The organism is Streptomyces litchfieldiae, from assembly GCF_031845365.1.
In the GTDB taxonomy this organism is placed as follows: Bacteria; Actinomycetota; Actinomycetes; order Streptomycetales; family Streptomycetaceae; genus Streptomyces; species Streptomyces litchfieldiae.
Genome location: NZ_JAVREL010000013.1, coordinates 1 through 55,808 on the forward strand (window position 1 = coordinate 1; position 55,808 = coordinate 55,808).

Annotated in this window: 55 protein-coding genes (1 of these 55 running past the window's edge); 39 read left to right on the forward strand and 16 right to left on the reverse strand. The window is 72.9% G+C overall.

Going from position 1 to position 55,808, the window contains the following annotated elements; all coding sequences use genetic code 11:
- Positions 1-47: 47 nt before the first annotated feature.
- Entirely contained in the window at positions 48-812 is a 765-nt protein-coding gene (locus tag RM590_RS21310; RefSeq protein ID WP_311706256.1) for an ROK family protein, read from the reverse strand.
- Positions 813-1,276: 464 nt separating this feature from the next.
- Between RM590_RS21310 and RM590_RS21315 the strand changes: the two genes are divergently transcribed.
- Positions 1,277-1,912, forward strand: coding sequence for a hypothetical protein (locus RM590_RS21315; RefSeq protein WP_311706257.1), 636 nt, complete (start codon positions 1,277-1,279; stop codon positions 1,910-1,912).
- A gap of 76 nt (positions 1,913-1,988) precedes the next feature.
- Here RM590_RS21315 and RM590_RS21320 read toward each other — a convergent pair whose 3' ends face one another.
- Positions 1,989-2,237 carry a hypothetical protein gene (locus RM590_RS21320; protein WP_394813926.1) on the reverse strand — a complete coding sequence of 83 codons (249 nt, stop codon included), beginning with the start codon at positions 2,235-2,237 and terminating at the stop codon, positions 1,989-1,991.
- Positions 2,238-2,377: 140 nt separating this feature from the next.
- On the opposite strand from RM590_RS21320, the gene RM590_RS21325 reads away from it, so the two are divergent.
- The 11 genes from RM590_RS21325 (at position 2,378) to RM590_RS21375 (ending at position 14,602) form a co-directional block, all read left to right on the forward strand.
- Entirely contained in the window at positions 2,378-3,418 is a 1,041-nt protein-coding gene (locus RM590_RS21325; RefSeq protein ID WP_311706258.1) for a LacI family DNA-binding transcriptional regulator, read from the forward strand.
- Entirely contained in the window at positions 3,415-4,374 is a 960-nt protein-coding gene (locus RM590_RS21330; protein ID WP_311706259.1) for a carbohydrate ABC transporter permease, read from the forward strand. The genes RM590_RS21325 and RM590_RS21330 overlap by 4 nt, the downstream gene beginning before the upstream one ends.
- Complete coding sequence (locus tag RM590_RS21335; protein ID WP_311706260.1) at positions 4,371-5,243, forward strand: carbohydrate ABC transporter permease; 873 nt, start codon at positions 4,371-4,373, stop codon at positions 5,241-5,243. Before RM590_RS21330 ends, RM590_RS21335 begins: the two co-directional genes overlap by 4 nt.
- Positions 5,243-6,559, forward strand: a complete 1,317-nt coding sequence (locus RM590_RS21340; RefSeq protein ID WP_311706261.1) for an ABC transporter substrate-binding protein — start codon at positions 5,243-5,245, stop codon at positions 6,557-6,559. Before RM590_RS21335 ends, RM590_RS21340 begins: the two co-directional genes overlap by 1 nt.
- Positions 6,560-6,673: 114 nt before the next feature.
- Positions 6,674-7,798, forward strand: coding sequence for an ADP-ribosylglycohydrolase family protein (locus tag RM590_RS21345; RefSeq protein WP_394813927.1), 1,125 nt, complete (start codon positions 6,674-6,676; stop codon positions 7,796-7,798).
- Entirely contained in the window at positions 7,795-9,000 is a 1,206-nt protein-coding gene (locus RM590_RS21350; RefSeq protein ID WP_311706262.1) for an ADP-ribosylglycohydrolase family protein, read from the forward strand. The genes RM590_RS21345 and RM590_RS21350 overlap by 4 nt, the downstream gene beginning before the upstream one ends.
- The gene (locus RM590_RS21355; protein WP_311706263.1) at positions 8,997-10,163 is read left to right on the forward strand and encodes an ADP-ribosylglycohydrolase family protein; all 1,167 of its coding nucleotides are present in this window, start codon (positions 8,997-8,999) and stop codon (positions 10,161-10,163) included. The genes RM590_RS21350 and RM590_RS21355 overlap by 4 nt, the downstream gene beginning before the upstream one ends.
- The gene (locus RM590_RS21360) at positions 10,160-11,551 is read left to right on the forward strand and encodes an ADP-ribosylglycohydrolase family protein (protein ID WP_311706264.1); all 1,392 of its coding nucleotides are present in this window, start codon (positions 10,160-10,162) and stop codon (positions 11,549-11,551) included. The genes RM590_RS21355 and RM590_RS21360 overlap by 4 nt, the downstream gene beginning before the upstream one ends.
- On the forward strand, positions 11,548-12,489 hold the full coding sequence (rbsK, locus tag RM590_RS21365; RefSeq protein ID WP_311706265.1) for a ribokinase: 942 nt from the start codon (positions 11,548-11,550) through the stop codon (positions 12,487-12,489). Before RM590_RS21360 ends, rbsK begins: the two co-directional genes overlap by 4 nt.
- Positions 12,486-13,679, forward strand: a complete 1,194-nt coding sequence (locus RM590_RS21370) for a CaiB/BaiF CoA transferase family protein (RefSeq protein ID WP_311706266.1) — start codon at positions 12,486-12,488, stop codon at positions 13,677-13,679. The genes rbsK and RM590_RS21370 overlap by 4 nt, the downstream gene beginning before the upstream one ends.
- 104 nt (positions 13,680-13,783) lie before the next feature.
- Positions 13,784-14,602, forward strand: a complete 819-nt coding sequence (locus RM590_RS21375; protein ID WP_311706267.1) for an HpcH/HpaI aldolase/citrate lyase family protein — start codon at positions 13,784-13,786, stop codon at positions 14,600-14,602.
- On the opposite strand, the gene RM590_RS21380 is transcribed toward RM590_RS21375, so the two are convergent.
- A complete protein-coding gene (locus RM590_RS21380; protein ID WP_311706452.1) occupies positions 14,589-15,164 on the reverse strand; it encodes a DM13 domain-containing protein in 576 nt (191 codons plus the stop codon). The two genes, RM590_RS21375 and RM590_RS21380, sit on opposite strands and share 14 nt — an antisense overlap.
- Before the next feature lie 211 nt (positions 15,165-15,375).
- Between RM590_RS21380 and RM590_RS21385 the strand changes: the two genes are divergently transcribed.
- Complete coding sequence (locus RM590_RS21385; RefSeq protein ID WP_311706268.1) at positions 15,376-17,052, forward strand: serine/threonine-protein kinase; 1,677 nt, start codon at positions 15,376-15,378, stop codon at positions 17,050-17,052.
- Positions 17,053-17,095: 43 nt separating this feature from the next.
- Here the strand turns inward: RM590_RS21385 and RM590_RS21390 are convergent, their stop codons facing one another.
- The gene (locus RM590_RS21390) at positions 17,096-18,139 is read right to left on the reverse strand and encodes an SGNH/GDSL hydrolase family protein (protein WP_311706269.1); all 1,044 of its coding nucleotides are present in this window, start codon (positions 18,137-18,139) and stop codon (positions 17,096-17,098) included.
- Between the two features lie 239 nt (positions 18,140-18,378).
- Between RM590_RS21390 and RM590_RS21395 the strand changes: the two genes are divergently transcribed.
- The 14 genes from RM590_RS21395 to RM590_RS21460 all read left to right on the forward strand — a co-directional run bounded on the left by RM590_RS21395 (position 18,379) and on the right by RM590_RS21460 (position 34,156).
- Positions 18,379-20,313 (forward strand): glycoside hydrolase family 127 protein, encoded by a 1,935-nt coding sequence (locus RM590_RS21395; protein ID WP_311706270.1) that lies wholly within the window; start codon positions 18,379-18,381, stop codon positions 20,311-20,313.
- 58 nt (positions 20,314-20,371) lie between these two features.
- Positions 20,372-22,096: an ABC transporter substrate-binding protein gene (locus tag RM590_RS21400; protein WP_311706271.1), complete on the forward strand. Its 1,725-nt coding sequence runs from the start codon at positions 20,372-20,374 to the stop codon at positions 22,094-22,096.
- Between the two features lies 1 nt (position 22,097).
- The gene (locus RM590_RS21405; RefSeq protein WP_311706272.1) at positions 22,098-23,081 is read left to right on the forward strand and encodes an ABC transporter permease; all 984 of its coding nucleotides are present in this window, start codon (positions 22,098-22,100) and stop codon (positions 23,079-23,081) included.
- The gene (locus tag RM590_RS21410; protein WP_311706273.1) at positions 23,081-24,076 is read left to right on the forward strand and encodes an ABC transporter permease; all 996 of its coding nucleotides are present in this window, start codon (positions 23,081-23,083) and stop codon (positions 24,074-24,076) included. The genes RM590_RS21405 and RM590_RS21410 overlap by 1 nt, the downstream gene beginning before the upstream one ends.
- Positions 24,073-24,963: an ABC transporter ATP-binding protein gene (locus tag RM590_RS21415; RefSeq protein ID WP_311706274.1), complete on the forward strand. Its 891-nt coding sequence runs from the start codon at positions 24,073-24,075 to the stop codon at positions 24,961-24,963. Before RM590_RS21410 ends, RM590_RS21415 begins: the two co-directional genes overlap by 4 nt.
- Positions 24,960-25,826 carry an ATP-binding cassette domain-containing protein gene (locus RM590_RS21420; RefSeq protein WP_311706275.1) on the forward strand — a complete coding sequence of 289 codons (867 nt, stop codon included), beginning with the start codon at positions 24,960-24,962 and terminating at the stop codon, positions 25,824-25,826. The genes RM590_RS21415 and RM590_RS21420 overlap by 4 nt, the downstream gene beginning before the upstream one ends.
- Positions 25,823-27,112 (forward strand): alpha/beta fold hydrolase, encoded by a 1,290-nt coding sequence (locus tag RM590_RS21425; RefSeq protein WP_311706276.1) that lies wholly within the window; start codon positions 25,823-25,825, stop codon positions 27,110-27,112. Before RM590_RS21420 ends, RM590_RS21425 begins: the two co-directional genes overlap by 4 nt.
- The gene (locus RM590_RS21430; RefSeq protein WP_311706277.1) at positions 27,109-28,542 is read left to right on the forward strand and encodes an aminopeptidase P family protein; all 1,434 of its coding nucleotides are present in this window, start codon (positions 27,109-27,111) and stop codon (positions 28,540-28,542) included. Before RM590_RS21425 ends, RM590_RS21430 begins: the two co-directional genes overlap by 4 nt.
- A 69-nt stretch (positions 28,543-28,611) precedes the next feature.
- Positions 28,612-29,523, forward strand: a complete 912-nt coding sequence (locus RM590_RS21435) for a dihydrodipicolinate synthase family protein (protein WP_311706278.1) — start codon at positions 28,612-28,614, stop codon at positions 29,521-29,523.
- Positions 29,520-30,521 carry a proline racemase family protein gene (locus RM590_RS21440; protein ID WP_311706279.1) on the forward strand — a complete coding sequence of 334 codons (1,002 nt, stop codon included), beginning with the start codon at positions 29,520-29,522 and terminating at the stop codon, positions 30,519-30,521. Before RM590_RS21435 ends, RM590_RS21440 begins: the two co-directional genes overlap by 4 nt.
- Before the next feature lie 53 nt (positions 30,522-30,574).
- Complete coding sequence (locus tag RM590_RS21445) at positions 30,575-31,294, forward strand: GntR family transcriptional regulator (RefSeq protein WP_311706280.1); 720 nt, start codon at positions 30,575-30,577, stop codon at positions 31,292-31,294.
- On the forward strand, positions 31,291-32,445 hold the full coding sequence (locus RM590_RS21450) for an NAD(P)/FAD-dependent oxidoreductase (protein WP_311706281.1): 1,155 nt from the start codon (positions 31,291-31,293) through the stop codon (positions 32,443-32,445). The genes RM590_RS21445 and RM590_RS21450 overlap by 4 nt, the downstream gene beginning before the upstream one ends.
- Positions 32,442-32,702 (forward strand): (2Fe-2S)-binding protein, encoded by a 261-nt coding sequence (locus RM590_RS21455; RefSeq protein ID WP_311706282.1) that lies wholly within the window; start codon positions 32,442-32,444, stop codon positions 32,700-32,702. The genes RM590_RS21450 and RM590_RS21455 overlap by 4 nt, the downstream gene beginning before the upstream one ends.
- A gap of 2 nt (positions 32,703-32,704) precedes the next feature.
- On the forward strand, positions 32,705-34,156 hold the full coding sequence (locus RM590_RS21460; RefSeq protein WP_311706283.1) for an FAD/NAD(P)-dependent oxidoreductase: 1,452 nt from the start codon (positions 32,705-32,707) through the stop codon (positions 34,154-34,156).
- A 13-nt stretch (positions 34,157-34,169) separates the two neighbouring features.
- On the opposite strand, the gene RM590_RS21465 is transcribed toward RM590_RS21460, so the two are convergent.
- The 4 genes from RM590_RS21465 to RM590_RS21480 all read right to left on the reverse strand — a co-directional run bounded on the left by RM590_RS21465 (position 34,170) and on the right by RM590_RS21480 (position 36,707).
- A complete protein-coding gene (locus tag RM590_RS21465) occupies positions 34,170-35,690 on the reverse strand; it encodes a serine/threonine-protein kinase (RefSeq protein WP_311706284.1) in 1,521 nt (506 codons plus the stop codon).
- 397 nt (positions 35,691-36,087) lie between these two features.
- The gene (locus RM590_RS21470; RefSeq protein ID WP_311706285.1) at positions 36,088-36,339 is read right to left on the reverse strand and encodes a hypothetical protein; all 252 of its coding nucleotides are present in this window, start codon (positions 36,337-36,339) and stop codon (positions 36,088-36,090) included.
- A 42-nt stretch (positions 36,340-36,381) separates the two neighbouring features.
- A complete protein-coding gene (locus RM590_RS21475) occupies positions 36,382-36,543 on the reverse strand; it encodes a hypothetical protein (RefSeq protein ID WP_311706286.1) in 162 nt (53 codons plus the stop codon).
- An 8-nt stretch (positions 36,544-36,551) separates the two neighbouring features.
- On the reverse strand, positions 36,552-36,707 hold the full coding sequence (locus tag RM590_RS21480; protein WP_311706287.1) for a hypothetical protein: 156 nt from the start codon (positions 36,705-36,707) through the stop codon (positions 36,552-36,554).
- Positions 36,708-36,945: 238 nt separating this feature from the next.
- Here RM590_RS21480 and RM590_RS21485 point away from each other — a divergent pair, with 238 nt between their 5' ends.
- From RM590_RS21485 to RM590_RS21495, 3 genes are all read left to right on the forward strand, one after another.
- Complete coding sequence (locus RM590_RS21485) at positions 36,946-37,833, forward strand: helix-turn-helix domain-containing protein (RefSeq protein ID WP_311706288.1); 888 nt, start codon at positions 36,946-36,948, stop codon at positions 37,831-37,833.
- Positions 37,830-38,018: a DUF397 domain-containing protein gene (locus RM590_RS21490; protein ID WP_311706289.1), complete on the forward strand. Its 189-nt coding sequence runs from the start codon at positions 37,830-37,832 to the stop codon at positions 38,016-38,018. Before RM590_RS21485 ends, RM590_RS21490 begins: the two co-directional genes overlap by 4 nt.
- Positions 38,019-38,257: 239 nt before the next feature.
- Entirely contained in the window at positions 38,258-38,449 is a 192-nt protein-coding gene (locus tag RM590_RS21495) for a hypothetical protein (RefSeq protein WP_311706290.1), read from the forward strand.
- Between the two features lie 300 nt (positions 38,450-38,749).
- Here RM590_RS21495 and RM590_RS21500 read toward each other — a convergent pair whose 3' ends face one another.
- The gene (locus tag RM590_RS21500) at positions 38,750-39,325 is read right to left on the reverse strand and encodes a dihydrofolate reductase family protein (protein ID WP_311706291.1); all 576 of its coding nucleotides are present in this window, start codon (positions 39,323-39,325) and stop codon (positions 38,750-38,752) included.
- Between the two features lie 175 nt (positions 39,326-39,500).
- Here RM590_RS21500 and RM590_RS21505 point away from each other — a divergent pair, with 175 nt between their 5' ends.
- Positions 39,501-40,505, forward strand: a complete 1,005-nt coding sequence (locus RM590_RS21505) for a hypothetical protein (protein WP_311706292.1) — start codon at positions 39,501-39,503, stop codon at positions 40,503-40,505.
- A gap of 87 nt (positions 40,506-40,592) precedes the next feature.
- On the opposite strand, the gene RM590_RS21510 is transcribed toward RM590_RS21505, so the two are convergent.
- The 3 genes from RM590_RS21510 to RM590_RS21520 form a co-directional block, all read right to left on the reverse strand.
- A complete protein-coding gene (locus RM590_RS21510; RefSeq protein WP_311706293.1) occupies positions 40,593-41,066 on the reverse strand; it encodes a VOC family protein in 474 nt (157 codons plus the stop codon).
- A gap of 138 nt (positions 41,067-41,204) precedes the next feature.
- Positions 41,205-41,867: a DUF4360 domain-containing protein gene (locus tag RM590_RS21515; protein WP_311706294.1), complete on the reverse strand. Its 663-nt coding sequence runs from the start codon at positions 41,865-41,867 to the stop codon at positions 41,205-41,207.
- Between the two features lie 166 nt (positions 41,868-42,033).
- Positions 42,034-42,681, reverse strand: a complete 648-nt coding sequence (locus tag RM590_RS21520) for a DUF4360 domain-containing protein (RefSeq protein WP_311706295.1) — start codon at positions 42,679-42,681, stop codon at positions 42,034-42,036.
- A 693-nt stretch (positions 42,682-43,374) separates the two neighbouring features.
- Between RM590_RS21520 and RM590_RS21525 the strand changes: the two genes are divergently transcribed.
- Positions 43,375-44,235, forward strand: coding sequence for an alpha/beta fold hydrolase (locus tag RM590_RS21525; protein WP_311706296.1), 861 nt, complete (start codon positions 43,375-43,377; stop codon positions 44,233-44,235).
- Between the two features lie 207 nt (positions 44,236-44,442).
- Here RM590_RS21525 and RM590_RS21530 read toward each other — a convergent pair whose 3' ends face one another.
- The gene (locus RM590_RS21530; protein ID WP_311706297.1) at positions 44,443-45,315 is read right to left on the reverse strand and encodes a helix-turn-helix transcriptional regulator; all 873 of its coding nucleotides are present in this window, start codon (positions 45,313-45,315) and stop codon (positions 44,443-44,445) included.
- Between the two features lie 139 nt (positions 45,316-45,454).
- Here RM590_RS21530 and RM590_RS21535 point away from each other — a divergent pair, with 139 nt between their 5' ends.
- Positions 45,455-46,234 (forward strand): NAD(P)H-dependent oxidoreductase, encoded by a 780-nt coding sequence (locus RM590_RS21535; protein WP_311706298.1) that lies wholly within the window; start codon positions 45,455-45,457, stop codon positions 46,232-46,234.
- A 210-nt stretch (positions 46,235-46,444) separates the two neighbouring features.
- Here RM590_RS21535 and RM590_RS21540 read toward each other — a convergent pair whose 3' ends face one another.
- Complete coding sequence (locus tag RM590_RS21540; protein WP_311706299.1) at positions 46,445-47,224, reverse strand: methyltransferase domain-containing protein; 780 nt, start codon at positions 47,222-47,224, stop codon at positions 46,445-46,447.
- Between the two features lie 28 nt (positions 47,225-47,252).
- Here RM590_RS21540 and RM590_RS21545 point away from each other — a divergent pair, with 28 nt between their 5' ends.
- The 5 genes from RM590_RS21545 (at position 47,253) to RM590_RS21565 (ending at position 50,470) form a co-directional block, all read left to right on the forward strand.
- Complete coding sequence (locus RM590_RS21545) at positions 47,253-47,594, forward strand: MerR family transcriptional regulator (RefSeq protein WP_311706300.1); 342 nt, start codon at positions 47,253-47,255, stop codon at positions 47,592-47,594.
- Between the two features lie 166 nt (positions 47,595-47,760).
- Complete coding sequence (locus tag RM590_RS21550) at positions 47,761-48,609, forward strand: class I SAM-dependent methyltransferase (protein WP_311706301.1); 849 nt, start codon at positions 47,761-47,763, stop codon at positions 48,607-48,609.
- Between the two features lie 4 nt (positions 48,610-48,613).
- Positions 48,614-49,165 (forward strand): SigE family RNA polymerase sigma factor, encoded by a 552-nt coding sequence (locus RM590_RS21555; RefSeq protein WP_311706302.1) that lies wholly within the window; start codon positions 48,614-48,616, stop codon positions 49,163-49,165.
- Positions 49,158-49,742, forward strand: coding sequence for a hypothetical protein (locus tag RM590_RS21560; RefSeq protein WP_311706303.1), 585 nt, complete (start codon positions 49,158-49,160; stop codon positions 49,740-49,742). The genes RM590_RS21555 and RM590_RS21560 overlap by 8 nt, the downstream gene beginning before the upstream one ends.
- 116 nt (positions 49,743-49,858) lie before the next feature.
- Positions 49,859-50,470: a hypothetical protein gene (locus RM590_RS21565; protein WP_311706304.1), complete on the forward strand. Its 612-nt coding sequence runs from the start codon at positions 49,859-49,861 to the stop codon at positions 50,468-50,470.
- Between the two features lie 82 nt (positions 50,471-50,552).
- On the opposite strand, the gene RM590_RS21570 is transcribed toward RM590_RS21565, so the two are convergent.
- Entirely contained in the window at positions 50,553-54,296 is a 3,744-nt protein-coding gene (locus RM590_RS21570) for a S8 family serine peptidase (RefSeq protein WP_311706305.1), read from the reverse strand.
- A gap of 153 nt (positions 54,297-54,449) precedes the next feature.
- Between RM590_RS21570 and RM590_RS21575 the strand changes: the two genes are divergently transcribed.
- Positions 54,450-55,448, forward strand: coding sequence for a helix-turn-helix domain-containing protein (locus tag RM590_RS21575; protein ID WP_311706306.1), 999 nt, complete (start codon positions 54,450-54,452; stop codon positions 55,446-55,448).
- 13 nt (positions 55,449-55,461) lie between these two features.
- On the opposite strand, the gene RM590_RS21580 is transcribed toward RM590_RS21575, so the two are convergent.
- A protein-coding gene (locus RM590_RS21580) for an RICIN domain-containing protein (protein WP_311706307.1) crosses the window boundary here: on the reverse strand, positions 55,462-55,808 show its final stretch. The gene runs 619 nt beyond the window's last position; only the last 347 of its 966 coding nucleotides appear in the window; its start codon lies beyond the right edge, outside the window; it ends in the stop codon at positions 55,462-55,464.

Consider the following 55,808-nt stretch of genomic DNA (forward strand, 5'->3'; position numbering starts at 1 on the left):
CCACCCCCCACACCCCCACACCCCGCAGCGACGCACACGACGCTGCGTCACTGCCCCGCAGTTGCCGCCAGCCGGTCGAACACGCCGACATAGGCGGCGGACTTCGCCGCGTCCGGCGCCGCCGAGCCCTCCACGGGGAAGACCCCCCGCAGCCGCCCGCGCAGCGCAGGAAGAAGCTCCGGATGGGAACGCCGCACCAGTCCCCCCGCGAGAACGACGACCGTCCCCGCCGGGACCCCGGCGCGCCTGATCCCGGTGGCGAGCAGCCCCACCACCCGCCGCTTGTCCCCCTCCCCCAGGAAACGCGGCAAATACTGCCCCCCGATCTGCGCATTCAGACACCCCGCGCCGCAGCCGTCGCAGACGGCGTCGCCGTAGCCGCGTTGATGGCTGAGGTCGACGGGCACGATCTCCCCGTCGCTGATCATCGCGCCGCCCAGGCCCGTGCCCAGCCCGGCGTAGAGCAGGCTGCTCGGCCGCCGTTCCCCCCGGAGCAGCCATTCGCCCAGCGCGGCGGCCTCGGCGTCGTTCATCGACACATCCGGAGGGCGCCGGTACCCCAGTTCCCGCCACGCGTCGACGTCATCCCACCCCACCTGAGTGGCGCCCCACACGCGCCCGTTGATCACCAGTCCGGGGGCGGTCAGGCCGAACAGCCCGGGGGCCGTCTCCGTGAGGGGGCCGTCGGTGAACGTCACCGACGCGTTTTCGCCGAGTAGCGCGCTCTGTACCGACGAGCCTCCGACCTCGACGACGTGGGCCGCGAGTCCCAATGCCATGGCGCGGGATGCCAGGTCCCGGGGAAGCGTCATGCCCACCATCCCTTCACGCGGTGTGTTCATCCGGTGGGCATGCTCGCATGGATGCCACGAAGTGACCGCACAAATACCGGCGTTGACTATTTCGGCGGCGGAGACGGCACGTTGGGCCGGGGACCGGTCCCGGAGTGAGGGGCCAATCATGGACAGGGCGTCCCATTCAATGGCACTCTTCGTGATCGACCCAGGGGGAGCCGACAGGGGCGCGCCGTGGGCGTCGTGGCGTCCCGGGCCCGGGGCCCGGGAACGCATCGGCGCAGGTGAGCGACGTACGGCGGGACTCTGCGCGGTCGCGAACGGGCGCCGGGCCCGACTCCGCGTCGGCGGACGTCAATTGGTGATTGCCCGTCGAACGTATCGGTCCGGCGGCAATTGCGATCGCTTGGTAACACTTTGCCTGAGGCGCCGATCGTCACGATAATCTGCCGATCCTAAGCACATCAGCACGAGGGGAATTCATGCGTAGGTCAATACGACTCGCCCTGCCCGTCATCGCCACGGCGACGGCCCTGGCGCTCACGGGCTGCAACAGCGACGACGAGGGCTCGCCCTTCGACGGCGGCAGCGGGGGTCAGGAGGAGACCACCGGGGGCGAGACCGGCGGTGAGACGGGAGGCGACACCGGAGGCGAGACCGAGGGCGCGGACACCGGCGGCGACACCGGAGGCGACACCGAACCCGACACCGGACCCGACGCCGGCGGTGACACGGGTGGCGCCACGGGCGGCGGCGGCGCGGCCCCGACGACCGAGGAGGTGGAGGGCGACTGGTACGTCGACACCACCTCGTCGACCTCCAACCTGGAGATCACCGCCGGCGAAGTCACCTTCTGGGAGGACTTCGAGCCCGAGGGCGACATCTGCTACGGGAGCATCACCGGCGGCATCCTGACGCTCGACAGCTGCGAGAATTACGGCATCAGCGAGTGGACCGCCATGGAGGCCACCGTGACCGTGGACGGCACCTCGATGGATGTCGTCTGGTCCGACGGCACCACGGAGACGTACCGCAACGCGGCGACCGGCGGCTTCAACGACACGGAGATGGCCGAGCTTGAGGCCATGATCGAGGCGTACAACAACTCGGTCTCCTGACGCCCTGACGCGCTGACGTCCGACGCCCCGCGGCCGCCCTCCCACCGGCCCCGGGGCGTCGTCGTGCCGCCCCTCGTCAGACCTCGATCTCCTCGCCCGGCCCGGGCAGCCGCAGCCGGTCGCCGAGGCCGGCCCGGGCGAAGGCGTCGACCAGCGTCTCGCGCCCCTGGCTGAAACGCGCCCACTGCTCGAAGTGCAGGGGCACCACCACTCGCGCGTCCAGGATCCGCGCCGCCTCGGCGGCCCCGGCGGCGGCTTCCGGTCCCCGGAGCCGCCGCCGGTTTTCGGCCACGCCCGGGCCGCCCCACGGCCCGTCAAAGTTCACCCGTTATCCACCCGATACGCGGATCCGCTGACCTTCCCCTTGACGGCGCGGGAAATATAGCCGCAACATCTGTAAACGATTCCAGTGGCTGGAAACGTTTACAGCAACCCGAACACTGGTGAGGATAAGGGGCAATTGGGATGCCGAACGGTGGACAACCGACCATCGTGTCGATCGCCGCCCGCGCGGGCGTCTCCATAGCCTCCGTCTCCCGGGTCCTCAACGGCCAGGGCGCGCGCCGCGACACCACCGAGCGCGTCCGGCGCGCCGCCGCCGAGCTCGGCTATGTGCCGAACGCGGTGGCCCGTTCCCTCAAGGGCGGCCGGACCCGGCAGTTGACCTTCGCGATGCCGGACATCGGCAACCCGGTGTACGTGGCGATGGTCCGCGCGATCCAGGCTGTCACCAAGGCCGCCGGCTACCGGCTGCTCCTGCACTCCACCGACGCGGTCGCCGAGGACGAGCTCGCGGTGCTGCGCAGCCTCGGGGACCGCACCAGCGACGGGCTGATCATCTGCCCCATCCGCATCACCGACGAGCACATCGAAACCCTGATCACCGCCGCCGGCCCGGTCGTGGTCATCGGCTCGCTGCCGCCCGGCGTGCCGGTGGACAGCGTCCGCGCCGACTCGGTCGCCGGCGCCGCCATCGCCGTCCGCCATCTGCACGCGACGGGCCGCCGCCGCATCGCGTTCATCAACGGCCCCTCCGACACGGTCCCCGGGCACAACCGGGACGAGGGCTACCGCACCGCGCTCGCCGAGTGCGGCCTCACCTACGACGAACGCCTCGTCGTGCACACCGACTTCGACATCGACTCCGGCGCCGCCGCGGCCCGGCGGCTGCTGACCGAGGCGCCGGACGCCGTCTTCTGCGCCAACGACCAGCTCGCGCTGGGCGCCGCCCACACCCTGCTCGCGCGCGGCCTGCGCATCCCCGAGGACGTCGCCGTCGCCGGCATGGACGACAGCGCCCTCGCCCAGGCCGGCTGGCCGCCGCTGACCAGCGTCGACCTCGGCTCCTCCGAACGCGGCCGGCGCGCCGCCGAGCTGCTGCTCGACCGGCTGGAGAACGCGGCCGAGCCCGGTTCCGCTCCCCGCACCACCACCGCCCCTCCCCGCCTCGTCGTGCGCGGCTCCACCGCGCCGGCGACCGACCCCCGAAGCGCGAGGTCCGCATGAGTCTCACCGCCCCCCGGGACAGAGCCGTCCCGGGCAGCCGCGGCACCGCCCCGCCCCGAACGCCCCAGCGCCGCAAACAGGCGCTGGGCCTGGACCGGGGGGCGTGGTTCCTGCTGCTTCCCGCGCTCATCCCCATCCTGGTGCTGAGCGTCGTCCCCCTGCTCTACGGCGCGTCCCTGGCCTTCACCGACTCCCAGGCCGGCCGCACCTCCCCCACCCAGTTCGTCGGCGTGCTCAACTTCACGGACCTGCGCCACGACTCGCTGTTCTGGGAGTCCTTCCGCATCGGCCTCGTCTGGGCCGTGTGCGTCACCGCGCTCCAGTTCGCGCTGTCGCTGGGGCTCGCGCTCCTGCTCAACCAGAACCTGCGCTTCCGCTGGCTGGCCCGGACCCTCGCGCTGGTCCCCTGGGCGATGCCCGAGGTCGTCGTGGGCGTCATGTGGCGTCTCGTCTACCACCAGGACGCCGGCATCCTCAACAAGACGCTGTCCCAGTTCCACCTGATCGACGAGAACGTCGACTGGCTGACCAGCCTGTCCCTCGCGCTGCCCGCGGTGATCGTCGTCGGCGTCTGGGCGGGCATGCCGCAGACGACCGTGGTCCTGCTGGCCGGCCTCCAGAACGTGCCGGTCGAGCTGCGCGAGGCCGCCCAGCTCGACGGCGCCGGGATCTGGCGCCGCTTCACCACCGTGACCTGGCCGGCGCTGCGCCCGGTGGTCCTGGCGATCACCGCGCTCAACTTCATCTGGAACTTCAATTCCTTCGGCCTGGTGTACGTCCTCACCGGCGGCGGCCCGGGCAACGAGACCCGGCTGCCGATGCTCTTCGCCTACGAGGAGGCGTTCAAGTACGGCCAGTTCGGCTACGCGGCGGCGATGGGCCTGGTGATGGTCGCCGTCATATCCGTGCTGCTCGCCGTGTTCCTGCGCAACCGACTGAAGGAGGACGACCAGTGAGCGCATCCCCGCCCGCGGTCCGGCCGGGCAGAAGGCGGGCACTGCGCGCCGCCGGCCGCACCGGCCAGTACGCCGCCCTCGTCTGCTACCTGGTCTTCCTGGCCTTCCCGCTGCTGTGGCTGGTGTCCACGTCGCTGAAGTCGCCGCAGGAGCTGGGCTCGATCGATCCGACGTGGATCCCGCGCGAGCCGTCCCTGCAGAACTACCGCGACGCGTTCGACGCCCAGCCGCTGCTGCGCTCCGCGTTCAACAGCCTGATAGTCGCCGGCAGCGCCTCGCTGATAGCCGTGTCCCTGGCCGTGCCCGCCGCGTATGTCATGGTGCGCCACCGGTCGCGGGTGAGCCGGGCCGGGAACGCCTGGATCCTGGTCAGCCAGATGTTCCCGCTGGTGCTGATCATCATCCCGCTGTTCCTGGTGCTGCGGAGCCTGCACCTGATCAACGCGCTGCCGGGCCTGATCCTCGTCTACGTCGTGTGGAACCTGCCCTTCTCGCTGTGGATGCTCCAGGGCTATGTCCGGGCGGTGCCGATCTCCCTGGAGGAGGCCGCCGCGGTGGACGGCGCGAGCCGTTTCCGCACGCTGACCGGCGTCGTCCTGCCGCTGCTGGCGCCCGGCCTGGTGGCGACGCTGATGTTCTCGTTCGTCACCGCCTGGAACGAGTTCTTCTTCGCCCTGGTCCTCCTCAAGTCCCCGGAGAGGCAGACGATGTCCGTGATCCTCACCCACTTCGTCGGAGCCGAGGGCGTCGCGGACCTCGGCCCGCTGGCCGCCGCGTCCTTCCTGGCCACCCTGCCCAGCCTGCTGTTCTTCGCCCTGCTCCAGCGCAAGCTGGTCGGCGGCATGCTCGCCGGGGCGGTGAAGGCGTGATGCGCGGAACGCACCGGGCGCCGGTGGCGCTCGCCGCCTCGCTGGTCCTGCTGGCCGGCACCGCCGCGTGCGGCGGCGACGGCGCGGACGACGGCACGGTCACCCTGGACTATCTGAGCCTGGCCTGGCAGGCGGAGTCGATCGACGCCAACAAGGCGCTGGTCGACCAGTGGAACGAGGAGCACCCGGATGTCCAGGTCCGCTATGTCCAGGGCACCTGGGACAACATCCACGACCAGCTCCTGACCTCGTTCATGGGCGGCGAGGCGCCGGACATCATCCACAACGACGCCTCCGACCTCACCGACTTCGCGAACGGCGGCTACCTCGCCGACCTCACCGGGCTGCTGCCCGACTCGCTGCTCGCCGACATCCCCGAGCAGTCCTGGGAGACCACGACGTACAACGGCGGGATCTACGGGGTGCCGTTCCTCCAGGAGCCCCGGGTCCTCATCGCCAACACCGAGCTGCTCCAGGAGTCCGGGGTGCGCGTCCCGACCCCCGAGGACCCGTGGACCTGGGCGGAGTTCGAGCGGGTCTGCGAGACGCTGACCCGGGACACCGACGGCGACGACGACACCGACACCTACGGCGTGGCCTGGTCCATGAAGGAGCCGGTCAGCCAGTCGGTGAACCTGTCGCTGTCCACCGGCGGCCAGATCTTCTACCGCGAGGACGGCGAGAACGTCATCCGGTACGACGAGGCGGACTCGGCGGTCGCCGAGCTGATCCACCGGCAGGTCAACGAGGACGGCACCGCGCCGCGCAGCAGCCTCGGCATGTCGGGGTCCGACACCCTGCCGGGCTTCTTCGCCGAGCGCTACGCGATGCTCCCGCTCAACTTCTCCTTCCGCCAGCAGGTGCAGCAGCAGGCGCCGGACGGCTTCGAGTGGAGCGTGCTGCCCATGCCGTCGGGCGGCGGCCCGGACGGGCTCGTCCAGGGCGTCGCGCCGCAGACGCTGTCGGTGGCCGAGGACAGCGACCATCAGCAGGCGGCGGCCGACTTCATCGCGTTCCTCACCCGGGCGGACCACGCGGTCGACCTGGCGCGCGGCGACTGGATGCTGCCCACCAGCGAGACGGCGCTGGCCGACCCGGCGCTCAACACGCCCGACCTCGGCTGGCTCACCGGCGTCGAACTGGCCGCCCGGCTGCGGCCCTCCCCGGTCCTCGGGGTCCGCGGCTACCCCGAATGGAAGGACAAGATCGCCGGACCGGCCTTCCAGGAGTACTACAACGGCGCCTATGACGTGGCCGAGCTGCGCGACAGGCTCACCGACGACGGCAACCGGATCCTGGACCGGTACCAACGCTGAGGAACCGGGACGAACCCCCCGCACCCGTTCGGCGGCCCGCTCCGCCGCGACGACCGATGACGACCGCGGGACCGACACCGCGGCACCACCGACAGAAATGAGCGCCTACACACCATGAGTGTCAGCCTCGACCCCGACGCGACACCCCAGTCCACCCCGCCCTGCGAGGCGGACGGCGCGCTCCGGCCGCGCCGCCTGAAGACGGTGCCGCGCCCGGGGCCGCCGGCCGCGATCGTGCCGCGTGACCGGGCCCGGGGCGCGATGCTGGGCCTGGCCGTCGGCGACGCGCTCGGCGCGCCGGCGGAGAACCTGAAGCCGTCGCAGATCCGGGAGCGATGGGGCCGCATCGAGGGCTTCGTGTCGGACGAGCCGGCCGGCACGGACGACACCGAGTACGCGATCTTCTCGGGGCTGCTGCTCGCGGAGCACGGCTCCGCGCTCACCGTCGGCGATGTGGAGTCGGCCTGGCACCAGTGGATCGCGGACCGGGACGAGGGCCCGTTCCGGGGCGCGGGGTTCAGCGAGCGCGGCACCCTGGAGAACCTGCGCCGGGGGCTGGCGGCGCCCATCTCGGCGCAGCACCGGCACGCGTGGAGCGACGGGCTCGCGATGCGGGCCGCGCCGTTCGGCGTGTACGCGGCGGGCCGGCCGGCCGAGGCGGCGCGGCTGGTGTCGATCGACGGGACCGTCTCGCACGACGGGGAGGGCATCTACGGCGGGCAGGCCGTGGCCGCCGGGGTGGCCGCCGCGATGGTGACGCACAACCCGGATGTGGTGGTGCAGGCCGCGCTGTCGGTGGTACCCGAGGACTCCTGGACGGCGCGTTCGCTGCACCGCGCGGTGTCAGCCGGCCGCCGCGCGCGGCGCGACCCGAACGCCACGCGGCTGTCCATGGAACGGACCGTGCGCTCCGCCACGGTCATCGGCGGCTATCCGTGGACGGACCTGGCGCCGGAGGCGGTGGGGCTGGCGTTCGGCGCGTTCGTCGCCGCCCGGGGCGACTTCGCCGAGGCGGTGCCGCTGGCCGTGAACATGGGCCGGGACGCGGACACCACCGCGGCCGTGGCCGGGGCGCTGGCCGGCGCGCTGCGCGGCGAGGGCGCGATCCCCGCCGAGTGGGCGAAGGCCATCGGCCCGGTGCGGGGAAGCTGCCTGCCGTCGATGGCCGGACGGCACATCCTGGAGGTCGCCGACCGGCTCACGCCGACACCCGACGATCACGAGGGAGCCGTCGCATGACGGTGCGGACATTCACCGAAACGGCCGCGCCAGCCGGGCCCGCCCCGGCCGTCGGGCCGCGCCGGGTCGAGGGCCTGCTGCTGGGCATCGCCGCGGGCGACGCGGCCGGCTGGCCGTCCGGGCGGCACCGGGCCGCGCGGATGCCGGACTGGACGCGGCGGCTGACCCGCGAACTGGACACGTTCGCCGAGCAGAACGCGACCACCACGCTGCCCGTGCCCATAGCGCTCAACCAGCCGCCGGAGCCGCTGCGGCTGGGCCCGTCCGACGACGCCGAGTGGGCCGCGTTCACCGCGCGGTCGGTGCTCTCCGCGACCGCCTCGGGCGACAGCGACCTGCCGGCCGGGCAGCGGGTGCGCTCCGCGCTCGCGCTCGCCTGGAACTCGCTGGCCGACGAGGTCGCCGCCGCGGCCGAGCGCGCCGACGAGATCGAGTCGGCCCAGATCCCGCTGCGGGCCCGCATCTCCGTGCGGGCCGGGCTGGGCAATCTCGCGGCCGGGCTGCGGCCCCCGGCCACCGGCCACGACAACCCGCACTACTTCGACGACGCGGCCTGTGTGCGGGCGGCGGTGCTGGCCGTCGTCCACCCGGGCGATCCGGCGGCGGCGGCCGACCTCGCCGAGTTCGACGCCCGGTACACCCAGGACGGCGACGGGGTGCACGGCGCGCGCGCCATGGCCGCGGCGATCGCCGTCGGGCTCGCCGGCGCGCCCGTCGACGCCTGTGTCGACGCCGCCCTGGACCAGCTCCCGGAGGGCACGGAGATCATGCGCAACGCGCTGCACGCCGTCGAGCTGGGCCGGGCGGCGGTGGCCGCCCGGCCGGGCCTGCCGGGGAACGCGTTCGCGCTGGTGCCCGTGCTGGAGCACGAGATCGTCGACCACGTCTACAGCTACGGCATCGCGGCGGCCGAGACCGTTCCCGTCGCGCTCGCCGTGGCCACCGCCGCCGCCGGGGCCGTCGCCGAGGCGGTGCCCACGGCGGCCTGTCTGTCCCGGGTCGCCGACTCCGCGCCGGCCCTGGCCGGCGCGCTGACCGGAGTGGTCGGCGGCGCCGACGCCCTGCCCGCCTCGTGGCGCGACGCCTGCCGGACGCTGGCGGGCTGCGCGCTGCCGCGGCTGGCCGGCACCGACCTCGTCGAACTGGCCGAGCAGCTCACCGCGACCCCCCTCACGGCTCCCTCGGAAGGACCTCTTGCATGAGCACGCCGACTTCGCTGCCCACCTCCCTGGAAGACCGCACTACCGGCGCCCTGGTCGGCGCGGCCGTCGGCGACGCCCTCGGCGGCCCGGTGGAGGGCTGGTCGCCGCAGGCGATCGCCGAGCGCCACGGCGGGCGCGTCCAGGGCATCGTCGAGCCGTTCCACGGCGACCAGTGGCGCACCGCCCGGCCCATCGCGCCGTATCACAAGGGTGACGGGCACGTCACCGACGACACCCTGATGACCCACGCCCTGATCCGGGTCTACCAGAAGGTGCGCGACCACCTCGACGCGTACGCCGTCGCCGACCACCTGGTGCCGGACCTGATCGGCACCCCGCGCTGGATCCCCGAACTGGGCGCCGAGGCCCTGCCGTTGCAGCGGATCTTCCTGGCGGAGAAGTGGATCGTGGCGCGCATCCACTACGGGCACGTGGACCCGCGCGAGGCGGGCGTGGGCAACATCGTCAACTGCGGCGCCGCGATGTACATGGCGCCGGTCGGCCTGGTCAACGCGGGCAATCCGGCCGGGGCCTACGCGGAGGCGCTGGACATCGCCGGTGCCCACCAGTCCAGTTACGGACGCGAGGCGGCCGGGGTGTTCGCCGCGGCGGTGGCCGCCGCCTGCAAGCCGGGCGCCACGCCCGCCTCGATCGTGGAGGACGCGCTGGCGCTGGCCAAGGACGGCACGCGCTCGGCGATCGACGCCGTCTGCGAAGTCGCCGCGCGCTACGACGACTTCGAGAACGCGCTGACCCCGCTGCGCGAGGCGGTGGCGCCGTTCGACACCGTGGGCCCCGAGTACCGGGCGCCGTCGCTGGGCGCCCGCCGCCCGTCCCGGCTGCACGCCATCGAGGAGCTGCCGATCGCGCTGGGCATGCTGCTGGTCGGGCGCGGCGACTTCCGCCACACGGTGCTGGGCGCGGTCAACTACGGCCGGGACTGCGACTCCATCGCGACGATGAGCGGCGCCCTGGTGGGCGCGCTGCACGGCGAGGGCGCGGTGCCCAAGGAGTGGAGCACCGAGGTCGCCCGCGCCAGCCGGATGGATCTGCACGCCCCGGCGGCGGCGCTGGCGGCGGTCGCCCGCGAGGTGTTCGCGCTGGACCTCGAACGCCGCCGCGCGCACGAGGCGTTGTTCGGCGCCATCGCGGGGGTCTCATGACCGGCGCCGAGACTGTGGCACTACCGCTGCGGCTGACCTGGGTGCAGCCCGAGGACCTGGTCGGGCACGAGCTGCGCCAGGCGGCCGAGGACGGGCGGGACGCCACCGCGATCCGGGAGCGCTGGGTGGCGGCGGGCGGTCACCTCGCGCCGGAGCGGGCCGGCGCCTCGCCCGGCCCCGCCGACCCGGCGCTGCGCGCGCTGGCCGGCCGACTCCTGGACGAACTGGCCGCGCTGCCCTCGCCGTTGGCCGACCGCGAACCGACGGAGCTGGCCGCGATCCGGGCCGCCTGCCCCGACTGGCCGGCCGCCCGCCCCGCCGGCGCCGCGCCGGTGGCGCAGCTGCACGCCGGCTGGCTGGGCCGGGCCGCCGGCTGTGTGCTCGGCAAGCCGGTGGAGAAGGTCACGCTGGCGGGGATCCGCGCGCTGGCCCGTTCGGTGGGGAACTGGCCGCTGGACACCTGGTTCACCGAGGTGGGCCTGGACCCGGAGATCGCCGCCGCGCACCCGTGGAACCGCCGCTCCCGGCCCACCTCGCTCGCCGAGACCATCGACGGCGCGCCGGAGGACGACGACCTCAACTACCCGCTGCTCGGGCTGCTGCTCCTGGCCCGTCACGGGACCGGCTTCACCACCGCGGACGTCGCCGCGCTCTGGCTGGACGAGCTGCCCGCGGGCCGCACGTTCACCGCCGAACGCGTCGCCTACCGCAATCTGCTGGCCGGGATCGAGCCGCCGCTGACGGCCTCGTTCCGCAACCCGTTCCGGGAGTGGATCGGCGCCCAGATCCGCGCCGACGTCTTCGGCTGGACCCACCCCGGCGACCCGGCCACCGCCGCCGAACTCGCCCATCGCGACGCGGTGTTGAGCCACACGGCGAACGGTGTCCACGGCGCCATGTTCGCCGCCGCCGCGATCGCCGTGGCGGCCGGCGGCACGGGCGACGTGCACGCCTGCCTGCGCGCCGGGCTCGCCGTCGTCCCGCCCGGCTCCCGGCTGGCCGCCGCCGTCCGCTTCGGCATCGACGCGGCGAACGAGACGCCCGGCGGCCCGGCGGCCTTCGACGCCGTCGTGGACCGGCTGCACGCCCGCTACGGCGACCACCACTGGGTCCACGTCCTGCCGAACGCGGCGCTGCTGGCCGCCGCGCTGACGCACGCCGACGGCGACTTCACCGGCTCCATCTGCCGGGCGGTGTCCGGCGGCTGGGACACCGACTCCAACGGCGCGACGGCCGGTTCGCTGGCCGGGCTGCTGGCGGGCTCCCCCGAGGCGATCCCGTCCCGGTGGACCGCGCCCCTGAAGAACCGGCTCGCGACCTCGGTCGCCGGCTTCGACGGCATCGGCTTCGACGCACTCGCCACGCTCACCCGGGAGGCATCCGCATGACCAGCCGCACCACGGCCATCACGGTCCTCGGCTCCACCAACATGGATCTCGTCGCCTACGTCCGCACCGCCCCCTGCCGCGGCGAGACCGTCTTCGGCCACGCGTTCCGGACCGTGCCCGGCGGCAAGGGCACCAACCAGGCCGTCGCCGCCGCCCGCGCGGGCGGCCGGGTCGGCATGATCTGCGCGGTGGGCGAGGACGACTTCGGGCCCCGGCTGCGCGCCGCGCTCGCCGACGCCGGGGTCGCGGCGGACGGCGTGCGCACCGTTCCCGGGCCGAGCGGCATCGCGCACATCGTGGTGGACGACGACGGCGGGAACTCGATCGTCGTCGTCTCCGGCGCCAACGCCACCGTCACGGGGCTCGCGCCGGGCGACGAGGAGCGCGTGGCCGCCGCCGACGCGCTGCTGATGCAGCTCGAACTCCCCATGGAGGGCGTGCTCGCCGGCGCGCGCGCCGCCCGCGCGCACGGGGTGCGCACCATTCTGACGCCGGCGCCCGCGCAGCCGCTGCCGGACGAACTGCTCGATCTCACCGACCTGTTGGTGCCCAACGAGCACGAGGCCGCCGCCCTCACCGGCCACGCCGACCCGCGCGAGGCCGCCGCCGCGTTCCTGGAGCGAGTGCCGGAGGTCGTCATCACCCTGGGCGAGGCGGGCAGCCTGTACGCGGCGCGCGGCGTCGAGCCGGTGGCCGTTCCGGCGGTGCCGGCGCGGGCCGTTGACACCACCGCCGCAGGCGACACGTTCGTCGGCGCGCTGGCGGTGGCGTGCGGCGAGGGCCGCCCGATGCCCGAGGCGATGGCCTGGGCCGCCGCCGCCGCGGCACTCGCGGTGGGCCGCCCCGGCGCCTCCTCCTCCATGCCGGACCGCCCCGAGATCGACGCCCTGCACGCCTCGCACGCCACCCGTTCCCCGCACCTTCAGGAAGCACGTTGACCCAGCCCGGACCCCTCGACGGCCTGCGCGTGCTGGACCTGGCGACTCTCTTCGCCGGGCCGCTCGCGGCCACCATGCTCGGCGACTTCGGCGCCGAGGTGATCAAGGTCGAGCACCCGCGCAAGCCCGACCCGTCCCGGGGCCACGGCCCCAGCAAGGACGGCGTCGGGCTGTGGTGGAAGCTGCTCGGCCGCAACAAGCGGAACGTCACCCTCGACCTGTCCTCCCCCGGCGGCCGGGAGGTGCTGCTGCGGATGGCCGCCGAATCGGACGTCGTCATCGAGAACTTCCGGCCCGGCACGCTGGAGCGGTGGGGCCTGGGGCCGGACGAGCTGGCGGCGGCCAACCCCAAGCTGGTGCTGGCCCGCGTGACCGGCTTCGGCCAGCTCGGGCCGTACGCCCGGCGCCCCGGATTCGGCACGCTGGCCGAGGCGATGAGCGGCTTCGCGGCCATCACCGGGGAGCCGGACGGGCCGCCGACGCTGCCGCCGTTCGGCCTGGCCGACTCGATCGCGGCGCTGTCCACCGCCTACGCCGTGATGGCCGCGCTCGCCGGGCGGGAGCGCACCGGGCGCGGCCAGGTGGTGGACATGGCGATCATCGAGCCGATCCTCACCGTGCTGGGGCCGCAGCCCATCTGGTACGACCAGCTCGGCTATGTCCAGCCGCGCACCGGCAACCGCTCGTCCAACAACGCGCCGCGCAACACCTATCGCACGGCGGACGGCCGTTGGGTCGCCGTCTCCACCTCCGCGCAGTCCGTCGCGGAGCGCGTGATGCGGCTGGTCGGACACCCGGAGGTGATCGACGAGGAGTGGTTCGCCACCGGCTCCGGCCGGGCGGCGCACGCGGACGAGCTGGACGAGGCCGTCGGTTCGTGGATCGCGCGGCACGACCGGGACGAGGTGGTGGCCGCGTTCGAGAAGGCGGAGGCGGCGATCGCGCCGGTGTACGACGTCACCGACGTGCTGGCCGACGAGCAGTACCGGGCGCTCGGCTCGATCGCCGAGGTGCCGGACCCGGAGCTGGGCACGGTGCGCATGCAGAACGTCCTCTTCCGGCTGTCCGAGACACCCGGCGCCATCCGCTGGGCGGGCCGCCCGCACGGCGCGGACACCGACGCGGTGCTGGCCGAACTCGGCCTGACCGACGAGGAGATCGCGGACCTGCGCCGGGCGGGGGCGCTGTGAGCGACGGACACGCGGCCGCCCAGCCGCACGCAACCACGAGATCCGCACGGTCGCTGCGTGGCCGGAGAAGCGAGCAAAAGGACACTGCGACCGGCAGGCCGCCGTTGACCTGGCTGTATGTGCCCGGGGACCGGCCCGATGTGGTGGCCAAGGCGCTCGGCTCGGGCGCCGATGTGGTCCTGGTCGACCTGGAGGACGCGGTCGCGCCGGACCGCAAGCGGTACGCGCTGGACGCGACGGCCGAGTTGCTGACGCGGCGCCACCCGGTGCCGGTGCATGTGCGGATCAACGCGCTGGACGGCCCGCTCGCCGAGGGGGAGGTGCGGCGGCTGGCCCCGCTGCCGGGCCTGGGCGCGCTGCGCCTGCCGAAGGTCGGCGGCCCGGCGGACGTCACGCGCGTGGCGGGCTGGGCCGGGCCCGGCTCGCCGCCGCTGTACGCGCTGCTGGAGAGCGCGCCGGGGATCGAGCACGCCTACGCCATCGCCACCGCCCACCCGGCGGTGGCCGGACTCGCCCTCGGCGAGGCCGATCTGCGCGCCGACCTGGGCATCACCGAGGAGTCCGGCCTGGCCTGGCCGCGCGGCCGGGTCGTGGTGGCCGCACGGGCGGCGGGCCTGGCACCGCCGCCGCAGTCGGTGTACCCGGACGTGCGGGACACCGAGGGCCTGGCCCGCTCCTGCGCGGCCGGCCGGGCCCTTGGCTTCCTGGGCCGGGCGGCGATCCATCCGCGTCAACTGCCGGTGATCGAGGAGGCGTTCCTGCCGACCGAGACGGAAATCGCGGCGGCCGAGGAGGTCGTCGGGGCCGCCGTGTCCGACACCGGGGCACTCGCCCTGCCGGACGGCCGCTTCGTGGACGCGGCCGTGGTCGCGGGAGCGCGCCGCACCCTGGCCCTGGCCGCCCGCCGCGTCAGATCCGGGTGAGTTCCGCGGCGCCGAAGGAGACGCTGAAGCGGGCACACCAGATGCTCACGCTGGTGAAGTCGTCGAGGTCGGTGTCCGCGGGCAGCGGGTAGTTCTGGTCGCCCCGGTTGCCCTTGAGCGCGCCGGCGCTCAGATAGGTGCCGTCGTCAAAGACGTGCCAGCCGTCCCGGCCCTCGATCACCGGCGCGTCGGTGAGCCATACGTGCAGGTCCGGGCCGTTGCTGGTGTCGAGCTCCTCCAGCCGCAGCACCAGCGAGCCGTCCGCCAGCCGCAGCACGCGCGCGGTGCCGCTGGTGCCGTGTTCGTGGCTGATGAACTCGCCGCGGGCCACGGTGGTGGGCGTGGCCGCCGGGGACGGGGGCGCGGACGGCGACGCCGTCGTCCCATCGGTCCGTTCCGGCGCGGGACTTGTCGCCGCCACGGGCAGTTCCTCGTGAACCGTCTCGTCCACCCACAGCGTCCACGGCTCGAACCAGTACAGCCCGAACCCCGTCCCCGCCAGGACGATCAACGCCGCCGCCAGCACGACCGGTCGGCCCGCCACCCGCCGCGCACGGCCCACCTTTGTCATCCCGTCTCCTCCGATCCCCTCGGTTTCCGCCCCCATTCAAGAGCCCCCGGCCGACGGCTCGGCGCCGAGGGACCGGACGGTAAGGAATCGGTAATACTCCCGGCCGGGCGGTCAGCGGCGAATCACCGGTGCGCGGCCGTCTGTTGCCGAACTGAGTCAAATCCCCGCCGGGAACGTCACCGACCGTGGCTAGGTTGAGGCCGTGCTCACCCCTCTGACTGCTGAAGACCCCACCGCCGTTGCCGGATACCGGATCACCCACCGCCTCGGCGAGGGCGGTATGGGCAAGGTGTACCTGTCGCACACGCCCGGCGGCCGGCCCGTCGCCATCAAGGTGGTCCGCCCCGAGCTGGCCGCCGACCCCGATTTCCGGCGCCGGTTCCGGCAGGAGGTGCGGGCCGCGGAGCGCGTCCAGGGCCTGTACACCGCTCCGGTCATCGACAGCGACACCGAGGGCGAACGGCCCTGGCTCGCCACGGCGTATGTGGCCGGGCCCTCCCTGTACTCCGCGGTCCGGGACCACGGCCCGCTGCCGGTGCCCGCCGCGGCGCGGGCGCTGGCCGGTATCGCCGAGGCGCTGCAAATCATCCACGGGGCGGGCATCGTGCACCGCGACCTCAAGCCGTCCAACGTCCTGCTGGCCTCGGACGGCCCGCGGGTCATCGACTTCGGCATCGCGCGGGCCGCCGACGCCACCTCGCTGACGCGCAGCGGTGCCATCGTGGGCACCCCCGGATTCATGGCGCCGGAGCAGGCGATGAACCAGCCGAGCACGCCCGCCGTGGATCTCTTCGCCCTGGGCCAGATCGCGGTGTTCGCCACCACCGGCACCCCGGCGTTCGGCGAGGGCGCCTCGCACGGCGTGCTGTACCGGATCGTTCACGAGGAGCCGGACCTGTCCGGGGTCCCGGAGGCGCTGCGGGACCTGACCGCCCGTTGCCTGGCCAAGAACCCGGCCGGGCGCGCGTCCCTGGCCGAGGTGATCGAAACGTGCCAGCGGTTGGCGGCGGACTCTCCCCTGCCCTCGGGCGGTTGGCTGCCGCCCGCCGTCACCGCCGAGATCGACCACCACGCGGCCACGGTCACGAGCCTGGCGGTGCCGCCGCCCATGCCCACGCCGCCGCCCGGCCAGCCGGACGTGCCCACGCCGCCGCCCGGCCAGCCGCCGGCGTTCATACTCACGCCGACCGGCCCGCCCGCCGCGGTCACGCCGCCGCCGCGCCGGAGCGGGCGGACGGCGCTTCTGGCCGCCGTGGGCGTGTGCGTGGCGATCGCCGGCGTGGTCGTCGGCGCCATGCTCATGAACGGAGGCGGCGACGGAGACGGAGACAAGAACGCGGGCGGGGAGGTGTCGCAAGACCCCACCACCGAGGAACCGGCCACCGAGGCCCCCGCCACCCAGGACGACACCGCGCCGGACGGCACCGGGACACAGGAACCCACCACCGAACCGGAACCACCGGCCGACCCCGAAGCGGTGGTCACCGAGGGCCTGGACCTCCCCGCGGACCGCATCATCTGGTTCTACGACGATCCGCCGACGCCGAAGGAAACCGACCTGGGCGTCACCTACGAGGGCGACTTCGGCTTCAGCAGCGACTGGATCACCGACAATCCGCTGGCCACCGGCCAGGAGGGCAACACCATGGTCCTCCTGGAGGCCGGGGAAACCGGCTCGCTCGACACCTGCCGGTCGGTGACCCGTTACACCGACGCCATCCCCGCCGACAGCGCGCCCCCCGGGTCGCAGATCTGCGTGACCACCGCCACCGGCGACATCGCCCTGGTCACCGTCCAGGAGTACGCGCCGGAGGGTTCGCCCAGCCTGTACGTCACCATCGACCTCACCGTGTGGCCCGGCGCCGCGCAGCTCGGCTGAGCCGTCGCCGGGGGACCGCGGTCCTCCGGCAACCGCCGCCGGATCACAGCCGGGCGTCGATGATCGGTGCCAGCCGCGCCGTGATGGTGCGGTGGCCCTGGTCGTTGGGGTGGACGGCGTCCGTCAGGTCGCCGCTGCCCAGCCAGCCGGTGGTGTCGACGAACGAGACACGGGAGTCGCCCTCGCCGCTCACCGTCCGCACCGCCGCCTCGGTCTCCGGGACATAGCGGCCCCGGAACGTCTCCAGGGCGAAGATCCACGCGTTGGGGTACTCGGCCCGGACGGTGCGCAGCAAGTTGGTGTAGGACGCCTGGAACTGCGCCCCGCTCACGCCATGGCCCACGTCGTTCGTGCCGAGGTTGATCACCACGGCGTCGGCCTGGTAGCGGCCGAAGTCCCAGTCCGGAGTGGGTGCGTTGGGGTTGAGCTTGGTGAACTGCTGCTCCAGGCCCACGCAGTCGGCGGCGACCAGGCAGGCGCCGCCCTGGGCGATCGCCGTGTGGTCCGCGCCCAACTGCTCGCCGATCAGCCAGGGGTAGGCGGTCAGGTGGTTGCGTGAGGTGGTCGTGCCCACCGTGATGGAGTCCCCGACGAACTCGATCAGGTGCTCCCGCTCGGGGAGCCGGTAGGTGCCGGCCCCGGCGTCCAGGGTGAGGCCCTGGAACACCGCGTCGCCGCGATAGGAGCCGGCCACCACGCGGTAGGTGACGACCAGCGTGTGGTTGCCGGCCGACAGCCGCCGCGGGGTGAGGTTGACCTCGCCGCTGACGCCGGTGAACGCGACCATCGGGCCGCCGTCGATGCTGGCGAACAGGTCGATGGTGTTGCGCTGTCGCAGCTTGACCGTGGTCCCGGTGAAGCCGACCGAGAGGTAGGCGCCCGCCCAATAGGGCGTGTATGCCTGCGGGTTGCTGGTGTCCCAGCGGCCGGTGAACTGGATGTTGGGGTCGCCCGGTTCGCCGGCCAGGACGGCGGCGGACGTGGCGGGTGCGGCGGCGGCGCCCGGCGCGCCGCCCGCGAGCAGGACGGCGAGCACCGTGCCGAGGACGGCCAGCGCCCCGAGGACGCGTCGGAAGATGCGGGTCACGTACAGCCCCTTCGAGGAGGAGGCCCCCAGCACGCGATGCGCCTGCCAGGAAAGCAGGCCAGCATCGCGAATGGCCAGACTTTCGGCCGGTTTTCGACAGCTTTCGAAGCGCCGCGGCGGCGAACGGCGGGCGGCGCGGAGGTAACACGAACGTTACCGAAAGCACATGCGTTCGAGACTCTGTGACAGTGCAATGTCACCCGCCACATATCAGTGCGAGAGACGACTGGACCACGCGCATGACTTCTTCCCCTCGTGGAACCCGCCACTCCGGCGCGCCCGCCGCCCGTGTGGCCGGACGGCCCGGCCGCGTGCTCGGCACCCGCGAAGTCACGCTCACCGGCGGGCTCTTCGCGCGTTGGCAGGAGACAAACCGCACCGCGACGCTGCCGCACGCCGTCCGGGAGATCACCCGCGCCGGGAACCTGGACAACTTCCGGCGGATCGCCGACGAGGCGCCGGGCCCGTACCGGGGGCGGTACCCGTTCCTGGACACCGACGTCTACAAGACGCTGGAGGGGCTGGTGTACGAGCTGGCCCGGGGCGTACTGGACGCGGAGACCGAGGCGTTCTGGACGGAGAGCGTCGAGCTCGTCGAGCGGGCACAGGCGCCCGACGGCTACCTCGGCACCTACTTCCAGGGCCCGGACGCACCCAAGTCCCCCTGGGAGGACCTGGGCTGGGGCCATGAGCTGTACAACCTCGGCCATCTCGTCCAGGCCGCCGTCGCCGCCTCCCGCCAGTTGGGCGACGACCGGCTGCTGACCGTGGCGCGCCGGTTCGCCGACCTGGTGGTGGCCCGCTACGGTCCCGAGGGCGAACCGCTGTACTGCGGGCACCCCGAGATCGAGATGGCGCTGGTCGAGCTGTACCGCGAGACCGGGGAGGACGCCTATCTGCGGCAGGCCGGGCTCTTCGTGGACCGCCGCGGCTCCGGCCGGCTGACCCACACGATCTTCCCCGCCGCCTACTTCCAGGACGAGGTGCCGCTCCGCGACCTCGAGTCGGTCACCGGCCACGCGGTGCGCATGGTCTACCTCGCCGCCGGCGCCACCGACGTCTGCCTGCACACCGGCGACGCCGAACTCCTCGCGCACCTGGAGGAGTTGTGGGACGACATGGTCGCCACCAAGCTGTACCTCACCGGCGGCCTGGGCAGCCGCCACTCCGACGAGGCGATCGGCGACCGCTACGAACTCCCCGCCGAGCGCGCGTACGCGGAGACCTGCGCCGCGATCGGCACCATGCAGTGGGGCTGGCGGCTGTTCCTGGCGACCGGCCGCGCCGATGTGCTCGACGTCGTCGAGCGGGTGCTCTACAACGCCTACGCGGTGGGCACCTCGGCCGACGGGCGGGCGTTCTTCTACGACAACCCGTTGCAGCGCCGCCCCGACCACGACCAGCGCAGCGGCGCGGAGTCCGGCGGCGAGCTGCTGCGCCGCGCCTGGTTCGGCTGCCCCTGCTGCCCGCCCAACATCGTGCGCTGGAACGCCCAGTTGCAGGACCACCTCGCGACCGTCTCGGACGACGCGCTCACCCTCGCGCTGTACGCCGACGCGACGGTGCGCACCGGCCTGCTCGACGTCACCGTCACCACCGGCTACCCGTGGGACGGCACGGTCACCGTCGAGATCGACGCCGCGCCCGACCGGCCCGTCACGCTGTGCCTGCGCGTGCCGGGCTGGGCGGCCGGGGCGCGGGCGCTGGTCAACGGCGAGCCGGTGCCCGGCGCCGAACCGGGCTGGCTGCGGCTGACCCGGACCTGGGCGCCCGGCGACCGCGTGGTGCTCGAACTCCCCCTGCGGGTACGCGCGGTGCGCCCCCACCCCTACCTCGACGCGAACCGCGGCTCGCTCGCGCTACTGCGCGGCCCGCTCGTGTACTGCGTCGAACAGCAGGACGCCGGTGCGCCGGTCGACGATCTCGTGCTGACCCCGGCCGACGTGGCCGCGATCGGCGAGACGGCGGACGAGCACACCTGGGGACTGCCGGTCACCACGCTCGAAACCGAACTGACGGCCGTGCCCCCCGAGCACGGCGAGCTGTACCCCGCGGCCGTCCCCGACGCGGAAGGGGACGCGGCCCCCGCCCGTGTCCCCGTGCGCCTCGTTCCCTACTTCCTGTGGGGCAACAGGCGGGCCGGAGCCATGCGCGTGTGGCTGCGGCAGTCCTGACGGGTCACCCGTCCCATCCCGGGCTCGGCCCCGAGCCCGCGGACCCGAGAGGAGCCCAGTGAGAAGATTTGTCCTCGTCAAGGCGGCGGCGCTGGCCGCCACGGCAGCGCTCGCGCTCAGCGCGTGTTCCGGCGGCGGCACCGATGCGGACGGCGGAGGGCCGTCCGGCGGAGGGACGGACTACACCGACACCCCCGCCCGCGGCGGCACCGTCACCATGCTCCAGAACGCCGACTTCTCCTACCTGGACCCGGCCCGCGGGTTCGACGGCGGCGTCAACAACTTCTACCGGCTGGTCTACCGCACGCTGACCACCTCCGCCCCCGGCAACTCCGAGAACCCCTCCGGGGTCGTCCCTGACCTCGCCACCGACCTCGGCACACCCTCCGAGGACGGGCTGAGCTGGACGTTCACCCTCAAGGAAGGCATCAAGTTCGAGGACGGCTCGCCGATCACCTCGGCGGACGTCAAGTTCGGCGTGTCCCGCGCCTGGGACCCCGAGCTGGGCATCGGCTCGCCCTACGCCCGCCAGGTCATCGACGCCCCCGAGGGCTACGAGGGCCCCTACCGGTCCGGCCCGCTGGAGACGATCGAGACGCCCGACGAGCGGACCATCATCTTCCATCTCAAGGAGCCCTTCCCCGAGTTCAGCTCGGTCGTCGCCCAGAACAGCTTTGTGCCGTTCCCCGAAGGCACCGGCGCCGGCGACGAGTTCATCAACGACATCATCGCCTCGGGCCCCTACACGGTGGACTCCTACACCCCCGGCAGCTCCATCAAGCTGGTCCGCAACGAGGCGTGGGACCCCGAGACCGACGATGTGCGCGAGGCCTACCCGGACGCCTGGGAGTTCGTCATCGGCCTCGACCCGGCCACCATCGACGAGCGGCTGCTCGCCGGGCAGGGCGCGGACGTCAACGCGTTCGCCGGCAAGATCCAGCCCGCGACGCTGGCCCGCGTCCAGACCCCGCAGTTGCAGGAACGGCTCTTCGAGATGCCGGGCGTGTGCACGACCTACATGGGCCTGAACACCACCAAGGAACCCTTCGACGACGTCCGGGTCCGGCAGGCGATCAACCTCGCCGTGGACCGGGCGGCCGTGCAGACCGCCAGCGGCGGCACCCAGCTCGCGCAGGTCGCCACCACGATCCTGCCGCCGACCGTCAACGGGCACCGCGACTTCGACCTCTACCCGAGCGAGGGACACCGCGGTGACGTCGAGGCGGCCCAGGCGCTGCTGGACGAGGCCGGGCTGTCCGAGGGCTTCGACATGACGCTGGACATCCGGTCGCAGCCGGCCATGCAGGCGCAGGCGGAGGCCATCCAGCAGGCGCTGGGGAAGGTCAACATCAACGTCGAGCTGAACGTCATCGACACCTCCACCTACTACGAGACGATCGGCACCCCGGCGCTCCAGCACGACGCGGCGATCACCGGCTGGTGCCCCGACTGGGCGTCCTCGGCCAGCACGTTCCTGCCGCCGCTGTTCGACGGCCGGAACATCACCGACGTCGGCAACTCCAACCTCGCGCAGATCAACGACGAGGGCATCAACGCCCGGATCGACGAGATCCGCGCGATGACCGACCTGGAGGCGGCCAACGAGCAGTGGGGCCTGCTGGACGAGGAGATCATGGAGCTGGCGCCGATCGTGCCGCTCGTGGTCGAGTCGGGCATCGCCCTGCCCGGGGAGAACCTGACCGGGCTGTACGCCTCGCCGGGCGCCGCCACCGGCGGCATCGACCTGGTGCTCGTCGGGCTGCGGGATCCCGAGCGGGGCTGAGATGACAGCCATCCCCATTCAGCCCGCCACGGGCCCCACCAAGGGCCCCGCCGAGGGAGAGGAGGGCGCGCCGTCCACCGCGGGCGGCGCGCCCCCGCCGCCGCGCCCGCGCGCCTGGCGGGCGCTGGCCCGCGACAAGGGGGCGGTGCTCAGCGCGAGTTACATCCTGCTGATCGTGGCCATGGCCGTCTTCGCGCCGCTCATCGTGAAGGTGAGCGGGTGGGGGCCGTACGAGTTCGACCAGACGGCCGTGGACCCCAACCTGGCCGGCGTGCCGCTCGGCGACTGGGGCGGCGCGGGCGGCGAGCACTGGTTCGGCGTCGAGCCCGGCAGCGGGCGGGACATCTTCGCGCGCATCGTCTACGGCGCGCGGGTGTCGATGCTGATCGCGCTGTCCGCGACGGCGCTGACCACGTTCCTCGGCGTCCTGTTCGGGCTGCTGGCCGGGTATCTGGGCGGCACGGTGGACTGGGTGATCTCGCGCGTCATGGACTTCCTGATGGCGTTTCCCGCGCTGATCTTCATGATCGCGATCCTGTCGGCGCTGCCCGCGGGCAACCGTTCCACGCTGCTGGTGGTGGTCATCTCCGTCTTCGGCTGGCCCTATCTGGCGCGCATCGTGCGCGGGCAGACGATGTCGCTGGCGCGGCGGGAGTTCGTGGAGGCGGCGCGCGCCTCGGGCGCGAGCAGCGCGGCCATCGTGTTCCGCGAGATCCTGCCGAACCTGCGCTCGACGATCATCGTCATGACGACGCTGGCCGTGCCGGGCTACATCGGAACGGAGGCGGGCCTGTCGTTCCTGGGCGTCGGCGTGGTGCCGCCGACGCCGTCCTGGGGCCAGATGATCGCGTCCTCGGTGAGCTGGTACTCGGTGGTGCCGACGTACTTCGCGATCCCGGGCGCGTTCCTCTTCTTGCTGGTCCTGTCGTTCACCGTGCTCGGCGACCGTCTGCGCGCCGTCCTCGACCCGGAAGGGGTGCGGTGATGGCGCGCTTCCTCCTCACACGGCTGGCCGGCGTGGCGCTCATCCTGCTGCTGGTCTGCCTGTTCACGTTCGGCGTGTTCTTCGTGCTCTCCCCCGACCCGGCGGTGCAGATCTGCGGCAAGAACTGCTCCCCGGAGCTGATCGAGCGGATCCGCACCAACCTGGGGCTGGACGAGCCGCTGCTCACCCAGTTCACAAGCTTCCTCGGCGGGCTGTTCGCCGGCCGCACCTATGGCGTCGGCGAGGGCGCCACACACTGCGCCGCGCCCTGCCTGGGCTACTCGTTCCAGTCCAGCCAGCCGGTGTGGGACATGATCACCGACCGGCTGCCGGTCTCCGCGACGGTCGCCGTCGGCGCCGCCGTGCTGTGGCTGCTGGCCGGCGTCGCGGGCGGCCTGATCGGGGCGCTCAAGCAGAACACCTGGTGGGACCGGAGCGCGATGGTCGTGGCCCTGTCGGGCATCTCGATCCCCAACTACGTGTTCGCGCTGGTGCTTCAGTACGTGCTGGTGGTGGAGCTCGAATGGCTCCCCTTCCCGGCGGCGGTCGAGTTCGGCGAGGATCCGGCGCGCTGGTTCCAGAGCTATCTGATGCCGTGGATCGTGCTGGCGTTCGCCTACGCGTCGGTCTACGCGCGGCTGACCCGCGCCAACGTGATCGACACCCTCTCGGAGAACTACGTCCGCACCGCCCGCGCCAAGGGCCTGCCGCGCCACCTGGTGATCCGCCGGCACGCGCTGCGCCCGGCCCTCACCCCGATCGCCACCATCTTCGGGATGGACTTCGCCGGCCTGCTGGGCGGCGCGCTCATCACCGAAACCGTGTTCGGTCTCAATGGAGTCGGCAAGATGACCGCGGACTCGATCGCGAAGAACGACCAGCCCGTCATCATGGGCGTCACGCTGATGGCGGCGTTCTTCGTCGTCGTCGGGAACGTCGTGGTGGACCTCCTCTACACGGCCCTGGACCCGAGGGTGCGGGTGAGGACGTCATGAGCGCCGCCACCCCGCCCCTGCTCCAGGTCGAGGACCTGACCGTCACGTTCCCCACCCCGGCCGGTCCGGTGGACGTGGTGCGGGAGCTCAACTTCAGCCTGGAGCCGGGCGGTTCGCTCGGCATCGTCGGCGAGTCCGGCTCCGGCAAGTCCATGACCAGCCTCGCCATCATGGGGCTGCTGCCGCCCGCCGCCACCCGCGCCGGCCGGGTGCTGCTGGCCGGCCGCGACATCTCCGCGCTCACCGACCGCCAGTTGCGCCGGGTGCGCGGCGACCGGATCGCGATGGTGTTCCAGGACCCGCTGTCCTCCCTCAACCCGTACTACACGGTGGGCACCCAGATCACCGAGGCGTACCGGGCGCACCGGCAGAAGGCCACCCGCCGGGAGGCGCGCCGGGTGGCCATCGAGGCCATGGAACGGGTCCACATCACCGACGCGGCCCGCCGGGTGGACCACTATCCGCACCAGTTCTCCGGCGGCATGCGGCAGCGCGTGATGATCGCGATGGCGCTGTGCACCGAGCCGGACCTCCTCATCGCCGACGAGCCGACGACGGCGCTGGACGTCACCGTGCAGGCGCAGATCCTGAAGCTCCTCGCCGAGGTGCGGCGGGACACCGGCGCCGGGCTCATCCTCATCACGCACGACCTCGCCGTGGTGAGCGAGATCGCCGACGACGTGGTGGTGATGCGCGAGGGCCGGTGCGTCGAACACGCCCCGGCCGAGCGGCTGTTCTCCGATCCGCGGCACCCCTACACCCGGGCGCTGCTGGACGCGGTGCCCCGGCTGGACGACGAGGTCGGCGAGCTGCGGACGCCCCTGCTGGAAAGAGCGGCTGTCGACAAGACCGCCGTCGACAACACCGAGGGAGGTGACGGCCGATGACCCGGCCACCGGTACTGCTGGCCGCGCACGGCCTGGTGAAGGAGTTCGCCGTGCGCGGCCAGGGCGGGCCGTTCGGCCGCAAGCACCTGGTGCGCGCGGTGGACGGCGTCGACCTCGAACTGCGCGCCGGTGAAACCCTGGCGCTGGTCGGCGAGTCGGGCTCCGGCAAGTCGACCACCGCCCGGCTGGCGGCCCGGCTGCTCGATGTCACCGCCGGCACCGTGGAGTTCGAGGGCGAGGACGTGACCCGGCTGACCGGCCGGGACCTGCACCGCTTCCGCTCCCAGGTGCAGGTCGTCTTCCAGGACCCCTACTCCTCGCTCAACCCGCGGCACACCGTGGAACGCCTCGTCACCGCCCCGCTGACCTACCAGGGCCGCCACATCCCGGGCGGCGCACGGGCGTTCACCCGCACCCTGATGGAACGCGTCGGGCTCAACCCGGACCACAGCACGCGTTACCCTGCGCAGTTCTCCGGCGGGCAGGCGCAGCGCATCGGGATCGCCCGGGCGCTGGCCGTCGGCCCGAAGGTGGTGGTCTGCGACGAGGCCGTCTCCGCGCTGGACGTCTCCGTCCAGGCACAGGTGATCAATCTGCTGCGGCGGCTGCGGCGCGAGGAGGGCCTGAGCTACCTGTTCATCGCCCACGACCTGGCCGTGGTGCGGCAGATCGCCGACCGCGTCGCGGTGATGAACGACGGGCGCGTGGTGGAGACCGGCGAGCGCGACGAGCTGTTCGCCGCGCCCCGCCACCAGTACACCCGGACGCTGCTGGCCGCCGTTCCCCGCATCCGCCCCGAGTGGGAGGCGGCCCGCCGCGCCCGGGCCCGGGAACGCGCCGCCGCCGGGGAGGAGAAGCCATGACGGCCGACGGCTACGCGCTGGGCGGCATGTGGGTGCGCGAGCACCGCGTGCCCGTCCCGCTGGTGTGGGACGCCCCCGACGGGCGTGAACTGGAGGTGTTCGCCCGCGACTTCAGCGACCCGGAGCTGCGGGACGAGGACCTGCCGCTGCTGCTGTTCCTCCAGGGCGGCCCCGGCGGGCGCGGGCCGCGCCCGCTGGACCGGTCCGGCTGGCTCGCCGAGGCGCTGCGGCACTACCGCGTCGTCCTGCTGGACCAGCGCGGCACCGGTCGCTCCAGCCCGGTGGACGGCGCGGTGCTCGCCGGGCTGGGCGACGGCGCGCGCGGCGCCGAGTACCTCGGCCACTTCCGCGCCGACTCCATCGTGGCCGACGCGGAGCACCTGCGCCGCACCGTCTACGGCGGGCGCCGGTGGGCCACGCTGGGCCAGAGCTACGGCGGCTTCCTCACCCTGACCTACCTGTCGCGCGCGCCCGAGGCGCTGACCGCCTGCTATGTCACCGGCGGGCTGCCCGGGCTGCCGCCCGACGCGGCCGAGGTGTACCGCCGCACCTACCCCCGGGTGGCCGCCAAGAACGCGGAGTTCTACCGGCGTTACCCCCAGGACGCCGAACGCGCCGCCGCCGTCGCCGACGTGCTCGCCGACACCGATGTGCGGCTGCCGGACGGCGACCGGCTGACCGTGCACCGCTTCCAGTCCCTCGGCCTGGACCTGGGCATGAAGCCGGGCGCCGAACGCCTGCACTGGCTGCTGGAGGACGCGTTCGCCGCGCCCGGCCGGCTCTCGGACGGGTTCCTCCAGCAGGTCATGGCGCGCACCTCCGGCGCGGAGAGCCCGCTGTTCTGGACGATGCAGGAGTCCATCTACGGCGACGGCGGCAACGGCCCCACCGGCTGGGCCGCCCAGCGGGAACGCGCCCGGCACCCCCAGTTCGTGCCCGAGGCCCGGCCGTTGTTCTTCACCGGCGAGATGGCCTACCCCTGGATGGTGCGGGAGGTGCGGGCGCTGCGCCCGTTCCGCGCGGCCGTCGAGGCGCTGGCCGAACGCGAGGTGTGGAGCCCGCTGTACGACCTGGACCGGCTGGCCGCCAACGAGGTGCCGCTCGCCGCGGCCGTCTACTACGACGACATGTACGTCGACGCCCACCTCCAGCTCGCCACCGCCGGTCTCGTCGGCAACGCGCAGGTGTGGGTGACCAACGAGTTCGAGCACGACGGGCTCGGCAACGGCCGGGTGCTGTCCCGGCTGCTCGGGCTCGTCCGCGACCGGGGAGGAGAGAGGCGATGACCGATATCACGACCGCGCGCCCGCCGCACGCGGGCACCCGCCCGCCGCGGCTGGCCGAGGTCCCGGCGTTCACCGCGGGGATCGGCACCGGCTGGGGCCGACCCGAGGTCACCGTGCCGGTGGTGCCGGGCGCGGCACAGGCCGCGGCCGGCCACCGGGCGAGGCTGGCGGCCCGCACCGGCCCTGCGACCGTGGTCGCCGGGGCCGGGCGCGCGCCGGTGCGCAGCAACGACACCGCGTACGACTTCCGCGCCGACAGCGACTTCGTGTGGCTGACCGGCTGCGCCGTCGAGGACGCGGTCCTCGTGCTGCGCGCCAGCGCGGGTGGCGACCACGAGGCGACGCTGTTCGTCCCGCCGCCGGCCCGGCCCGGCGAGACCGGGTTCTTCGCGGACGCCGCGCACGGCGAGCTGTGGGTGGGCGCCTCGCCCGGGGTGGCCGAGTGGTCGGCGGCGCTGGGCATCGAGGTCCGGCCGCTGGCCGCCCTGGACGAGACGCTGGACGCGCTGCCCGGCGCCCGGGCCACGCCCGGCACCGACCCCGGCCTGGTCGGGCGCCACGGGCTGCACGCCGAACCGGAGTTGGCCGCCACGCTCTCGGATCTGCGGATGGTGAAGGACGACTGGGAGATCGGCCAGCTCCGGGAGGCGGTGGATCACACCGTGGCCGGCTTCGCCGCCGTCGTCGCCGAGATCCCGGCGGCCATCGCACACGGCGGCGAACGGTGGCTCCAGGGCACCTTCGACCGGCACGCGCGCACGGTCGGCAACGGGCCGGGGTATGCCACGATCGTCGGCTCCGGCCCGCACGCCCCCACGCTGCACTGGGTGCGGTGCGACGGCCCGGTGCTGCCCGACGCGCCGCTGCTGCTGGACATGGGGGTGGAGACACGGTCGCTGTACACCGCGGACGTCACCCGCACCGTGCCGCCCGGCGGGCGGTTCGACGACGCCCAGCGGCGCGTGCACGACCTGGTCGAAGCGGCGCACCGGGCCGGGATGGCGCAGGTCCGGCCCGGCCGCACCTACACGGACTTCCACTTCGCCGCGATGGAGGTGATCGCCCGCGGGCTGCACGACTGGGGCCTGCTGCCCGTGTCGGTGGACGAGGCCCTCTCCCCCGAGGGCCAGCAGCACCGGCGTTATCTGGTCTGCGGCATCGGCCACCACCTCGGGCTCGACGTGCACGACTGCGCGCGGTCGGACTACGAGACCTACCAGGGCGCCGCGCTGGAGCCCGGGATGGTCCTCACCGTCGAGCCCGGCCTGTACTTCCACGCCCACGACCACACCGTTCCGCCGGAGCTGCGCGGCATCGGCGTCCGGCTGGAGGACGACCTGCTCGTCACCGGCGACGGCGCCGAGGTCCTCTCCGGCGGCCTGCCCATCTCGGCCTCCGGGGTCGAGGACTGGGTGCGGCAGTTGATCTGACCCGCCCCTCGTCCGGGCACCCTCACCCGAGCCACTTGTCCCAAGTGCTCCCAACCCGACAGGAGATCCATGAGCACCACCGCCCCGCCGAAGGCGTGGCGCGGCGTCCACGTCGCCACCGCCCTGCCGTTCACCGGTGACCGGGAGGTCGACCACGACGCCTACGCCGACCACGTCCGCTTCCTCGCCGAGAACGGCTGTGACGGCGTCTGCCCCAACGGCTCACTGGGCGAGTACCAGACGCTGACCGACGCCGAGCGCGCCGCCGTCGTCAAGACCGCCGTGGCCGCCGCGCCGGAGGGGTTCGGCGTGATGCCGGGCGTCGCCGCGTACGGCGCGCTGGAGGCCGCCCGCTGGGCCGAGCAGGCGGCGCTGGCCGGGGCCACGTCGGTGCTGCTGCTGCCGCCCAACACCTACCGCGCCGACCCGGCCACCGTGGTCGAGCACTACCGCGAGGTCGTCAAGGTCGGCCTGCCGGTCGTCGCGTACAACAACCCGATCGACACCAAGGTGGACCTCACCCCCGAGCTGCTTGCCCGTCTGTTCGAAGAGGAACTGATCGTCGGCGTCAAGGAGTTCTCCGGGGACGTGCGGCGCGCCTACCAGATCCGGGAGCTGGCCCCCGGCCTGGACCTGCTCATCGGCGCGGACGACGTGCTGCTGGAGCTGGGCCTCGCGGGCGCGGTCGGCTGGATCGCCGGCTACCCCAACGCGCTGCCGGTGAGCACCGTCGAGCTGTACCGGCTGGCGACCTCCGGCGACCCGGCCGACATCGCCCGCGCGCTGCCGCTGTACCGGGACCTGCACCCGTTGCTGCGCTGGGACTCCAAGACCGAGTTCGTGCAGGCCATCAAGCTCTCGATGGACGTCGTCGGCCGCCGGGGCGGCGCCTGCCGCCCGCCGCGCGCCCCGCTGGCGCCCGAAGTCGCCGCGAGCATCGTGCGGGACACCGAGGCGCTGGTCGCGAAGGGGTACCGGTGAGGTCCACCCGTGTCCTGCATGCCGTCGACTCGCACACCGAGGGCATGCCGACGCGCGTCGTGACCGGTGGCGCCGGGGTCTTCCCCGGCGCCACCATGGCCGAGCGGCGCTCCTGGTTCCTGGAGCACGGCGACGACCTGCGCAAGCTGCTGATGTACGAGCCGCGCGGGCACGCCGCGATGAGCGGCGCGATCCTCCAGCCGCCGACCCGGCCTGACGCCGACATGGGCGTGCTGTTCATCGAGGTCAGCGGCGTGCTGCCGATGTGCGGGCACGGCACGATCGGGGTGGCCACCGTGCTGGTGGAGACCGGCATGGTCGAGGTGACCGAGCCGGTCACCACCGTGCGCCTGGACACCCCGGCGGGCCTCGTCGTCGCTCGGGTCGCCGTCGAGGACGGCGCGGCCCGCTCGGTGACGATCACCAACGTGCCGTCGTTCGCCGTGGGCCTGGACCGGGTCGTGGAGGTGCCGGGCCTCGGCCCGGTCCCGCACGACCTGGCGTTCGGCGGGAACTTCTACGCCGTCGTGCGGCTGGCCGACGTCGGCATCCCCTTCGAACGCGCCGCGGGCGGGCGGATGATCGAGGCGGGGCTGGCCATCATGGACGCCATCAACGCCGCCGACCGCCCCGTCCACCCCGAACGCCCGGACATCACCGGCTGCCACCACGTCTACTTCGAGGCGCCCGGCTCCACCGCCCGCCACTCGCGGCACGCCATGGCCATCTTCCCCGGCTGGTTCGACCGTTCGCCCTGCGGCACCGGCACCAGCGCGCGGATGGCCCAGCTCCACGCCCGGGGACAGCTTCCGCTGGACACCGACTTCGTCAACGAGTCGTTCATCGGTACCCGGTTCACGGGCCGGCTGATCGAGGAGACCACGGTGGCCGGCCGCCCGGCCGTGGTTCCCACGATCACCGGCCGGGCGTGGATCACGGCGACGGCGCAGTACCTGCTCGACCCGACCGATCCGTTCCCGGCGGGCTTCCTGCTGTAAGAACGCTGTAGCGGTACGGGGAGAGGGATCAACGGATGGCTTCGGAGGGGAACATGGAAACAGCGCCGATCGCGGGGCTGCAGCCTTTGACGAAACGCGAGCGGCTGCGCGAGATGGTGGCCGACGCGCTGCGCGCGGCCGTGATCTCCGGGGAGATGAAGCCCGGCGCGGTGTACTCCGCGCCCACGCTCGGCACGATGTTCGGCATCTCCGCCACGCCGGTGCGCGAGGCGATGCTCGACCTGGTGCGCGAGGGCATGGTGGAGGCGCTGCCGAACAAGGGCTACCGCGTGCGGGTGGTGCCCGACGAGGAGCTGGATGACGTCACCCATGTCCGGCTGCTGCTGGAGCCGCCGACCGTGCGGGACATCGTGCCGGCCGTGCCAGCCGGGGACTTCCCCCGGCTGCGCGAGCTGGCCGACGCCATCGTCGAGGCCGTGCGCGACGACGACCTCGTCGCCTACATCCACGCGGACCGGATCTTCCACCTGGAGCTGCTCGGCTATGCGGGGAACAAGCAACTGTCCGCCATAGTCTCCGAGTTGCGCTCCCGCACCCGGCTGCTGGGGCTGACCCCGCTGCTGGAATCCGGCCGGCTGGAGTCCTCCGCGCACGAGCACCACGAGCTGCTGGACCTCATCGAGGCCCGGGACGCGGCGGGCGCCGAGGCGCTGATGGTCCGTCACATCGGCCATGTGCGGGGCAAGTGGGCGCGCGGCACCGCCGACGACGCGCCGCCCGGCCCGGCGGCCGGGAAGGACGGCTCCCCATGACGGGCGACGTCACCTGCGAGGTGGCGGTCGTGGGCGCGGGCGCGGTGGGCGCCGCCACGGCGTACTTCGCCGCCCGGGCCGGCCTGCGCGTCGTGGTCCTGGACCGCGGCGCGCCCGGCGGCGGCACCTCCAGCGCGGGCGAGGGCAACGTGCTGGTCTCCGACAAGGACACCGGCCCCGAGCTGGACCTCGCCCGCTACTCCCAGCGCGTGTGGCGCGAGGACCTCGCCGAGCACGGCCACCACTGGGAGTTCGAGGCCAAGGGCGGCGTCGTGGTCGCCGCCTCCGGCCGTTCGCTGGCCGACCTGCGGGCACTGGCCGCGCGGCAACGGGCCGCCGGGGTCGCGGTGGAGGACGCCGGACCGGACGATCTGCCGGGCCTGGAACCGGAGTTGCGCCCGGGGCTGGCGGGCGGCGCCTACTACCCCGAGGACGCGCAGGTGCAGCCAGCCCTGCTGGTCGCCCATCTGCTGCGGCTGGCCCGCGCGCACGGCGCCCGCGTCCTGCCGCACGAGCCCGTCACGGCGGTGCGTGCGCCCGGCGGCCGGGTCACGGGCGTGCGCACCCCGCGCCGCCGCGTGCACGCCCCGGCCGTGGTCAACGCGGCCGGCACCTGGGCGGGTGAGGTCGCCGCGCTCGCCGGGGTCGAGGTGCCGGTGCTGCCCCGGCGCGGCTTCGTGCTGGTCACCGAGCCGCTGCCGCCGCTCATCCGGCACAAGGTGTACGCCGCCGAATACGTGGGCGACGTCGGCAGTTCGGACGCCGCGCTCCAGTCCTCGCCCGTCGTCGAGGGCACCCCGGCCGGGACCGTGCTCATCGGCTCCACCCGGGAACGCGTCGGGTTCGACCGGCGGCCCTCGCGCGCCGCGCTGGCCAGGCTGGCGCGCGGCGCGCTGGAGCTGTTCCCGGCGCTCGCCCAGGTCCGGGCGATCCGCGCCTACCACGGGTTCCGCCCCTACTGCCCGGACCATCTGCCGGTGCTGGGCCCGGACCCGCGGCTGCCCGGACTGTGGCACGCCGGCGGCCACGAGGGCGCCGGGATAGGGCTGTCGGCGGGCACCGGCCTGCTCCTCGCCCAGGCGCTGACCGGCGCCCCCACCGCGCTGGACCTGGCGCCGTTCGCGCCCGACCGAAAGGGGCTCGTCGCATGAGCGACACGGTGCGGATCTTCTTCGAGGACCGCGAACTCACCGCCCGCGCCGACCAGTCCGTGGGCGGCGCGCTCGTCGGCAACGGCATCACCGCCTGGCGCACCACGCGCGGCGAGGGCCGGCCGCGCGGGCTGTTCTGCGGCATCGGGATGTGCTTCGACTGCCTGATCACCGTGGACGGCCGGCCCGGGCAGCGCGCCTGTCTGGTCCCCGTCCGCGACGGCATGCGGCTGACCGCCAGCACCTGGGAGGACTGAAGATGAACGCCCCGCCCGAGCCCGGATACGACGTGGCCGTCGTGGGCGCCGGACCCGCCGGGCTGGCCGCCGCGGTGACGGCCGCCGCCCGGGGCCGCGCCGTGCTGCTGCTGGACGCGGCCGACCGGCCCGGCGGCCAGTTCTGGCGGCACCCCCCGACCCCGCCGGACGGAGGCGGCGAGGATGGCCACGGCCGGTCCGGCTGGGGCACGTTCACGGCGCTGCGGCGCGCGCTGCGCGACCACGCCGGGCGGGGCCGCCTCGCCTACCGCCCCGGGCAGCAGGTGTGGCTGGTGACCCGGGACGAGGACGGCTTCCTGATCGAGACGACGCCCACCCACGACGGCGTCGAGCCGCTGCCGGGCCCGGCCCGGGCCCGCCGCCTGGTGCTGGCTCCCGGCGGCGGTGACCGCCATCTCCCGGTCCCCGGCTGGACGTTGCCCGGGGTCATGGCGGCCGGCGGCGCGCAGGCGCTGCTCAAGGGCCAGCGCACGCTGGCCGGACGGCGGGCGGTGGTCGCCGGGACGGGGCCGTTCCTGCTGCCGGTCGCCGCCGGCCTGGCCGAGGCGGGCGCCGAGGTCGTCGGCGTCTGGGAGGCCGGCTCGCCGCTGGCCTGGACCCGCCATCTCCCGGCCGTGGCCCGCGTGCCGGCCAAGCTTGCCGAGGGCGCCGGATACGCCGCCGCGCTGGCCCGGCACCGCGTGCCCTACCGCACGCGCACCGTCGTCTCCGCCGTGCTGGGCGAGGACCGGGTGCGCGCGGTGCGGCGCACCTCGCTGGACGCCACGGGCACGCCCCGCCCGGGCGGCACGGAGGTGCCGGTCGATCTCGTGGCGCTGGGCTGGGGGTTCACGCCCTCGCTGGAGCTGCCCCTCCAACTCGGCGCCGCCACCCGGGTGGACGCCGACGGTTCGCTGGTGGCGGCCGTGGACGCCGACCAGCGCACCGATGTGCCCGGCCTGTACGCCGCGGGCGAGGCGACGGGCGTGGGCGGCGCGGCGCTCGGCGTCGCGGAGGGCACCCTCGCCGGGCTGGCCGCCGCGGGCGCCGCCACGGACACCGCCCCCGCGCGGCGGCTGCGCGCCACCATCCGCGCGCACCGGGCGTTCGCCCGCGCCATGCACCTGGCCCACCCCGTACCGGCGGGCTGGACGCGGTGGCTGACCGACGACACCGTCGTCTGCCGGTGCGAGGAGGTGAAGTGCGCCGCCGTGCGCGCCGCCCACGACGAGCTGGCCGCCGGGGACGCGCGGACGGTGAAGATGCTGACGCGCACCGGCATGGGCTGGTGCCAGGGCCGGATGTGCGGCTTCGCGACGGCCGCCCTCACCGCCGAACTCACCGGCCACCGCCCGGCGGAGGCCGAACTGCGCTCCACCGCGTCCCGCCCGCTGGCGGCGCCCGTTCCCCTGTGCGAGCTGGCCCGGGAGGCCCGGTTGTTCCCGTCCACCTGACCAGGCGGCGGGCCTACTCGGGGACCTTGGGAAAGACCGATCTGGCAAAGTCCGCAACAGTGACGCAGCTCAGTCCGCCGATGATGTTGGAAGGCTCGCTGGCGAAAACGGTCGCGTACCCGAACGACGTCCTCCAGGAAACCTCGCAGGCGGTATCGGAGTCGTTGGAGTAGGCCGTCGCGGAGGGGATTCCGGATAGATCCACCGGGTCCGGCTCGGGGTCGGAGATCGTTTCCATCGGGGACGGCGCGTAAGCGAGCGTATAGGAGCCACGGCTGTCGGCATCGCCGAAATCGGCTGTTCGCCACGTGCAGGTCGCCACGTTGTCCGAGCCGCTTTCGTACCCGCCCGGGGTGCCCGTGCTCACAAGTCGGTGATCGCCGATGATGGTGTTGTCGATCACGTCGCACGGGTTGGTGCTGGTGGTGCTCCGCGTGGCACCGGGGGTCTCTCCGGCGTTGTCGTCAGGGGGATCGGGAGAATTGAGCACGGACGCCGTGATCCACACGACGGCCGTGCTGATCGCCAGGCCGAGACCGAGAGCAGCGGTCACGACGTTTCGCCGCCGTCTCGACCCGGCCGGCCGGGAGACGTCGCCACCAGTGACGAGGCCGCCGCTGCTCGGCTCCCTTTCGGCCACGTTGTCGTCGGCCGCCCCGTTCCGCAACACCAGCGATGCCGCCCCGTGTTCGCTGATCATCGCGCTGACCCCGGCGGGCAGCCACTGCGGGTCCGCGGCGGATGTGGTCAGGTAACGAAGGGCATCGGCAACGAGTGGCCGCTGGGAGGGATTCCGGGCCAGACATGCCTTGATGAAGGGAGCGAGTTCGGAGGGAAGGTCCGTCAGGTCGGGCTCTTCGTGGATGATCCGGTAGAGGACGACCGCGGGGATGCCTTCTCCGTAGGGGCTGTGTGTGGTGGCGGCGTAGGTGAGGACGCAGGCGAGGGAGAAGATGTCGGACGCCGGGCCGGTGGGGTGACCGCGGGCCTGCTCGGGTGACATGTACCCGGGTGTGCCGAAGATCCCGGTGGAATGCTGGACGGCGTCCAGGGCACGGGCGATACCGAAGTCGATGACGCGCGGACCGTCGTGGGCCAGGATGACATTGCCGGGCTTGAGGTCACGGTGAACGACACCACTGGCGTGGATGGCGGCCAGCCCCTCGGCCAGCCCGGAGCCAAGAACACGGATGGCGTTGGGAGGCAGCGGCCCGTGAGCGGCGACGGCCTGCTGGAGCGAAGGCCCGGGAATGTAAGCGGTGACCAGCCAGGGCGGGTTCGCGTCAGGGTCGGCGTCAACGACCTGGGCCGTGTAAAAACCCCCGACCCCACGAGCGGCGGCCACCTCCAGAGCGAAACGACGACGGAACTCCACATCCCCGGCCAGCTCCTCCGCCACCACCTTCACCGCCACCAGCCGCCCACCCGGCGAACGGCCCAGATACACCCGCCCCATCCCACCCCGCCCCAGCCTCCCCACCAACCGGTACGGACCCACCTGACGCCAATCACCCAGCCCCGGCGACTCCGTCATCGTCGAATCCCCTCAGAACGACAGTCATGGCCACTCGGCCCGCCACGGGACACGGTCCGGGGAAGCTGACGGACGCACCGGCTGTCGCCAGTGAAGATCGCGCCATGTGGGTGGCCGATTCGGTATCTGCATGACGCCATCCGCCGCATGGCGGTTCCCGGCCGCTGTGATCGGCCCCTCAGTGACGGCTCGGCGGTGTGTCCCGGAGCCGAAGAACGTGCCGACGTTTGGTGAACGGTTGCCGGGCCGCCTGATCATCTCGGGAGTCCCGGGGGCCGGCAAGACCCCGCCCGCGACCATGTCGCGTTGCACTACACGCTCCTCGACAAGATCATGCGCGAGGAGCTGAGCGACCGGGGACGGTGGCTGGACACCACCGGCATGTCCCCCCGCGTGGTCAGCGCACCCGGCGACGCAGGCGTGGGTCGAAACGGCGGGTGACCCACAGGACGGTGTCGCGTCGCATGGTCAAGGTCTCGCCGCTCGCGAAGTGCAGGCGCTTCGCGCCGCGCGGGAGGGTGGTCATGTCGGCCACGGTCAGCGCCTGGCCGCCGATCACGACCTGATCGTCGCGTCGCACGGTGCTGGCGTCGACCTCCACGCCCACGACGGCATAGTGCTGGTGGCTGGGTATGAGGTGCGCGGTCAACAGAGCCTCCAGTGGCGGTGGTTGGTAGTGGCCCGGCGGGAGCTAGGAGGCGGCGTCCGCCAGCGGCTGGTCCGGCAGCGGCGCCGGGGGTGGGGTCTCACCGGGCAGGGTCGCGGACGCCGCGTAGATCAACGCGCCGCAGTCCTCGCAGTGCTTGCCGTCCTCACGGGCGATCAGGCGGCCGGTGTGGGGGCATCCGGACACGGGACCTCCTACGGGTTGGTCATCGCGAGAAGCAGCAGGCTCAGCAGGGCGACCAGGTTGATGGCAATGAACAGGAGACCGGCTCGGGCACCGAGCCAGCGCGCCGCCCGGCTCAGGGGCGGGACGGCGCGGCGGCGATGGCGCGAGCGGTGTCGAGGTTGCATCGGCCGAGTTCAATCATGCGACCGGTCCCGGACGACGCCGTCGAGGCGGCGTCGAGGCCCGGAGTCGGCAGCGTAATTCCGTTCGAGTTCGAGGCCGTTCCCAGGTCAGTGAGCGAAGGGTCGGCCTCTGCCGTGCACCTGCGTGTCAGATGTGATCTCATGACGGTCTCCCAACTCTCCAACGCTCCGTGTCGTGGTGACTACATAGCCAACACCTTTCCGGCATGACATGAGAACGTTGAACCCATTCTTCTCAACTCAATTGGCGGGTGAGATGCCGAAATTGCCAGCTCAGCGGGCTGTGGAAGCTGCCCAGGGCGCCGAATTGAGCGCCCTCGGCCACTTTGGAACCGAGGTGCGACTGGCCCGCGAGGGGCGGAAGCTCAAACAGAAGCACGTCGCGGACGGCACCGGCTATTCGGTCGCGTACGTCAGCAAGGTGGAGAACGGCGTCATCCTGCCGTCGAACACCTTCGCCGAACGGCTCGATGTCGTGTTGGGCACCGGCGGCTTGTTCGTACGGCTACGCCGCCGCCTGGAGGAGACGGAAACACCCACCTGGTTCGTGCCCTACCTGAAGCTGGAGCCGCGCGCCGCCCGCATCCTCGACTGGTCGGTGCACTGCCTGATCGGGGTGCTCCAGACGGAGGACTACGCCCGCGCGATTCTGCGGGCGGGCAACCCGGCGGAGCCACCCGAGATCGTCGAGAGCATGGTGAAGGCGCGCATGCGGCGCCGCCGCGATGCGTTCGCGGCCACGCCGCGCCCCCAGCTCTGGTCGGTGATCCACGAGGCGTGTCTGCGAACAGTCGTCGGCGGCCCGGCAGTTATGGGCGCGCAACTGCGGCACCTGCTCGATGTGGCGACCAGCCCGGGAATAGATGTTCAGGTGTTGCCGTTGACCGCAGGCGGGGAGGCCGCGCATACGCCCGCCTTCACGATCTTGACGTTCGCCGATGGCACTCCGGATACGCTGTGGACGGACGGACCGCTGGGCGGTCGGCTGTCACAGGCCCAGGCGTATGTGCGCAGCACTCGCGACATCAATGAGCGGCTGCGGGCGAGTGCGTTGCCACCACGAGACTCTGTGGACATGATCAGAAAGATTGCTGAGGAGCTGGAATGAGCACCCACCCGACTGACGCTCTCGACTGGTTCAAGAGCAGCTACAGCGGCAACGGCGGGCAGTGCGTCGAGGTGGCGCGTGGGCTGGTCGGCGCGGTCCCGGTACGGGACAGCAAGATCGCGGACGGCCCGCACCTGGTCGTCTCGGCCGATGCGTGGGCGGCGTTCGTCAACGGCATCAAGTAAGTCTCACAAGGAACCGACCCGTTCAGCCCACGCACGGAGTGCGGGCCGAACGGGTCGGTTCCTTGTCCCGGCACCTGGTGTCCGAGGACGCCATCTCGCCGATGCCCGGGGACGGCGTCCGAACGTCGGCGCGCAGCCCGCCGGTACGCCGTCGACTCTCGCCAGGAGGAACAGGCCGCCGGGCGGGGTCAGTCCCGTCAGCCGCTTTCCGCGTCAGGCCCCCAAGTCCCGCGGCCGCCGTGGCACTCGCCACGGGCCTGGCAGCCGCCCCGGCCCAGGCCGATATGTCCTGGACCGGCGACACCGCCCTCACCGCCGAACTCACCGGCCACCGCCCGGCGGAGGCCGAACTGCGCGCCACCGCGTCCCGCCCGCTGGCGGCGCCCGTTCCCCTGTGCGAGCTGGCCCGGGAGCCGGCGCTGCCGGAGTGAGCGCGGCCCGCGGCAGCGGCGGTCAGCTCGGCCAGATGGGCGGCCGATGCCTCGCCGATGCCGCTGGAGGCGCCGGTGACGACCGCGACGCGGCCGGCGAGGGGACGGACAGAAGTCTGCGTGGTCATGCTGCACACCTTCCGGGGTGAGTGAGAGATTCCGGGTGACGGCCGGTCGCCGTTTCTTCCCTCACCAAGAACACCAGCCGAGACGGCCTCGCGGGGCGCCGGAAAGTGCCCTGACCAGGCAGGTATCCACAAGGCAGGTACTGACAGGGCCACCCGGCCCCGGGGCGCATCGTCAGCGGATGACGTCGAAGACGTTCTTCTGGATGCCGTTGGCGTACGCCTCGTGCTCGACGAGCTTCAGCTTCTGAGTGTCCCTGTCCGCGTCGCTGAACAGCCGCTTGCCCGCGCCGAGCAGCAGCGGGAAGACGAGCAGGTGGTAGCGGTCGATGAGGCCGGCGTCGGAAAGGCTCCGGTTGAGGGCGGCGCTGCCGTGGATGCTGATCGGGCCGCCCTCGGTCTCCTTGAGCGCGGCGACCTCGTCGAGGGTGCGCAGGATGGTGATCTCGCCCCAGTTGTCCACCAGATCGGCCTCGGTGAGGGTCGTGGAGACGACGTACTTCGGCATCGCGTTGTAGTCGGCGAACTCCTCCACCATGCCCGGCCAGACGGGGCTGAACGCCTCGTAGCTGACCCGGCCCATCATCAGCGCGGTGGCCTCCTTCTGCTCCCGGCTCTTGATCTCGTACGCCTCCGGGAGGAACTCGACGTCCTTGAAGGTCCACCCGGAGTTCCGGTAGCCGGGCTCGCCGCCCGGGGCCTCCACGACGCCGTCGAGCGAAACGAAAGCGGTGCTGATCAGGGTGCGCATCTCAGAAATCTCCTCAGTTACTCGTGGCCGGTGCCGGCCGGCTCGGCCGGTCCCAGCCCATCACACCCTGACTGACCACGGATCGCGGCAGAACTCATCGGTGTGCTCGACCATCCGACCAGAAACCGGCGCGACACGACAGGAACCGGTTCGTCGGCCGCTCCGTCGGAGGGGCATGACGAGACGAGTGCGCGCCACCGCCGCCGCCATCGCGGCACTGGCACTGGCCCTGGCGCTGTCCGCCTGTGGGCGGGAGCCGACGACGGAGCGACACCGCGACGCCGGCGGCATGGCGTACGACGACACGCGGTTACCGGACGTGGCCGACGCCTGGCAAGGCTCCGACGCACAGCGCGGCTGGGAGACCGGCGACCTCCCACCGCCCGACGCGGAACAACAGCCCGCGGCGGATGTCGACGAGCCGGCCCGCCGCGGCGGCCCGCACCGCCCCACGCCGACCGACTTGATCGAGGCGGTGTCCGACGACGGTCGCACCGTGACGCTGCGCGTCCCGCACGGCGCGTGTGACAGCGGGATCCACGTCGAGGTCCTGGAGACCGACACCAGCGTCGTCTTCGGCGCGCTGATCGGGGATCCCCAGGGCCCGGACGAGTCCTGCACCGAGCAGGGGCTCTACGCCCTCCCCGTGGTCGAGCTGGCGGAGCCGCTCGGCGAGCGAGCCCCACTCGACGCGTACACCGGCGAGTTGCTGCGCTACGCGGAGGAATGGCGTTCCGCACTGCGTCTGCGGGAGGTGGCCGGGGCCTGGGAGGGATCGGACGCGCAGCGGCGGTGGGCGGCCGGGGAGACGCCGCCACCGCCGGGGTCGGACGAGCCGCCGCTGGGCGCGCCCGTGGACGCGGTGGAAGACGACGGCGGGGAGAACCACCCGGAGCCCCTGGACCTCATCGAGTCGGTCTCCGACAACGGGCGGACAGTGACGGTGCGTTCGGGAGTGGGCGGCTGTGACGACGCGATCGACGTCGAGGTGCTGGAGACCGGGACCGCCGTCGTCTTCGGGGCGTTCGACGTGGCGGGAGTCGGCGAGCGGGATCCCGACAGGATCTGCACCACCGTGGTCGTTCCCATCAACACCGAGATCGAACTGGAGCGGCCACTGGGCGAGCGAGCCCCGCTCGACGCGTACACCGGCAGGGTCCTGCCGCGGCAGGAGCCGTAAGAGGGCCCGTCCGGGAACGCGCGGTCGCCGCCCGGCCGCGGGGCGGGCGGGCGGGCGGCGCCGGTGTGCCGTCGGGTCGGGCGTGGCTCAGCCCGCGTACGCGTCCTTGAGGGCCTGGATGTCCAGCTTCTTCATGCCGAGCATCGCCCGCACGACCCGCTGGGACTTCTCCGGGTCGGGGTCGGACATCAGGTCGGTCAGCGTGCGGGGGATGATCTGCCAGGACAGGCCGAAGCGGTCCTTCAGCCAGCCGCACTCGCTTCCCTCGCCGCCGCCGGCGGTGAGCCGGGTCCACAGGTCGTCGACCTCCTCCTGGGTGACGCAGTCGACGTAGAGGGAGATCGCCTCGGTGAACCGGAAGTGCGGGCCGCCGTTCAGGGCGATGAAACGCTGGCCGGCCAGCTCGAACGTGATGGTCATGACCGTGCCCGGCGTGCCGGGGCCGGCCTCGCCGTAGCGCTGGATGTCCAGGACGCGGGAGTTGTCGAAGACGGAGGTGTACAGCTCCACCGCCTCCTCGGCCTGGTCGTCGAACCAGAGGAAGGTCGTGATCTTCTGCATGGTGTGTCGCTCCTCGCCGGGTGGAGGGTCGTCTCGGCTTGCCGAACGGTGGACCCGGGCGGGGAGCGAAACTCATCGGTGGCCGAGGCGGCCGGATGGGGGTGCGGGCCCGGGCCCGGGGACCGCACCCCGTTCGTCCTACGTCTCCGGGCACTCCATCCAGGAGACCTGGTACGTCGTGTTGACGTCGCCGTCCGTGGAGTCCATGGCGATGAAGCTCGTGTCGGCCGGGCTTGAAGTGCCCGCGTTCACGCGGAGCTCGGTGTTGATGTTGAAGTTCCGGATCTCGCCACAGGGCGCCCAGACCAGCGACTCGATGTCGGTGACGTCGCTCGCCTGCCAGTTGTCGTCGAAGGCGCCGGCGAACGTGTGCGAGAACTCGTCCGTCTCCGGCGAACCCTGGAAGTAGTACTGGGCCTTCTGCGTCGCGCTCGCGCCGTTCTCCAGGTAGGCGTAGCCGCGGTAGTCCACGCTCGCGATGGCGTAGGTGAAGCCCTGCGGCACCCGGACGGCCAGGTTGAGCTGGCAGTTCTTCCGGAAGTCGGTCGGCGAGGCGTCGGGCCCGACCTGGGCCAGGTAGTCGCTGTAGGTGACGGTGAAGGCGGTGTTGTCCTCGGAGACGGCGATCGCGGCCGAACCCGCGGGGCAGCCCGAGCCGTTGACCGTCACCACCTCGATCACCATTCTGTCGGTCGGCGCGTCGACAAAGTACGGTGGTTCCGCGGTGTGAGCGGAGGACGGGGATGTCGTCGCGAAGAGCGTCGCCACGACGGCGCCGCCTATGGCAAGTGCACGAGGCATGGTTCTCCAATCGATCGTCTGCGGACCGCGTTCAGGGGCACGGGAATGCCGAACGCGATCCGTGGTGAGGTGAGCTGATGCTCCCCCGCCTCGGCGGTACGGGAGTCGAGGCGCGGGAGCATCAGTCGGGGAACGGCCCGCGGCCCGTGGTGGTGAACCGGCCGGTTCAGCTCGCCGGGCATTCCTTCCACGACATGTGGTAGGTCGTGCTGACCTCGCTGTCCGTCGAGTCCATGACGATGAAACTCGTGGCGTTCGGGTCGGAGTCACCGGGGTTGACGCGGAGTTCCGTGTTGATGTTGAAATTCCGCTCCTCGCCGCAGGGGGCGTAGACCAGTTCCGCCACCTCGGTGCTGTCCGAGGTGTGCCAGTTGTCGTCGTACGGGCCGCCGAAGTCGTAGCTCTGCGAGGCCGTTTCGGCGGACCCCTGGAAGTAGTAGCTCGCCTTCTGGAGCGCGGTCGCGCCGTTCTCCAGGTACGCGTAGCCGCGGTAGTCCACCCTCGCGATCGCGTAGGTGAACCCCTGCGGAATGTGCACGTTCAGGCTGAGCTGACAGTTCTTCCGGCGTTCGATCACGGACGCGCCGCCGCCGGCCTGGGCCAGGAAGTCGCTGTAGGTCACGGTGAACGCGGTGTTGTCCGCGGACGCGGCGACCGCGGCCGTCCCCGCGGGGCAGCCCGAGCCGTTGATCGTCTCGATGCTGATCTCGATTCTCTCCGTCGGCACGTCGGTCATCGCCGGCGTGCCTTGGGCGGAAAGCGTCGAGGCGAATAACGCCACGGCGGCCCCGCCGGCGGCAAGAACACCAGACATGGCTCTCCAATCGGTCGTTCGATGGCGATGACGGTGGTCTCCGGCATCGCGCGGGATGAGGGAAAGCGGTTTTCGAGGCGCACGCCCTTTTCGGCACCCTGGGGCTTTGTGGGGCAGGGCGCGACAGCGTCGCCCGGAAGCGGGCAGGTCGTTGAGCACACGACCTTCCGGGGGACGCAAAGGGAAATGCGGCTCTTTCCGTTCGGGCGCGAAAGGCGGCCGCACTGTCCTGCGCGTGTGATCCCTTCCGGGCCCCGCGCTCCCCGAGGCTGGGAGCGCTCCCAGCGTAGAACGTCCTTTGCGGCAGCGGAAGATGGCGAACTGGACGCGAAAAAGGCGGCCGATATTCGCCGCCCGCCATTTGTCATTCCCCCCGAAAGTGTCCGGGAACGGCAATCGGGCCCGCCGAAGCGGCAAGTGGCACATGCACGGTGGGCCGGTCACGTCGGCCTTCCGGGAACCGGCAAGGGGTAAATTCCGTCGAGCCGCCGCGGGGTGGTGGCGGAAGAAGAGCCCCGGTGGGCGGTTCGGCGGCGGGGGTGCCCGCGCCGCGCACCCGGCCCGCCGGGCTCGCCCAACTCCCCCACGCCGTCGGCCAGTCGGCGCCATAGCGTGACTCTCAACGCCCACTCAACGCCCCACGGAACCGGACCGTACTGGCGGCGCCGCGGAGACACCCGTAGGTTCTCCACGGTGAACGTGCCTGAGACCGGGGGCCTCGCGTCGATGAGCGACGGGGCGCGGATACGTTGGACGGCGCTGGGCGACACGCCTCGGAAGCCGCCCGTTGTCCTTCTCCATGGCGGCCCCGGCCTGCCCGACTATCTGGGCGAGGTCGCCACCATGATCGCGGACCTCGCGTCCGTGTACCGCTACGACCAGCGCGGCACGGGCGCGTCCGGGTGGCAGGGCCGCCATACGCCGGCCCGGCATGTCGGCGATCTGGCCGAGCTGCTCGACCTGTGGGACGCGCCGGAGGCGGTCCTGATCGGGCACTCCTACGGCACCGACCTGGCCAGCCGGTTCTGCCTGGCCCACCCGGATCGAGTGGCCGCGATGCTGCTCATGTGCGGGCCGTTCGTCGGTGACTGGCGCGCGGGGTACCGGGCGGCACGTGACCGCCGCATGTCCGCGGCGCAGCGGGAGCGCCAACGCGAGTTGGAGGGGGTGGCGCGCCGCAGTGAGGATCAGGAGGTCGAGTTGCTCACGCTGTCCTGGTTCACCGACCACGCCGATCCGGAACGCGGCCGGCACTGGGCCGCGCGGGAGGCCCGGAAGCGCCGCCCCGTCAACTGGGACATGAACCGTCAACTCGGTGCGGAAGGACGTGCGGACCCGCTCGACCAGCATGTTGACGCGCTGCGCGCGTGCCTGCCCGCGCGGGTGGAACTCCTCGGCGCCGCCGAGGATCCCCGGCCGCTGTCGGCACTTGAATCGCTCGGGCTCAAGCTCGGTGTCCCGCTGACCCGAGTCGAGAGCGCGGGCCACGAGCCATGGCTCGAACAGCCCGACACCGTGCGCGCACACCTCCGGCGATTCGTTCGGGCCCGGTAGGCCCGCAGAGGCTGCGACGGCCCGCCGCCGGCATCGCCCGTCTCCAGGACGTCGCGGCGGCGGCGGTGCTCGACGGCGTCGGCCGGCAAAGCGGCTGAAACGTCCGCCACCCGGAGCGCTCGGTCACCTGTGCCCCGCCGGGCCTGCCCTGCGCGGCCGGCGCGCGAGGTGTTGAGGCGATCCCGGCGGTGGGTGGGCGTCGACGAGTTACTCGCGGGCCTGAGCGTTCACCGAGGGATGTGCGTCACCGCTGTCCGCGCCCAGGCCCACGAGCAGGCGCAGGCCGTCCTCGGCGGGGCTGCCGGGGGAAGCGGACAGCACCAGCAGCTCCACGCCCGATTCATCCGGTAGCGCGAAGTTCTCCTGGTGCAGTTCCAGCAGTCCGACCAGCGGGTGCCGGTACGCCTTGCGTCCATGGGTGCGGGCGCGCACGTCCGCGCGGGCCCAGAGGCGGCGGAAGCGCTCGCTGCCCATCGCCAGCTCGCCGATGAGCGAGGCCAGTCGAGGGTCCTCGGGGAATTTGCCGGCGGCCAGGCGCAGATGCCCGACCACATCGAGGGTGCATTTCTCCCAGTCCGTGTAAAGACCGCGCTCGGCCTCCTCCAGGAAGATGTGCCGGGCGATGTTCAGGCCCGGCACCGGCCGGCCGTAGAGGAGCCCGGCGAGGCGGTTCCCCGCGAGCACGTCCAGGCGGTGGTCCACGATCAGCGCGGGCGCGTCGGCGACCAGGCCGAGAACGCGCAGCAGCTCCGGCCGGACCCTCCCCCGGCCTCTGGCCGGGGCGACCCCCATGCCCGGCGCCTTCGCGCGGCGGCGCTGCCGGGCGAGCCGGGAGAGGTGATCGCGTTCGGTCTCGTCGAGGCCGAGAACGCGGGCGAGCGCGTCGAGGACATGCTCGGAGGGCTGAGTAGCGCGGCCCTGCTCCAGGCGTACGTAGTAGTCGACGCTGACTCCCGACAGGTGCGCGACCTCTTCGCGGCGCAGCCCTTCGACCCGGCGGCGGCTGTCGGTGGGGATGCCGACGGCTGCCGGGTCGACCCGGGAACGCCGGGTGCGAAGGAAGCCCGCGAGATCGTCCATGCTTTCCAGTATGGCTCCGGCGGTGCCCGCGAAGGTGGCCCTGCCGTTACCAGGAAGTCCCGTCCGACGGAAGAGGCGCCCCTGAACGCTGGGCGCCGCGGCGCCCAGCATCGAAGGCACCCGATCCGAAGGAGTTCCCATGAAGACGCTGATCGTCTACGCCCACCCGGAGCCCAAGTCGCTCAACGGCTCGCTGAAGGACCTCGCGGTGTCCACCTTGGAGAAGGCCGGGCACGAGGTACGGGTGAGCGACCTGTACGCGATGAACTGGAAGGCGGTCGTGGACGCCTCGGACTACGGCCCCAACGCCTCAACTCGGCTGAAGGTCGCCCGGGACTCCGGCCGGGCCTTCGACGCCGGAACGCTCACCCCGGACGTCCTCGCCGAGCAGCAGAAGCTGCTGTGGGCCGACACGATCATCTTCCAGTTCCCGCTGTGGTGGTACACGATGCCCGCGATCCTCAAAGGCTGGGTGGACCGGGTGTTCACCTACCACTTCGCCTACGGCGTCGGCGAGCACAGCGACACCAAGTACGGCGAGCGCTTCGGCGAAGGAACCCTCGCGGGCCGGAAGGCTCTGCTGTCGGTGACCGCCGGCGGCCCGGAGTCGCATTACGCTGCCCGCGGGATCAACGGCCCCATCGACGATCTGCTGTTCCCGATCCACCACGGCGTCCTCTACTACCCGGGCATCGAGGTGCTGCCGCCGTTCGTGCTGTACGGCACCGACCGGATGACCGACGAGGACTACCCGGACGTCGCCAAGTCCTGGGAGCAGCGCCTGCTCACTCTGGAGTCGACCGAGCCGATCGCGTTCCGGCGGCAGAACTTCGGCGACTACGAGATCCCCTCGCTGCACCTGAAGGAGGGACTGGAGCCCGCGGGCCGCTCGGGTTTCGGGCTGCACGTGCGCGGCTGACCGTCGGCGATGATCAGCGCGAGTGGCGCCAGGTGAGGAGCGGCCCGGAGTCGCCCGCGGTGGTCGGGGCGGCGTTGGTGAGGTGGAAGCCGGCGGCACGGGCCACAGCCGTGCCGGCCGCGCTGCCAGGGTCTGGTAGGCGTGGTCGGTCCTCAGCCGCACCGCACTCGACGGCCAGCCACCCGTCACCCGCGTAAACAACCCCGCCGATCAACACATCCAGGCGGAGGCGGCGGCCACGAAGAACGGAATGGCGATGAGAAGGCGGTCGGCCTGGGCGCGTTGGCGCTGTTCGGCGAGCCACTCGTCGGCCTGATCACGGCCGACGGCGCCGCTCGTGCAGGCGGGCTCCACGAGTCTGGTGAGCAGCGACAGCATCGCGGGATCGGTGAACACGCTGGTGTGCGCCTCGACGGTGACGTCGGCGAAGCCGCCGTCCAGGAGCAGGTCGCGGTACTGGCGGCCGGCTCGGGGCGTGCCCAGGAGGTCGGCGCGAGCTTGCACGATCGTGCGCGTGAGCGCCGCATCGTCCGAGTCGATCATGATGGCGTCCCAGTCCTGCCCGACCAGGACGATCCTGCCGCCCGGGGCAAGGACGCGCCGCGCCTCCGCCACCGCGCGCCCCGGTTCCCGGAGCACGTGGAAGACCTTGTCGGCACGGTAGCCGCGCACGCTTCCGTCGGCGAACGGCAGATCCTCCGCCCCCGCCTCCCGGAACTCGGCCGCCAGCCACCGTTCCCGGGCCGCGGTCAGCATCCGGGGGTCGGGGTCCACGCCCACCGCGTGGACGCCGCGTTCGGCCAGCTCGGCGACGGCGCGTCCGGCGCCGCAGCCGACGTCCACGACAGTCGAGTTCGGGACCGGAGACAGCAACTCGTAGGAGCGGGCCCGCAGCCGGGTGGCGTCCGGCATCCGGTCCGCCGCGTCGAGGACGGCCAGCAGGGCCTGGGTGTCGCGGTGCTCTTCCACCGCTTCCTGGTTTCTGGACATGGCCGCCAGGCTGCTCCTTAATGTCGACGTGAAGTCAAGCGAAGACAGCGGCGCCGCCGTGATGAGCATCGGCGCCCTTGCGGCACGGTTCGGCCTGGCTACGCATGTCCTGCGGCATTGGGAGTCGATGGGCCTGCTGCACCCCGAACGGGACGCGGGCGGGCGCCGCCGCTACGGTGCGGACGACCTCACCCGCGTGGCGATCATCCTCGTTTCCAAGGAGGCCGGCCTCGGCCTGGACACCATCAGGAGCCTGTCCGCCACCGTCGACCGCGCCACCCGGCACACGATCCTGCGTCACGAGGCCGAGCAGCTCGGTCGAGGATCGCGGCGGCCCAGGTCTCGTTGCAGCTCATCGAGGGCGGCCTGAACTGCGAGCACGAGGACGTCACCCAGTGCCCGAGCTACCGGCGGCTCATCGCCGAGCGGGTCGCCCCCCGAGTGCCGGCGCACGCTCAGTCACAAGACCGGACGGGGAGCCAGTGATCGCGGCCGTGGCACCCAACCCCAGGGGACGGCACACCTAATGTGCTGCCATGCGTGATGACACACCTGACGAAACGCGCCGTGTCCACTTGAGCCGGACCTTCGACGAGGACGCGGAGTTGTACGACCGGGCCAGGCCCGGTTATCCGCCGGAGTTGTTCGACGACCTCACCGAGGTGGTCGGCATCGGCCCCGGCTGTCGTGTCCTTGAGGTTGGCGCGGGCACCGGCAAGGCGACCGTGCCGCTCGCCGAGCGCGGTTGCCGGATCACGGCCGTCGAGCTGGGCGCGGACATGGCCGCCGTCGCCCGGCGCAACCTGGCCGCGTTCGAAACGGTGGAGATCGTGACGGCGGACTTCGAGACCTGGCCACTGCCGGCGGAGCCGTTCGACGCGGTCGTCTCGGCGACGGCGTTCCACTGGATCGATCCGGCGGTGCGGATGGCGAGGGCCGCTGACGCGCTGCGGCCCGGTGGTGCCCTCGCCGTGGTCGCCACGCAGCATGTGGCGGGCGGCAGCGAGGAGTTCTTCGTCGAGGTTCAGACCTGCTACGAGCGTTTCGATCCGGCCACCCCTCCGGGGCTGCGGCTTCCTGCCGCAGAAGACGTCGACACCTCGGATCACGCGGACGAGGTGGCACGCAGCGGCCGATTCGGCCCGGTCGACTTCCGGCGTTACGAGTGGGATCTGACGTACACCACGGCCGAGTACCTGGAGCTGCTGCGGACCTACTCCGGCCACCGGGCGCTGCCGCAGGAGGCCAGGGAGGGACTGCTGGAGTGCGTCGCCGGGCGCATCGACGGGCGATACGGAGGCCGGATCACCAAGCGGTATCTCACGGAACTGCGGGTGTCACGAACGGCCGGGGTGCGGGAGGCCTTCGGGGTGGCGCGACCATAGAGGCATGAGACCACCAGATGCGCCGCGCGGCCGTGGCGTGGACGAGCGCGAGTTCGACGCGTTCTACACCGCGAGCGTGGGTCGGCTCACCGGCCAACTCTACGCGATGACAGGGGACTTGGCCGAGGCGCAGGATGTGGTCCAGGAGGCCTTCGCCCGGGCCTGGGAACGTCGGAGCCAGCTCGATCTGGACGACGCGCCCGAGGCGTGGGTGCGCACGGTGGCGTGGCGGCTGGCGGTCAGCCGGTGGCGGCGGATGCGCACGGCGCTGACCTTCGCCCGGCGGCAGGGCCCGCCCGCCGCCGTGGCGCCGCCGGAGCCGGACCACGTGCTGCTCGTCGAGGCGCTGCGCCGGATTCCCGAGGCACAGCGGCGGGCAGTGGTGCTGCATCATCTGTGCGACCTGTCGGTGGAACAGGTGGCCGCCGAGACCGGCCGGCCCGTCGGTACCGTCAAGGCTCATCTGAGCCGGGGGCGAGCGGCGCTGGCACGGCTTCTGGCCGACACGGAGCTGGACACGCGGACGACTGGGCTGCCGGAGGTGCGGCATGGATGACCAGATCGAACTGGAGCGGCTGCTCGCCGACCTCGCCGAGTCGGGGCGGCGGAACGCGGTCCCCCGTGCCGCGCACGAGGTACGGGCGCGCGGTGAGCAGCGCCGGAGCCGCAGGCGGGCGGCGCTGGCCGCCAGCGGCGCGTTGCTGGCCGTGGTCGTGGCCGCGGGAGGTCTGTCGCTGGCCACGGCCGGCGGGGGAACGGAGCCTCCCGTGGACGATCCGGCGCCGACCGCTTCGTCCTTCGAGCCGCCGTCCCCCGGGCCGGGCGCGGAGTACGCCACGGAACTGGGCTACGTGTACGACGCGGTGGCGGAAGGGGACACGGTGCGGGTCACCGTCGAGCAACTCCGCATGTCCGGCCAGGCCGCGGAGCCCACCGGCGTGGTGCACACGCTGACGCTGCCGAGCCACACCCTGGTGGAAGCGCGGCAGCTCGCCGGAGGGCAGCCCGCGGATACCGAACTGGGCGAGCTGGTGGACGAATTGAGCGCCGGGCAGCGGTGGGTCTTCGCGATCGACTACAACGGCGAGGGCCGGGTCCAGTCCCTGCGGGAGGCCTACTGGCTCACTGAGTGAGCCCGCGCCGCCCGGGTCCCCAAAAATTCCTGAGGTTGAGGTGCAACCTCGGCGCGGAGCGGCGCGTAAAGACCGCGTATGCCGATGACACCCAATGCATAAGGGGACGTTGAACCATGTTCGCCTCGCGCCGCCGCGCCTTCCGCCGCACAGCCGCCCACAGCCTCGCCGGCCTCGCCCTCGCCACCGCCGTGCTGACCGGGTGCACCTCCGAAGACGACGGGCAAGCGGACGCCCCCACTTCGCCCCCGGCCGAAACCGAGACCGAAGCCGAAGCCGAAGCCGAAGCCGACGCCTCCACGGACCCGGCCGACGACAGCGCGGACTCGGCCGACGCCAGTGGGGACCCGGCCGACGAGACGGCGTCCGCCGATGCCGCCTCCTGGGCGGGCACCAAGCAGTTCATGCAGATCCGCACGGCCTGGACCAGCGACGGACAGACGTTCCTGGAGGTGCGGGGCGCGGAGAAGGTGGCCGTCACCAGCCCGCACGAGGCCTGGCAGATAATCCCCGGGGAGGGGCCGTACACCACGGTGACCTTGGCGGCGGACGCCCAGGTGCTGCTGGCGGTCCCGATGGGCGACGAGTCCGCGGCCTCGTCGTACTCCCAGGCCGAGTTCGTCAGCCGGCTGACCGAGCAGCCGGAGGTCAACTCGAGAATCGGCTACGACATCAGCTTCGACGGGGAGGGCCGGGTCAGCAGACTGGAGTCCCTGTACACACCCTGAGCGGGCGGGCCGACGGATCGAGTGGAAGACACCGCCGGTCCGGCCATCCCCCCGGATGGCCGGACCGGCGGCCGGACCCCCGTCAGCCCCGGTGCTGGTACGCCCGGTGCACCGTCTGTTCCACCGCGTTGCCCGCCGCGTCCCTTGCCGTGACCCGCAGGGTCACAAACGCGTCGGCCGGTGTGCCGCGTGGGCGTTCGAGCGTGGCGGCGAACGTGTTGTCGCCGCGGGGGCGGATCCGGGTGGCCTCGGTGAACGTTTCGCCGTCGTCGTAGGAGGCGGCGACGGATACCGTGACGCCGCGTGGCGCGGGGAGGGCGTCCTGGTGGCGGACCGTGATGCCGATCGTGTGGCGGCGGCCGGAGTCCGTGGTGTTGTGGGCGTCGGTGCCCGTGTCGTAGTCGAGTTGGAGCAGGGGCAGCGGGGTCTCCTCCGCCGTGGTGTCCGAGCGGAAGTGCCACGAGGTGTCGGTGTGGGTGGCGAAGTCCCAGGCCGTGGAGGCGCGTTCGGTGGTGATGTCGAGCCGGTAGGCGGCCGCGCCGGGGCCGGGTTCGAGCGTGGTCCAGGTCTCGTCGGCCGTCGCCACCTCCGTGCCGTCGCGGAACAGGGTGGCGGTGACGCGGTCCCCCGACAGCGAACGGGCCCAGTGGCCGCCGGAGTCGGTGAACTCGGGGATCCGCAGGGCGAATGTGTCGCCCGTGCGCACGGACGTGTTAGCGGAGCCGCGCGGGATGGCGGGCCGGACGACCGTGCCGGTCCACCGCTCGGTCTCGGAGTCCTCGGCGCGGTAGGCGCGTTGCTCGCCGCGCGCGGCGAAGCCGGTGACCGGGACGTCGTAGAAGAAGGGGAGTTGGTGGTGCACATAGTGCTGCCAGACGGTGTCGCCCGCGCTGATGTACTCGGTGCGGGTGGTGCCGACCGGGACCTCGCGCGGGGAGTCGAGCATGGCGATGCCCTGGTGCGGGCGCCAGCTTATGCGCTGCGCGGAGCCCCAGCCGCCGTGTCCGGGGTCGGCGTAAGTCGTCACCACCCGGGCGGTGTTGCGGTCGGTGACGGTGTGCACGACGCGTTCGGGGATGTGGCCCTCGGAGGTCTGCATGACGTCGTAGAGGTAGGGGCTGCGCGCGGTGCCGGAGAACGCGACCGTCGTGCGCCGCTCGGCGGCGCGGGCCAGCAGCGCGGTGCCGTGGTCGTGGCTGACGCGGACGACGGGCACCGCGTACGTGTTGCCGTTGGGGCGCCAGCGCGTCCAGTGTCCCTGGCCGGGGTCGGCCACCAGCATGACCGCCGCGGCGCCCGACTCGGCGGCGCGTTCGGCGAGTTGGCCGTAGCCGCCGCCCGGCTCGCCGCGGACGACGGCCAGCCGGCCGCGCACGCCGGTGAGGTCGGGGGCGTCGGCCTCTCCCGCGTCGGCGACGGTGAGCCGGTCGCCGGAGTCGAACAGCGGGGCGGCCGACAGGTAGTAGGGGTCGAGCGTCAGCCGGGAGCCGGGGACCTCGGCGTCCAGCACGGGCGCGACGAGCTGCCAGCGGGAGGCGAACTCGAAGGCGCCCTCGGTGACGGGCTCGGTGGGGGTGACCATCAGCCGGGCGGAGCCGATGGGGTAGCTGAACGAGTGGGTGAAGTCATGCCCGTCGTAATGGCGGTAGTACTGGAAATTCATCCAGGTGCGCTGCTCGGCGGGGCGCGGGGTGCGGATCTGAACGGGCGTGGTGCGGCTCAGGTCGAGGGTGACCTCGGTGTCCCCGGTGACCGTCACCTCGGGCCGCAGGGCCAGCCGGACCTCGGTGATGTTGTCGGCGCCGCGGGCCTCGGTCATCTCGGTGAGCACGTAACTGCCCTCCTCCACCTCGGCTGAGGGCCGCTCGCCCGCGCTGTCCGGCACGATGAAGCCGTCCGGGCCCCAGATCAACGGCCAGGCGCCGGGCAGGCGTTCGCCGTCCGCGCCGATGACGGTCGGGGTGAGGGTGTGCGTGGGTCCGTTGACGACGACGCTGACGGTGGTGTGGACGGCGACCGCGCCGTCGGCGGCCCGGGCCGTCACATGGCCGTAGTAGTCGCCGCGCTGGGCCCGTTCGGGGGTGACCGTCAGCGGCACCTCGGCCGTGGCGCCGGGCGCGACCGTCACCGAACGCGCGCCCAGGGCGAGGGCGCCGGCGGCCAGCGGGCGCCCGCCGGTGGTGGCGAGCTCGGCGGACAGCTCCAGGGTGCGGGGCTCGCCGGTGGTGTTGGTGTAGCGGAGGGTGGCCTCCCCGGGCGGCTGTTCGCCGTCGCCGGTGGTGAACGGGCCGAGCACGACGGTGCCGGTCGCGGTGACGCCGCCGGTGACGGCGGCGGCCAGGTCGACGCGGCCGCCGCCCTGTTCGGTCACGGCGGTGCCGGACACGGTGGCGGCGGTGCTGACCAGGGCGTCCTTGAGCTGGGCGGCGCCCCAGTCCGGGTGCGCTTCCGCCAACAGGGCGGCGGCGCCCGCGACATGGGGGGTGGCCATGGATGTGCCCGAGGCGGCGGTGTACCGCTCGTCGACCGGCTGGCCCATCGTGGTGCCCGCGGCGCGGGCGGCGACGATGCCGACGCCGGGGGCGGTGACATCGGGCTTGACGGCGGCGTCGCCGGGGCGCGGGCCACGGCTGGAGAACGGAGCGAGCGCGTCGTCCCGATCCACGGCGCCGACGGTGAGCGCGGCGTCGGCGGCGCCGGGCGAGGTGACGGTGGCGGGACCGTTCTCGCCGCTGTTGCCGGCGGCGACCACGAACAACGTGTCGGTGGTGGCGGTCAGTTCGTCAACGGCCTGGCTGAGCGGGTCGGTGCCGTCGCTGGGCGCGTCGGAGCCCAGGCTCATATTGACGATGTCGGCGCCCTCGGCGGCGGCCCACTCCATGCCGGCGATCACGGCGGACTCGGTGCCGTAGCCGTCGTCGCCGAGGACCTTGCCGACGAGCAGGTCCGCGGCGGGCGCCACCCCGGTCCGGGCGCCGTCGCTCGCCGCGCCGCCCCCGGCGACGGTGGCGGCGACATGGGTGCCGTGGCCGACCGCGTCATGGGTGCCGGCGCTGTCGGAGAAGTCGCGGCTGCCGGTGATCCGCCCCGCCAGATCGGGGTGTTCGGCGTCCGCGCCGGTGTCCAGCACGGCCACCGTGACGCCGCTGCCGTCGTAGCCGGCGGCCCAGGCGGCGGGGGCGTTGATCTGCCCGGTGCTGCGGTCCAGCGAGGCGGCCACCCGGCCGTCGAGCCGCAGCCGGGGGGTGGGCGCGGCCGCCCGCTCGGCGGGCGGGACGAGGCGTTCCCAGAACGCGCCGAGGTCGTCGGCCGGGACGCGCAGCGAGGTGGCGTCCACACTGGGCAGGTCGTAGGAGGGCTCGGAGTCGTCGTGCAGCGCGGTGAGGGCGGCCACGGCGGCGGGCGCGACGCCCTCGGGGCGGGCGAGCAGCAGCGGCAGGGTGTCGGTGTGGGCCTCGTCGTAGCGCTGCTCGATCAGGGCGGTGACGTCGAAGAGTTCGGGGTCGACGGTGCCGTCGCGCACCGGCTCCCGGGCGTCGGAGGGCAGCACGGTCAGGCGGCCGTCGCCTTCGAACTGCTGGAAGTGGATGTGCTCGCGGCCCGGTCCCGGCGTGACCGACGCGACGCGGCGGCCCGCGCCGGCGTCGGTGAGCGTCACGGTGTCGCCGGTGACCAGGCGCACGCTCACCGCCCCGGGGGCGGTGGCCGCGGGCGCCTCGCGTGGCGCCCCCGCGGAGTCGGCGGCGGCGGGTGGTGCGCCAACCGCCAGCAGAATCAGCCCGGTTGACATCGCCGCCGCCAGGGCGGTCCCTCTCTTGTGCCTCACTGACTCATACCTTTCGCTCAGGAGGCCAGAATCCGGTCGCCCGGTCGTGGGTGTCACGCGTTTCCCGTGGCGCAGTAGCGACATGTCGCCACTGCGACAACGGCCGGGGCGTCGGTGATAATGCGAGCGGCGCGGCGCGATGCTGGAGGCACGATGCTGGAGGCGGCAGGGCTGACGACGGACGAGGAGGCCGTCTACCGGGAGTTGGTCACGGTGGACTCGGCCACGCCCGGGGACCTGGCGCGGCGGACCGGCCTCACGCCGGGCTACGCCGAACGCCTGCTCGCCGGGCTGGAGCGCAAGGGCCTGGTCAACCGCGCGTCCCGCACGCCGCCCGCCTGGGCGGCCAGCCCGCCGGATGTCGCACTGCTGCCCCAACTCCAGCAGCGCGCCGAGGCGTTGGAGCAGGCCCGGGCCGCGGTGACCGATCTGCTGGAGACCTACCGGGGCACCCGGCGGCGGCACGACGCGGGGCAGCTCATCGAGGTGGTCACCGGCGCGGCGGCGCTGCGCCAGCGGCTGCGGCAGATCCAGGACAGCGCGCGCCACGAGTTGCTGTGGTTCTGCAAGGCGCAGTATGTGGCGATGCCGTCGGTCAGCAACACGGCGGAGTTCGCCGCGCTGGCCCGCGGGGTGCGGTATCGCGTGCTGTACGAGCGGGCGTTCTTCGAGGACCCGGGCTCGGTGGACAGCCTGGTGGCCGGGGTGCGGGCCGGGGAGAACGCGCGGGCCGTTCCCCAACTGCCGTTGCGGATGGCCATCGTGGACCGGGAGCTGGCGGTGTGCCCGCTGGTACCGGGCGGCCCCAACGGCAGCCCGGAGGAGCCGACGGCGGCGCTGCTGCGGGACAGCAGCCTGCTCCAGGCGCTGCTGGCGCTGTTCGAGCGGTACTGGGAGGACGGCGTGCCGCTGGCGGTGAGCGCGTCCGGGGCGGTCACGGGCACGGAGGGCGTGGCCGGGACCGCGCTGTCCGAGGACGACCAGCATCTGCTGTCGCTGCTGGTGGCCGGGGTCGCGGACAAGGCGATAGCCAGCCAGCTCCAGTTGAGCCTGCGCACGGTGCAGCGCCGGATCCAGCACCTGATGACGCTGACCGGCGCCGCGACCCGGATGCAACTGGCCTGGCTGGCGGCCCGGAAGGGCCTGATCTGACGCGGCGTTCCGGTCAGGTGACGGGCTCCACGAGGAACTCCTGGTGTGCCGCGCCGTCCTCGCAGGGCTGCCGCATCACCTCCAGGCCCTGCCGGGTGCCACCGTCCTCGGCGACGCCGAGGCAGTCGCCGTCGGCCACGGTGCGGATCCGGTAACGGCCCTCGCCGGACTCGCCGACCGGCTCGAACAGGAAGCGCTGGCGGTCGCCGCCGGCCGCGCAGTCGTTCCACGGTTCGAGCATGTCCTCGATGGCCGGGGTGTCCGCGGTCAGCACGGTGAGACAGGCCAGGCCCTCGGCGGGGTGGTCCCACTGGATGTGGTGGAAGCCGTCCCCGGCCGGCTCCAGGTGGGTGTAGGGCG

Coding starts and splice junctions, on each gene's coding strand:
- RM590_RS21515 (WP_311706294.1), bottom strand. CDS start 41,867: ATGCCTCGTGCACTTGCCATAGGCGGCGCCGTCGTGGCGACGCTCTTC.
- RM590_RS21430 (WP_311706277.1), top strand. CDS start 27,109: ATGACCGATATCACGACCGCGCGCCCGCCGCACGCGGGCACCCGCCCG.
- RM590_RS21460 (WP_311706283.1), top strand. CDS start 32,705: ATGAACGCCCCGCCCGAGCCCGGATACGACGTGGCCGTCGTGGGCGCC.
- RM590_RS21445 (WP_311706280.1), top strand. CDS start 30,575: ATGGAAACAGCGCCGATCGCGGGGCTGCAGCCTTTGACGAAACGCGAG.
- RM590_RS21340 (WP_311706261.1), top strand. CDS start 5,243: ATGCGCGGAACGCACCGGGCGCCGGTGGCGCTCGCCGCCTCGCTGGTC.
- RM590_RS21520 (WP_311706295.1), bottom strand. CDS start 42,681: ATGTCTGGTGTTCTTGCCGCCGGCGGGGCCGCCGTGGCGTTATTCGCC.
- RM590_RS21500 (WP_311706291.1), bottom strand. CDS start 39,325: ATGCGCACCCTGATCAGCACCGCTTTCGTTTCGCTCGACGGCGTCGTG.
- RM590_RS21410 (WP_311706273.1), top strand. CDS start 23,081: ATGGCGCGCTTCCTCCTCACACGGCTGGCCGGCGTGGCGCTCATCCTG.
- RM590_RS21325 (WP_311706258.1), top strand. CDS start 2,378: ATGCCGAACGGTGGACAACCGACCATCGTGTCGATCGCCGCCCGCGCG.
- RM590_RS21535 (WP_311706298.1), top strand. CDS start 45,455: ATGAAGACGCTGATCGTCTACGCCCACCCGGAGCCCAAGTCGCTCAAC.
- RM590_RS21345 (WP_394813927.1), top strand. CDS start 6,674: ATGAGTGTCAGCCTCGACCCCGACGCGACACCCCAGTCCACCCCGCCC.
- RM590_RS21565 (WP_311706304.1), top strand. CDS start 49,859: ATGTTCGCCTCGCGCCGCCGCGCCTTCCGCCGCACAGCCGCCCACAGC.
- RM590_RS21510 (WP_311706293.1), bottom strand. CDS start 41,066: ATGCAGAAGATCACGACCTTCCTCTGGTTCGACGACCAGGCCGAGGAG.
- RM590_RS21560 (WP_311706303.1), top strand. CDS start 49,158: ATGGATGACCAGATCGAACTGGAGCGGCTGCTCGCCGACCTCGCCGAG.
- RM590_RS21550 (WP_311706301.1), top strand. CDS start 47,761: ATGCGTGATGACACACCTGACGAAACGCGCCGTGTCCACTTGAGCCGG.
- RM590_RS21425 (WP_311706276.1), top strand. CDS start 25,823: ATGACGGCCGACGGCTACGCGCTGGGCGGCATGTGGGTGCGCGAGCAC.
- RM590_RS21435 (WP_311706278.1), top strand. CDS start 28,612: ATGAGCACCACCGCCCCGCCGAAGGCGTGGCGCGGCGTCCACGTCGCC.
- rbsK (WP_311706265.1), top strand. CDS start 11,548: ATGACCAGCCGCACCACGGCCATCACGGTCCTCGGCTCCACCAACATG.
- RM590_RS21355 (WP_311706263.1), top strand. CDS start 8,997: ATGAGCACGCCGACTTCGCTGCCCACCTCCCTGGAAGACCGCACTACC.
- RM590_RS21575 (WP_311706306.1), top strand. CDS start 54,450: ATGCTGGAGGCGGCAGGGCTGACGACGGACGAGGAGGCCGTCTACCGG.
- RM590_RS21455 (WP_311706282.1), top strand. CDS start 32,442: ATGAGCGACACGGTGCGGATCTTCTTCGAGGACCGCGAACTCACCGCC.
- RM590_RS21310 (WP_311706256.1), bottom strand. CDS start 812: ATGACGCTTCCCCGGGACCTGGCATCCCGCGCCATGGCATTGGGACTC.
- RM590_RS21480 (WP_311706287.1), bottom strand. CDS start 36,707: ATGCAACCTCGACACCGCTCGCGCCATCGCCGCCGCGCCGTCCCGCCC.
- RM590_RS21465 (WP_311706284.1), bottom strand. CDS start 35,690: ATGACGGAGTCGCCGGGGCTGGGTGATTGGCGTCAGGTGGGTCCGTAC.
- RM590_RS21415 (WP_311706274.1), top strand. CDS start 24,073: ATGAGCGCCGCCACCCCGCCCCTGCTCCAGGTCGAGGACCTGACCGTC.
- RM590_RS21405 (WP_311706272.1), top strand. CDS start 22,098: ATGACAGCCATCCCCATTCAGCCCGCCACGGGCCCCACCAAGGGCCCC.
- RM590_RS21540 (WP_311706299.1), bottom strand. CDS start 47,224: ATGTCCAGAAACCAGGAAGCGGTGGAAGAGCACCGCGACACCCAGGCC.
- RM590_RS21555 (WP_311706302.1), top strand. CDS start 48,614: ATGAGACCACCAGATGCGCCGCGCGGCCGTGGCGTGGACGAGCGCGAG.
- RM590_RS21350 (WP_311706262.1), top strand. CDS start 7,795: ATGACGGTGCGGACATTCACCGAAACGGCCGCGCCAGCCGGGCCCGCC.
- RM590_RS21330 (WP_311706259.1), top strand. CDS start 3,415: ATGAGTCTCACCGCCCCCCGGGACAGAGCCGTCCCGGGCAGCCGCGGC.
- RM590_RS21315 (WP_311706257.1), top strand. CDS start 1,277: ATGCGTAGGTCAATACGACTCGCCCTGCCCGTCATCGCCACGGCGACG.
- RM590_RS21450 (WP_311706281.1), top strand. CDS start 31,291: ATGACGGGCGACGTCACCTGCGAGGTGGCGGTCGTGGGCGCGGGCGCG.
- RM590_RS21505 (WP_311706292.1), top strand. CDS start 39,501: ATGACGAGACGAGTGCGCGCCACCGCCGCCGCCATCGCGGCACTGGCA.
- RM590_RS21420 (WP_311706275.1), top strand. CDS start 24,960: ATGACCCGGCCACCGGTACTGCTGGCCGCGCACGGCCTGGTGAAGGAG.
- RM590_RS21360 (WP_311706264.1), top strand. CDS start 10,160: ATGACCGGCGCCGAGACTGTGGCACTACCGCTGCGGCTGACCTGGGTG.
- RM590_RS21530 (WP_311706297.1), bottom strand. CDS start 45,315: ATGGACGATCTCGCGGGCTTCCTTCGCACCCGGCGTTCCCGGGTCGAC.
- RM590_RS21490 (WP_311706289.1), top strand. CDS start 37,830: ATGAGCACCCACCCGACTGACGCTCTCGACTGGTTCAAGAGCAGCTAC.
- RM590_RS21395 (WP_311706270.1), top strand. CDS start 18,379: ATGACTTCTTCCCCTCGTGGAACCCGCCACTCCGGCGCGCCCGCCGCC.